The sequence below is a fragment of the uncultured Campylobacter sp. genome (assembly GCF_937980635.1).
Classification (GTDB): domain Bacteria; phylum Campylobacterota; class Campylobacteria; order Campylobacterales; family Campylobacteraceae; genus Campylobacter_B.
The window spans coordinates 1-57671 of record NZ_CALJPG010000030.1; the positions used below are offsets into that span (position 1 = coordinate 1).

A 57671-nucleotide genomic window follows, 5' to 3' on the forward strand; every position below is an offset into this window, starting at 1 on the left:
ACGTGCGATCTGTTTAACGGGGAAGATCGTGCCGGTTTCGTTATTTGCCCACATCACGCTAACAAGTGCGGTTTTATCGTTAATTTTTTCGGCAAGCTCGTCAAGATCGATCTGTCCGTTTTTATCGACGCCGAGGCGAGTGATCTTTACGCCGCAAATTTTTTCTAAAAAAGCACAGGTCGCGCTGATTGCGGGGTGCTCGACGGAGCTTATGATGATATTATCCTTCTCGCCGGTTAGAATTTTATCGTAGTAAATTCCTTTTAAAACCCAGTTGTTGCTCTCGGTCGCACAGCTTGTGATGACGATATCGTCCGCATCCGCAGCGCCGAGTCCCGCATAGAGCCTATCCATCGCAGTTCTTAGCGCGGGATGAGTCTCACTACCGAAGCTGTGAAGGGAGTTTGGATTACCGTATTTATCGCAAAAAAACGGCTTCATCTCCTCAAAAACTTCGGGATCGACCATCGTAGTAGCGTTATTATCCAAATAAACGCGCTGCATAAAATTCCTTTCTAAAATTTGTCTGAAATTTAATCAGACAATTTCGCTCTTTTATCAATTTCGCACGATAATATAACATAATTGCTAAATTTTTCTTTAACGCTTGCCATTTTAAAAACCAAAAGTTTTCGGAGAATTTATTAGATCGAAAAATTCCTTGCGCGTGTCGTTTCGGCTGATAAAAAGCCCTCGCAGTGCCGACGTAGTCGTGGTCGAGTTGATCTTTTGCACGCCGCGCATCTCCATGCACATGTGTCGCGCCTGCAGCACCACGCCCACGCCGAGCGGATGGATTACCTCCTCGATGGCGCCTGCGATCTGCTCGGTAAGCTGCTCTTGGATCTGCAGCCTGCGCGCGAAAATATTTACCATACGCGGAATTTTGCTAAGCCCTACGACCTTCTTATTCGGGATATACGCAACATGCGCGCGCCCGATGATAGGCAGCAGATGGTGCTCGCAGAGGCTATAAAATTCTATATCTTTTATCAAAACCATCTCGTTGTTGCTGCTCTCAAACAGCGCGTCGTTTAAAATTTCTTTTGGATCCAGCTCGTAGCCGCTAGTTAGAAACTCATAGGCTTTAGCTACGCGCTCGGGCGTCTTTGCAAGCCCGTCGCGCTTCGGATCCTCACCTAAAATTTCAAGCATCTGCGACACGCAATTTTCAAATTTTACTCGGCTTTTTTCGTCCATTTTTAGCAATTCCTTAAAATTTCGATGCGCGATATTACTCAAAAACGCCTTTTATAACGCTGATAAATTTTAAAATTCCGCGCGAAATTTTATCAATCTCATTATGTTAATGATAATATATTTAAATTTAAGAAATTTTTGTTTAAAATCCGCCGTTTCGATAAGCTTTATCTACAAGGAGTTCGGTAATGAAATTTAAGATGAGTTTTGGTGCGGCTTTGGCGCTTTTTTCCTTTGCTTGCGCCGAACAAAACGCCGCGGCAAGCTCCGCCTCGGGCGAAAACCTAGGCGATATCGAGGTCGTAGAATGGGCGAATAACGACGACGGCTACCGTGCCGTACGCAGCGAGATCGGCAAGACAACTAAGAGAATTTTAGAAATTCCGCAGACCGTAAACGTCGTAACGCAGCAGCATCTAAAGGACAAAAAGCCAGAAACCTTAGCGGAATCGCTGCAAAACGTAAGCGGCATAAGCTATGCAAATACGACGGGAAATATTTTCGATGCGATCATCAAGCGTGGCTTCGGCGAGGGTCGCGACGGCTCGATTATGCGCAACGGCGTGCCGGGCGCCGTGATGCACAATTTCAACAAAACCATTCAATCCGTCGAGGTTCTAAAAGGGCCCGCGAGCATGCTCTACGGTGCGCAGCAACCGGGCGGCGTCATAAACATGGTAACCAAAAAGCCGCAGTATGAGTTTATAAATGAGCTTTGGGGCGGGCTGGGCAATCACAATTATTGGGACGCGGGATTTGATACTACAGGGCCGATTGTAGATAGCGGCTTTGCGTATAGATTTATATTCGATTACTACGCGAAGGATTATTGGCGAAATTTCGGCGGTATAAAAAACACGCTCTTTGCGCCGTCGCTTGCGTATCAAGGAGACGATTATTCGATAAGCTTAGGCTACACCCATAGCCGCTCTACCGATCCGGTGGATCGCGGCGCGTTTTTGGTGCCGAGTACGGGTAAAATTTACGGCAGCGGTAAAGTCCGCTTCGACGAGCCGGTGAATAAACTACAAAGCAAACTCGATACGGTTGATTTCGGCTTTGAGAAGGAATTTAGCGAGGATTGGATATTAAAAGGCGCCTATGCTTTCTCGCGCAGTAAGCACGAATACGGCTACGTCCGTCCGAACAATCCATTCACGCCCCAAGGCCTTACCGGCACGACGCGATCGTATAACTACTACGATAATTTCATACACCGCACGCACGCAGCAAGCGTCACACTAAACGGCAAATTTGAAACGGGCCCGCTTAAGCACGACGTCCTTTTCGGCACGGATTACAAAAACTACTACAGATACCGCCCGGGCGCGCTAAAAGGCACCGCTGGACGCATCAATATGCTTACCGGACAGACCGCTTCGGGCGCCGTCCTAACGAACGATAGAGAGCCAAAAATACAATATCAAAAGCTAAGAACGATCGGTCTTTACACCCAAGATAATATAAATTTAACCGACGAGTTGATACTTTCTTTGGGCGTGCGTAGGGAATTTTACGATCAAGTAGCCAAACAAAGCTGGCAAGGACCGAACAACACCGATCAGAAAAAGGCCGCTACGACCTATCAGGGCGGGCTTTTGTACCTGTTAAGTCCGCAGTGGTCGGTATATACTAACTACGCGCAAAGCTTCACGCCGCAGATGTCAATAGGCGAGGCGATAGGCGGCGATCTAAAGCCGGAGGAAGGCAAATCCGTGGAGCTCGGCACTAAATTTCAAAACGATCGAGTCACTGCGGGTGCGGCGGTGTTTAATATCGATAAAAGAAATATCCTGCGGACGGTAAATAATATAAGCGAGACGATCGGCAAGGCTCGCTCGCGAGGATTTGAACTCGATATAAACGGGCGCGTGACGCAGGGACTTAGCATGTCGGCGAGCTATGCATATACCAAAACGAGAGTGCGTGAGGACGACGGCGCTTTTGCGGTGCTAATCGGCAAACCGCTGGAAGCGACGCCGAAGCACCAAGCAAGCCTATTTGCCAACTACGATTTTGCGCATCTAGGCGCAAAGGGGCTTAGGCTTGGCGGCGGCGCGCGATACTTCGGCTCGTGGTACACCTACTATATGCGCACGAACCTACCGAGCGTGCCCGCAGGAACGGCGTTTAAGCTGCCTCACGCCGTAGTTTATGACGCTTTCGTGAGCTACGATACTAAAATTTCGGGCTATGATACGAATTTTTCGTTCAACGTCAAAAATTTGACCGACAAAAAATACTACACCTCATCCTCGACCGGCACGACCACGAGCGTGATACCTATTCAGATGGGCTACGCGCGGCAGTTTATGTTTAACGTATCGGTAAAATTTTAACCTCAAGCCCGCTTTAAATTTTAAGGCAGGCTTTTAAAATTTTGAAATTTTGATAAATACAAACCGCTTAGGCTCGGCAAATTTTAGGAATTTATACTTTAAATAAGAAATTTTTTGATATATTACGAGCTATTTTTAAATTTTCTAAAGGAATTTTATGGAAGTAAAAGCAAAAATGAAAGACGCCGCGAATGCGATCGCTGCGAGCAAGATCGAAGCAAAGCAGATCGCAGCCAAAGTAGAAGAGCTAGCCAAAAAGGCCTCCAAGCAACTAAGAATCGACGGATTCAGACAGGGCAAAGTGCCTACTGCAGTGGTTTTGAAGCGATACGGCAAGCAGCTTGAGGGCGATGCAAAGCAGGAACTTCTTAAAAATATGATCGATCAGTCTCTTAAAATTTTAAAGAAAAAACAAGATGAAATTTTATCTGAGCCGGTCTTTTCTAAATTTGACGAAAAAGAAGGCGATATAGAGGTCGAGATCGAAATTTCTTTCAGACCGGAAGTTAGCGTCGAGGGGTACGAGGAGCTAATTCCTAAATTTAGCAGCCCACGCGTTAGCCAAAAAGAGATCGATGAGAAAGTGACGGAATTTTTGCAGATGATCGCTCCGCTTTCTAAGACCAACAAAAAAATTCTAGCCAAAGACGATTTTGCAAAATTCGACTTCGAAGGCTTCGTGGACGGCAAGCCATTCGACGGCGGTAAGGCGCAGGACTATGTCCTTCAGATCGGCTCAAATCAATTTATCCCGGGCTTTGAAGACGGTATGATCGGACTTAGAGTGGGCGAGGAACGCGACGTAGCGGTTAAATTTCCGCAAGATTACGGCGCGAAAAGCTTAGCCGGCAAGGACGCGATTTTTAAAGTCAAGCTTCATGAAATTCAAGCTAAAAAACCTGCCAAAGAGCTCGGCGAGGAGGAGCTAAAGCAGGCGCTTCCGGGCGAGAAAGAGCCGAGCAAGGAGAAATTTGAAGCGCGCATCAAAGAGCGCATCAAAAACGATAAGCTTCAAAAGCTGATAAATGAGGATTTAAAGCCTAAATTTGCCGATGCGCTCGCCGAGAAATTTAACTTCGCGCTTCCAAAAGCGATCGTCGAGCAAGAGATTAATTTGCAGTTTAACAACGCTTGGAGCGGCTTTTCAAAAGAGCAGATCGAGGAATTTAAAAACAACAAAGACGCCCTTGATAAAAAGCGTGAAGAGTTTAGAAAGGCTGCCGAAAACAGCGTAAAACTTACATTCTTAATCGACGAGCTAGCCAAAAAACGCAATATCGACGTGAGCGATCAAGAGCTCGTCCAAGCAGTCTATATGGAGGCCTACACATACGGCGCCGATCCGAAGGAGCATCTAAATAGATACCGCAACAACGGCATGCTTCCCGCCGTCAAAATGGCGCTAATCGAGGAGAAGCTATTTAACGATATTTTCTCAAAGCAGGGCAAAAAAGAAGCGAAAGGCGAATAATGGTGATTCCTTACGTTATAGAGCAGACCGGCCGCGGAGAGCGCAGCTACGACATCTACTCAAGGCTGCTAAAAGACCGTATCGTAATGCTTAGCGGCGAGATCGACGACGCGGTGGCAAGCTCGATCGTCGCGCAGCTTCTGTTTTTAGAGGCGGAGGATCCGGATAAGGATATATATCTATACATCAACTCCCCGGGCGGCGTGGTTACGAGCGGATTTAGCATTTATGACACGATGAATTACATCAAACCAGACGTGAGCACGATCTGTATCGGTCAAGCAGCGTCGATGGGAGCGTTTTTGCTAAGCTGCGGCGCCAAAGGTAAGCGCTACGCGCTTCCAAACTCGCGCATAATGATTCACCAGCCCCTCGGCGGCGCGCAGGGCCAAGCTACCGACATCGAGATCCAAGCTAAAGAAATTTTACGAATGAAAGAAATTTTAAATAACATCCTTTCGCAAAATTCCGGCAAAGATCTCGCGCAGGTCGAAAAGGACACCGATCGCGACTTTTTTATGAGCGCCGAGGATGCCGTACAATACGGACTGATCGATCAAGTACTTCAAAAGAGCTTTAAATAGATGATCCTGGACGTCCTTACCTATCCGAATAAAAAGCTTTATCAAAGATCGACCGAGGTCGTGAAATTCGACGCGGCGCTGGGCAAGCTTTTGGACGATATGTATGAGACGATGATCGCAAAAAACGGCATAGGCCTTGCCGCCATCCAGGTAGGCAAGCCCGTGCGCGCTTTGATTATAAATTTAGCCAATGAGGAAAAAATCCAAGACAAAAAGGACCTCATCGAAATCATCAATCCGCAAATTTTAAAAAAGGAAGGCGAGGTCGTTTACCAGGAGGGCTGCTTGTCGGTGCCGGGCTTTTACGAGGACGTCACGCGCGCCGAGTTTATCACGGTGCAGTTTCAAGACCGCGCCGGCAATACCCAGCAAATGGACGCTAGCGAGCTGCTAGCCGTCTGTATCCAGCACGAGATGGACCACCTCGACGGACATCTTTTCATCGAGCGCATCGGATACAACAAACGCAAAAAATTTGATAAAGAATTCAAAAAAAGCCTAAAAGAAAAATCGAAATGAAATCCCTAAAATGCGCTGCCTTCACGGATGCTCTGATCCCCGTAGAGGTCGAGTCGACATTCGTGCGGGGGCTGCCGGGATTTAATATCGTCGGTCTTGCGGGAGCTACGATAAAAGAGAGCGAAAGCCGCGTAAAAGCGGCGCTTGTGAGTCTAAATTTTAAATTTCCCGCATCCAAAATCATCATAAATCTCTCCCCCTCCGACACGCCCAAAAACGGCTCGCACTTCGATCTTGCGATCGCGCTTCTCATCGCGCTGCAAAAAGAGCGCATTGACGGCGATTTCTTCGTCTTCGGCGAGCTCGGTTTAGACGGCAGCTTAAAGAGCACGGCGAGCCTCTTTTCGATCCTGCTTTTTTTAAGCACAAAGGTGAAGCGCGCTAAAATTTTAGTGCCGCAAAGCATCGCTCTAAAGGCCTGCACGATCCCAAACTACGACGTGTATGCGGTGGATAGCCTAAGCGACGCGGTCAGATTTTTTTTAGACGAGGAATTCGCCGCAAGCAGGCTCATGCGAGAAACCCATCCGCTTTTTAAAAACATCGTGGAGATTGACGGGCAAGCTTACGTTCCCAACCGCGATTTTTCGCTTGATTTCAAAGACGTCAAAGGGCAAAAGCGCGCCAAGCGCGCGAGCCTGATCGCCGCGTGCGGCATGCACAACATCCTCTTTGAGGGCAGCCCGGGATGTGGCAAAAGCATGTGCGCCAAGCGGATAGCCAGAATTCTGCCTCCGCAGAGCCTAGGCGAAGTGCTGCTCTCGTGCGCCTACGAGTCGCTAAATAACAAAGATGTCGATTTTAGCGCGCTGCGCCCCTTCCGCTCGCCGCACCACACCAGCACGCGCAGCTCCATTTTCGGCGGCGGCAGTAGCGGAGCAAAGATCGGCGAGGTCGCGCTCGCAAACGGCGGCGAGCTATTTTTCGACGAGCTGCCGCACTTCGGCAAGCAAATTTTAGAAAGCCTGCGCGAGCCACTGGAGGATAATAAAATTTTGATTTCGCGCGTAAATTCCAAGGTCGAATACCAAACGAAATTTATCTTCGTAGCGGCGCAAAACCCCTGCCCGTGCGGAAATTTATTCTCCAAAAACCTCACCTGCACCTGCTCGCTAAACGACATCAGGCGCTACAAAAACACGATCTCCGCGCCACTGCTCGATCGCATCGACATATACGTCGCGATGGACGAGACCGGCGCGGACGACAAGAGCGACGTTTGCAGCGAGGAGATGGCAGATGCGGTGTTGCGGGCGTTTCGCGTGCAAAAGGCTCGCGGACAGAGCGAGCTAAACGCAAAGCTACGCGACGAAGAGACTGAAAAATTTTGCGTCTGCGAAAGTGCGGCGCGGGATGTTTTGCAAACCGCGATCACCCGCTACGATCTTTCGCAGCGCGGCGTGAATAAGACGCTAAAGCTCGCGCGCACGATCGCCGATCTAGCAGGCGCCGAGATCATCGCCAAGGCGCATATTTTGGAGGCTCTTAGCTTTCGCATAAGGAGCGAAATTTGAAAAAAATTTTCTTTAGCACCGAGGAACTCGACGCGCGAGCAAGCGCGAAATTTGGACTGAGTGAGCAAATTTTAATGGAAAACGCCGCAGGCAGGATCGAGCGCGAGATCAGAAAGCGGCTCAAAAAGGGTTCGCGCGTTTTAGCGCTTTGCGGCGGCGGAAATAACGGCGCGGACGCGATGGCGGCGCTGCGAAAGCTAAGCGGCGATTTTAGCTGCACGGCGCTTTGCGTGCTTCAAAACAGAAGCGCGGCGGGTAAATTTCAAGCGGAAGCGGCGCGGGCTGTGGGCGTTAGGCTTATCAATATTTCTAGCGCAAAAGACGCTTACGGGCACACAGGCAGAACATCTAGTAAAAATATTTGCGCGCATGAAAGCGCGGACGGCTCCTCTTCAAAGAGTGCTGGCGCGAGCGAGCCGCGGGGCGAGCGCGAAAGCCTAAGCGGCGCGGACATTTCTTGTGACGGCGATAAATTAAGCACGAAATTTGCGGGCGCTAAATTTGAGATCGCGGCGCGCGGCGGCGAGTGCGGCAACCTAGGCAGCGAATGCGGCGAGCCGAGCGTCCTGCACGATGAGGTTACAAGCGCAGACTGCATAATCGACGGAATTTTCGGCAGCGGTTTAAACAAAGCCTTAAGCTCTGAAATTTGTGAAATTTTATCTCTCGCAAACAGCGCAAAATCCCTAAAAATCGCAGTCGATATCCCAAGCGGCATCGACAAGAACGGGCGCATTTTAGGCGGTGCATTTTGCGCGGATCTGACGATCGCGATGGGAGCGCTGAAGCTCGCGCTGTTTTCGGATGCGGCGAAGGATCAGGTAGGGCGGATCAAGGTCGCAAATCTTGGAATTTCGCGCCAAAATTTTGAAGAGCGGAGCGAATATTTTCTACTTCAAAAAAGCGATCTGAAGCTGCCGCTACGCAGGAAGCAAAACACTAACAAGGGCGATTTCGGGCACACCTACGTCGTAAGCGGGCAGATGAGCGGAGCGGCGCAGATGGCGGCTCTGGCGGCTCACGCGATCGGCAGCGGGCTCGTTAGCGTCGTTGGTGAGGGACCGTTAAATCTAAGCCCGATTTTGATGCAAAAAAGCTCATTCGATGCCGCGCGGGTCGTAGTCTGCGGCTGCGGGCTGGGGGAGCGAAAGATCGATCTTGCCGCGCTGCGGGGCAAAAGCTGCGTCATCGACGCCGATCTGTGCTACGAGCGTGAAATTTTAAGCCTGCTAAACGCCAATTCAAATTTAATCCTAACGCCCCATCCGAAGGAGTTTTGCTCGCTTTTAAAGATCGCGGGTATCGCAGATCTTAGCGTGAGCGAGCTGCAAGAGCGCCGCTTTGAGCTTGCGCGGGCGTGGAGCGAGAAATTTAGCGGCGTACTCGTGCTAAAGGGCGCAAACACGCTCATCGCGCAGGCAGGCATCATCTACGTCTGCGACAAAGGTAGCGCCGCGCTCGCAAAGGGCGGCAGCGGCGACGTGCTCGCAGGACTCATCGGCGGGCTGCTCGCTCAAAGCTACTCGCCTCTGCAAGCCTCAATCTGCGGCGTCCTAGCCCACGCACTCGCCGCGCGAGCCTTCGCCAAAAATTCCTACGCGCTAAATCCGCTCGATCTCATCGAGGAGGTAAAATGGTTGTGAAAAAGCTCGCCGTACTTTTTAGCGGCAGCGGCTCAAATTTGGAGGCTATTTTGCAGAAGCTGCACGGCAAGGTTTTTGGGGGTACTAAAATCGAAGTCGTGCTAACGCTAAGCAACAAAGCGGACGCGGGAGGCATAGCAAAGGCCGAAAAATTCGGACTTCAAAGCGTGATCCTAAATCACAAAGATTTTGCTAGCCGCGAGGAATTCGACGCCGCCCTCGTGCGCGAGATCGAAAAAAGCGGCGCGGAGCTTACGGTGCTTGCGGGCTTTATGCGCATCCTCACACCAGTTTTTACGAGCAGGGTTCGCGCGATAAATTTGCATCCGTCGCTGCTGCCCCTTTTTAAGGGCGCGCACGCGATTAAGCAGAGCTTTGAAAGCGATATGAAGGTGGGCGGCGTGAGCGTGCACTGGGTCAGTGAGGAGCTTGACGGCGGCGCGATCATCGCTCAGCGCGCGTTTGAAAAGAGTGCGGGCATGAGCCTTGAAGCTTACGAAGCCAAAATCCACGAGATCGAACATGAGCTATTGCCGCAGGTGATCGTAGAAATTTTGTGTTAAAGCTAAATTTAGCGCAGAAATTCACGCTAAATTTAAAGAGCGGATTTTGTAAATTTTAAAGCTTAGTCTTTTAAATTTAGGAGCGGATTCGAACCTAAATTTTAAAATTTGCTTCGATAAATTTAGAAAGAGAAAGATGACCGCAAACGAACTGGAAAAACTAAGGCTCGGTATCCTGGATGAGGCGGAGCAGCACAAAGGTGCGGCGTTTTCGATAATAGTACTAGCAGTGCTGGCCTCGGCGCTGTGGCTATTTTTCAATTTTAGAGATCAAAATGCAGCAATGGGCCTCTGCTGGATTATAGTGGCATTTAGCTGCGGCAGTATCTCTTATAGAGTAGTGAATAAAGATGCAAATATAGTGCGCGCATTTATCTTTTGCATCTTGCTGGGGATACTTGCCAAAGGCGTAGAAATATGCAAGAATGATGCCTTACGCTTCGTCATCGCACTCGTAACCATCTGCCTTTCGTTATTTAATATCGCGGGTGCCGCGCTGGAGCGGATCAAATATAATAGATCCAAAAAATTCGTCCGCGCCTTTAAACACCAATATATCGCGCCCTATATCGCAAGCCTAGGCTACCGCTATGAAATTTCAGGCTCGTTTCGACCGGCGTATCTGCGCGCGAGCGGTCTATTTGTGGACGGCATAAGCTATTTCGATTGCGAAGATAAAATTTCCGGCGTTTATGACGGAGTATTTTTCAGCTTTGCGGATGTTTGCGTGACTCATACTGACGAACGACGTAGCAGCAGGGGGATCTTTTTCTACGCAGAATTTAAAAAGCGCGTAAACTCGGTGGCGGTGATCCTGCCTTCGCTCAGCGCGAGGCCAACACTCGGCGGACTTAAGAAGATCGCGATGGACGATAGCGAGTTTAGCTCCGCATTTAGCGTATATAGCGCCGATGCGGTGTCTGCAATGTATGCCCTCACACCCGCCTTTATGCGGCGCTTGCTTCGCTTTAGAAGCGGTGCCGGCGGACCGATCAGTTTAAGCTTTTCCGGTAGAAACGTCTATATTTTCATCCGCACGGGATACGATAGTTTCGAGCCTAGCGTGGATCGCAGCGTATTTGGTTTTGATCCCGCCGCGTCTATCAAGCACGAGCTTCTATTCTTTCTCTCCATCGTAAAAAGTCTGAAATTAAACGAAAATATCTGGCAGGATTAAATTCTAAAATTTGACCTTAAATCCGCAAATACGGAGGCTTTGCGCCGCCGCGGAATTTTAAAATTTAAAAGTACTATTCCCGGCTCGGCGCCGCTATGATTTAGAATTTTCGCGACAAGGTTTTGTGGACTTTGCCGCAAGGCCTATTGCATTTGCGGCGGAGAGCGAAGTTTGAAATCTATCGCGATGAAATCCCATACGATTTATAAATTTTTGCGGCCCGCATAGAGGGATTGAGCACTTCTCCGTACCGAATTGAGCGAAGATGGATACTGATATGGCGATGATTGCACCGTACGCTTTCCATAATGGAGATTATCACGCTGCCTATCATCGTGCCGCAAACGCTACTTTTACCGTCGCGAGCCTGCGCCAAAAAAAGTTGAGTGCCATCGCGGCAATGATAGAAGAGATAATTTACTCATATTTTCATCGTTCATTTCGCCATTCTAATGCTTTTAAAAATCGACGATTAAAAAAGCTCATACAAAAGCCAGCTACACATTTAATCTGCCTCCAAGCATTTTTAAGCGACAATACGAAAATCAAATTTTCGGAGTCTTCATGACGATTTACGAGTTAAAGCCCAAATTTCAAAATTTACTTCGTCCGTTAGTAAGACGCCTTTACGGCGCGGGCGTCAGCGCAAATCAAGTCACGATCGCAGCCTGCGTCATTTCCGTTCTACTGGGCGGACTTCTGATAAAATTTGCCGAAGTTTCGACGCTATTCTTTCTGCTGCCCGTTTGGATGTTTTTGCGTATGGCGCTAAATGCCATCGACGGCATGCTGGCTCGCGAGTTTAATCAAAAAAGTCCGCTGGGCGGCTACCTAAACGAAGCTACGGATGTTATCTCGGACGCCGCGCTTTATTTGCCGTTTGCCTTCGTGGCGCCGTTTGACTGGGGCGTTATCGCGCTCGTTATCTTTCTATCTTTTATGAGTGAGTTTTTGGGCGTCCTAGGGCAGGTGCACGGTTGCGGCAGGCGATACGACGGGCCTATGGGCAAGAGCGACCGAGCGTTTTTATTCGGGCTTATAGCTACCATCTACGCGCTGCTAGGACAGCTGCCCCAGTGGAGCGTCTGGGTGCTTTACGTAGCAGCGTTTTTGCTTACGATAACCTGCGTAAATCGCGTGAGGATGGGGCTAAAAAGCGGGGAATAGGGCGCCTCGGACGAGGATAAATTTAATAGCTATCTCCAAAATCGACGCAAGGTAACGCCTAAATTTGATATAATTGCAAAAGTTTTAAGCTCGCCTCGACGCGGGCACGCAATCGTTATAAATTTGAGCTTGTTTAAATTTACGAGATTTTTTGAGGCAAGAATAAAATATCGCGACGAATTTGTCCGCTTAATTTAGACATTTTAAAGGCGCTAGGCGCACAAAACGCACTTGGTTAATTTCGAGTATTTTATCAAAGTCGGTGAAATCAAAGGCAAGTAGTAAAAGCGGCAAATTGCAGGTATTACTTAAACCGTATTGGCTTTAATCGCCTTAAATTTATGTATAAAACACTCGTTTTCGGCGAGGCGGGCAAGAAACTCATTTGCCGCACGCAACGGCAAAATTGAAGGCGCCGCAAAAAGCGAATTTTAAAAGCAAAAGAGTAAAAAGGATACAAGATGAAAAATTTTTTAGCCGCAGCGCTTGATTTTATCCTTTGCCGCATCACGATATTTATCACAGGCGTACGGCCGCCGCAGGAGCTTTTAAACATCGGCGACGGCACTAAAATTTACTACGCAAACCACGCTAGCCACGGCGATTTTTTGCTGATTTTCGTCTCGCTGCCTTACCGCGTGAGAAAGCGCGTGCGCCCCGTCGCGGCGGCGGAGTACTGGGAGAGCGGGCGGGTGCGCAGATTTCTTGCTAAAAACGTATTTAATATGGTGCTAATCAGCCGTCATAAAGATCCGTTAGAGGCGCTAACGCAAATGAGCGAAGCGCTGCAGGCACACTCTCTCATCATCTTTCCGGAAGGCACGCGCAAGATGGACGACGATCTCGCGCTACAGCCGTTTAAAAGCGGGATATTTCGCCTGGCGCAGCAGTGTCCTGACATCCCGCTCGTGCCCGTATGGATCAAAAATGCGCGCAACGTCCTGCCCAAGGGCTTTATGATACCCATCCCGCTGCTTTGCGAGCTGATAGTGGGCGAGGAGATAACCTACGGCGGCGAGGGCAAGGGCGAGTTTTTACAAAAGGCGCAGGACGCGCTGCTAGCTATGAGCGATATGCAAAATGATAGAACGAAAGCCTAGCGAGGCGACTTTGGCCAGAGCTGTAAATTTGAGCCCTGTAAATTCGCCACGCAAGACGGGAAAATTTGCGACCGATTTTTACGGCAAATTTGACGGCGAGCTTTCTAAAACGGCGGCTAAAAGCGTCAAATTTAAAAACAAAGCCCAAACCAAAACGCTTGCCTCGCCGCAAATCAAATTTGATCCAAGCGCGAGCCCAAAGCGCAAGCTTTTTTCGCTAACAAATTTAATCAAGCAAACTACCTGCAAGGCAAACCAAACGCGCGTAAATTTGACTAGCTCGGAGCGCTCCGAAACATACGTCGATTTAGCTTTAAATTTAACCAAAAGGCACTAAAATGAACCCGCAAAATCATATATTAAATCTATTTTTAGGACTCATCGCGGTGCTAGTCGTCTCTAGCGCCATTGCATTTATGCTAAAGGCGAAATTCGGCGCCCAGAACAAAACCGTCTCAAATTTGACCTCGCGCATAAACGCCTGGTGGGCGATGATTTTGGTGATTTTTGCGTTTACGTATATGGGCAAAAACGCCGTGATATTTTTATTTTTGCTCGTATCTTTTGCCGCATTGCGCGAGTTTTTGTCGCTCATCTACATCCGCAGGGGCGATCACATCGCGCTCGTGGCGTGCTTTTACGTGATTTTGCCCGCGCAGTATATTTTTATCTATGCTGATTGGTACGCGATGGCGATGATATTTATCCCGGTTTACGGATTTTTATTTTTGCCGATTTTGGCGGCTATTTGCGGCGATGCGGCGTATTTTTTAGAGCGCTCGACGAAGATCCAGTGGGCGCTGATGATCTGCGTGTTTTGTATCTCGCATATCCCCGCGCTTCTTTTGCTGGATCTTGAGCGCGGTAGCAGCATGGAGCTAATGCTATTTTTGATCATAGTCGTGCAGTCTAGCGACGTGCTGCAGTACGTCTGGGGCAAGCTTTTTGGCAAGCGCAAGATCGCGCCTAGCATCAGTCCGTCTAAGACCGTGGTCGGCTTTGCGGGAGGGGTTCTTAGCGCTAGCGCGCTGGCTGCGTGCCTGCATCATCTCACGCCCTTTGGCGCGGTGGGGGCGTTTTTCATCGGGCTTGCCGTTTGTATGATGGGCTTTTTAGGAGGTCTCGTTATGTCTGCGATCAAGCGCGATCTGGGCGTCAAGGACTGGGGTTATATGATCAGCGGGCACGGCGGGATGCTTGACCGTATGGACTCGCTGTGCTTTGCGGCGCCGATATTTTTTCACATAGTTAGATATTTTTACGCGTGAGGTTTTGATGAAAATTTGGAGCAAAATTTTACTTTTAGCGCTGACAGCAAATTTTGCATTTGCATTTTCGGCCGAAAAACTCGTGCAAGACGCTAGAGCGCAGGTTGGACGGACGCTGTTTTACGATCCTTCGTACGAGAGGCTAGCCTATCCGATGGGCGACGTGGATATGATGAAGGGCGTTTGCACCGACGTCGTAGTTAGGGTGCTACGCGGGCAGGATATCGATCTGCAGCGGCTCATCCACGAGGACATGAGCGCAAATTTTAGCGCCTATCCAAAAAACTGGGGCGCGAAAAAGACCGACAAAAATATCGATCATCGCCGCGTGCCAAACATCGCGACCTATTTAAAACGCAAGGATTACGAGACGAAGGGCGAGTTTAAAGCAGGCGATATCGTGACGTGGCGGCTGGATAACGGCAGGCCGCACATCGGCATAGTTTCGGATAAATTTGCTGCCGGCAAAACCCCGCTCGTGATCCATAATATCGGGCTTGGCGTGCAGGAAGAGGACGTGCTAAATGTTTACGAGATAACGGGGCACTTTAGGATAAAATAAGTAGAAAAATCGATAAATTTAAGTAAGAAAGGCGAAAAATGGATTTTAAAGAGAGCTATTTTATAACAAGCGATGGGGCGAGGATATTTTACAGATACCGTTTGGCTGCGGACGTAGCGTGCGAAAACCCGGGCGCAGGCGAAGTAAATTTGAGCGAGGACGGCAAATTTGACGGGTCAAATTTAAGCACCGAGGTCGCAAACGAAACGTCAAATTTGACCGACGAGCAAACAGGCGGCACAGACGAAAATGCGGAGCTAAATTTAAGCGGCGAAGGTAAACCCGGCGAGCAAAATTTACTAAACGGCGGCGAAAACTCGGACTCAAATTTAAACGAGAAAGAGCCGGCTGAAAACGCCGAGCAAAATCTCAAATTTAAAGCCGCGCCAAACGCCAAAGCCGTAGCGATTTTTCACCGCGGGCACGAGCACTCGGGTAGGACGACGCACGTAGCGGACGAGCTAGCGGACGAGAGTTTGAGCTATTTTGCGTGGGATCAGCGCGGACACGGCAGGAGCGACGGCGAGCGGGGCGACGCGCCGAGTGTCGGCCGCCTCATCGCCGACGTGGACGAGTTTGTGGCACATATCGAGCAGAGATTCGGCTTTGAGACGCAAAATCTAGCCGTGATAGCCCAGAGCGTGGGCGCCGTGCTGGTCTCGGCGTGGCTGCACGACTACGCTGTGCGCGTTCGCTGCGCGGTGCTAGCTAGTCCTGCGTTTAGCGTGAAGCTTTACGTGCCGTTTGCTAGAGCGGGCCTAAAGGCGCTCTACTGCGCCCGCGGAAATTTTTTCGTAAACAGCTACGTCAAGGCTCACTATCTCACTCACGACAAGGATCGCCAGGCCAGCTACGACGCCGATGTGCTCATCACTCGCGCGATCTCGGTGCGCATACTGCTGGGGCTTTACGAAGCGGCGCAGCGCGTGGTTTCTGACGCTGCAGCTATCACGACGCCTACGCTGCTGCTGATCTCGGGCGATGACTGGGTCGTGGAGCACGCACCGCAGCACGAGTTTTACAACGCTCTTGGCGCGCGCGTAAAAAGGCGCGAGGTTTTAGAGGGATTTTACCACGATACGCTGGGCGAGAGCGAGCGGGAGAGGGCGTTTGAGATCGTGCGCGAGTTCGTCGGCGAGAGGTTTAGAGCGCCTTTTAGCGAGGTGGAGTGCACGCATGCGGACGAATACGGCTTTAGCCGCGAGGAGGCCGATAGGCTAGCTACGCCGCTACCGAGATTTAGCCCGAAAAATTTGCGGTTTAAATTTCAGCGGATATTTATGCAGGCGGTTTCGCCGTGGGTCGGCGGGCTCAAGATCGGCGAAAATACCGGCTACGATAGCGGCAGTACGCTTGATTACGTTTACCGAAACGAGCCGCAAGGGGCGAATAAATTTTTTAAATTTATCGACGAAATTTACCTAAACGCCATCGGCTGGCGCGGTATCAGAGAGCGCAAACGAAATATCAAGCTAGCCATCGATCAAGCCGTAGCAAAGCTACAGGAGCGAGGCGAGCCGCTACGACTGCTCGACATCGCCTCGGGACACGGCAGATACATACTAGACGCCGCGCAGGGGCATAAATTTGAGCGCATAACGCTGCGCGACTACAGCGACATAAACGTAAAAGCCGGTAGCGAAATGATAAAGGAGCGCGGGCTAGAGGACGTCGCGAGCTTTACGCAGTCAAACGCCTTTGACGCCGCTAGCTACGAGGGTCTACAGGGTACATATACGCTAGGCGTCGTGTCGGGGCTGTTTGAGCTCTTCCCGGATAACTCGGTCGTGTGCACCGCGCTACAGGGCTTTTCAAGCAGCGTAAGAAGCGGCGGCTACCTCATCTACACCAATCAGCCGTGGCATCCGCAGCTTGAGATGATCGCGCGCGCTCTATCTAGCCACAGGCAGGGCGCTGCGTGGATCATGCGCCGCCGCAGCCAGGCCGAGATGGATCAGCTTGTAGCAAATGCGGGATTTAAAAAGGTGAAAGAGTGGATAGATGGGGATGGGATATTTAGCGTGAGTTTGGCCGTTAAAATTTAGCCTTTTGCGTGGCTTGCCTCGCGAGCGCTTTTGAGAGAGATTTAAAATTTTAAGTCTGCGGCAGACTATTTGTTTAGCCTTGACTTAAAATTTCTGCACAACTCTCAAAATCATCTCACGATATTGCGCCTTATCGTTTTACGCTCAAATTTGGGGTCAAATTTGCGAATTTTACCCACCGAGATCCGCACCTTGAAAATGTAAATTCGTTACACTCAAATTTAACTAAAACCCGCGACGCTTTGCCTGTAAGGCAAAGCAGTGTCGCCACCTCTCACGTGCAGTGGGGTAGGTGGGGGTTTGGGGGCGGAAGGGGCGACGCTTCGTAAGTAGAAACCCCTTCCGCCACCCAAGAAAAAGAGAAAGGCGGATACAAAAGGGAGCTCTTTTGCTTCGGCTTTGCCTCGCCTTGTGCTTAGCTGCACTTCGTTTGCTACTGCTAGGACGCACTCTCTTTGAGAGCTGCTAGCAGAGTGCATTTTAAGCCCCCCCCTTTACAATAAAGTAAAAAACAACCTCAAACGGTTGTTTTTTACGAAAAGAATCTAACTAAATTTGACTAATTTAAATTTAGTATCTTAAATATACAGGTCTGGGTGAGTAAAATTTACAAATTTCGGCTTCAAATTTGAGTCGCCGAGACCCGCATCTCAAAAATGTTAAACTAAAAAACGTGCGGCGCGGTAGCGCCAAATTTAAACCTGCACGCAGTGCAGCAACCTCTCACGTCGTAGGGGTTGGGGATCGTTAAGGAGGAAGGGAGCTCTTTTGCTTCGGCTTTGCCTCGCAACTGCTAGCAGAGCGTAATTCAAGCCCCTTCCCCCTTAACAAGAAAGAGTAAATTTAATGTGCAATACTAAATTTAACCAAACCAAATTTAACATTTTAAAGATTCAGGTCTCGGTGAGTAAATTTTACGCTTTTACGCCTTTTACGTCAAGCGAGCGATCTCGGAAGCGATTAATCCGCTAAAGCGCAAATTCTCTAAAATTTGATAGAATTAGCAAAAAAGGCAAAAATGAAAACAAAACCGTTTTTATCGCAGCTGGCCGCGCAGATAATCGCGACGCTGTTTTTTATCGCTTTTCCTCTGCAAATGTCGTGGGAGAAGCCCGCAGTTTCGGGCCTTAGCGGCTTTTTGTTCTCAAGCCTGGCCGCTTTTGACCTCCCGTTTAATCAAGCCCCGTCGCTGCACATCATACTTTGCGTCGTGGTGGGCGCTTTTTACCTTCGCAAGGCGCGCGCGGTTTGGCTTAAGGCGGCGCTTGTCACGTGGTTTGCGCTCATCGGCCTTAGCGTACTGACCACGTATCAGCACCATTTTATCGACATTCCTACGGGGCTGGCCGCGGGATGCCTCGTGCTACTGATTCGCCCGCTAGAGGGCGCGCCGCTTAGATTTGTCATGGCTAGGGAGGCCGCGCGCTACAAATGGGCGGCGCTATATCTGGGGCTTGCGTTTTTGACGCTTTTTGCGGCGATTTTGGGAGCTAAAATTTGGGGCGCGTGGATGCTGTGGCTATCGTGGGCGAGCCTTAGTTTCGCGCTGGTTGCTTGCGGTTACGCGTTTTTGGGCGCGGGAGTTTTTGCTAAAAACGGGCAAGGCCGTCACGCTTTCGCGGCCAAAGCTTTACTTTTCCCGTATTTTTGCGTCGCGCGGTTAAATGCGCTTTTTTGGCTGCGCGGACGCCGGCTTTCAGACGAGATTTTGCCAGGGCTCTATCTAGGCTCGGTTAAGGAGGCGGGCAAATTTGACGCGGTGCTAGATCTCGCGGCCGAGTTTGAGCGGCCTGGCGGCGCGCAAATTTACGCGAGCCTGCCTATGCTAGACATGATAACGCCGAGTGCGGACGAGCTAAAACGTGGCGCGGCCGAGCTTAAGCGGCTCGTAAAAAGGGTTCTTTGCGGCGGCGAAAATTTGCAGCAAAGGATGGAACTGGGATCAAATTTTAGCGCCGAGGCAAACGGTTGCGCGCACGGGCGAGATTTTAAATTTAATGAGCAAGCGGACTCACGGGTAAATTTACAAACGCGCGGCTCGGCAAACGAAAACAAAAACGCCGAGGCGGAGCAAACTCTCGCGGACTCAAACGAACGAGCCGCCGAGATAAACAGTAAAAAGGTGCTGGTCTGCTGCGCGCTGGGCTACGGCAGGAGCTCGTCGGTGCTGCTTGCTTGGCTGGTGATTTACGCGGGACTGGGCTTTGACGAGGCGCTAAATTTACTAAAATCTCGCCGCGAAAAGATCGCGGTCGCTAGCTCGCTGCGCAAGCTGATAGAGCAGATAGCCGTCCGCACCAGCGAAATTTGAAAGCGAAGTAAAGAAGCGGCAAATTTAAGCGCGAAATAGGCGCAGGCTAAATTTGATCAAGTCCGGTTTGAGGGATCAAATTTAAAAAATCTGCTGGCTAAAAACAAGCGGCATTGCAAAATTCTCGGTGAAAACAAACGGGAATTTAACCAAACGCCCAAAATGAGGAGAGAAAATGACGAATGCGGAGCAAAACGAAAAATCGGTGCAAGGCGGGGAGCGCGAATACCGCCAAAGTACGGACAATAGAGCCTTGGCGCTGGTTACGGCTAGGTTTTTAGCAACGCATAGGCTGTTTTTCTTGTTAAATTTGCTTCAGTTTGCCGTCTGTTTTACGATTTTTACTCATTTTGCCGTGATTATGGGCTTTTTGGCGGCTTTTGCGGCTCTGCTTTATCTGCACGTTAGGCTGCATTTTGATGCGCTTGTCTTTAGAGATTTTGCGGAGGGGAGGCTTGATTGCGGCAAATTTGACGCGGCGCTTGCGGAGCTAAATTTAGTTAGCAAGTCGCCTAAAATCCGAGATATGAAAAGTCGCTGCGCGGGAGCTTTGCGGCTATATAAACTAACGGCCGCGCTTACTCTCATTGCCATCGTCGCGGCTTTGGCGGGTTACTATCTGAGCTAAATTTGCTTGCCCACTTAGACGGTTACGGAACGCCGATTTAGACGGCTGCGTCGGTTTGGCGCGCAAAATTCAACAACTGTTTTTCACGGCGAGATAAACGGGATAAAATTGATTGCTTTTGCGGGCTATTTTTGTAGCGACTATTTTAAGCGATGAAACGGCAGTTAGTATCATCGGCGCACTGTATTCGAGCGATTTTAAATTTGACGATTTCATCGGTATTTTAAAATTTCAAAGCATAAAAAAATCCAGTGCAAAAAGACGAAATAGACAATCGAGCAAGTTTAGTCGGGGCAAAATATACGAATTTCCTTTTATAGCACCACGACCTCGGTTTCCAGTTTAATACCAAATTCCTCAAAAACGCGGCTTTGCGCTAAATTTATGAGTGCAATCACGTCTTCAAAGCTCGCGCTGCCGAAATTTATGATGAAATTGGCATGTTGCTCGCTAAATTTCGCCCCGCCGATCGCGTGGCCTTTAAGCCCTGCCGCTTCGATCAGCCTGCCCGCGGCGTCATTCGGCGGATTTTTAAAGCAGCTTCCAAAGCTTGCCCCCTTTGGCTGGTTGGCGCGTTTGGTGGCGAAATCCGCGGCGAGCGAGACGTCAAAGCCGCGCGAAATTTTAAACTCGGCGCCCAAAATCGGCTCCTCGATCCCGCTTCTTCGGTAGCCGAAGCTTATCTGCTCGCGCTCCACCCAGCCGCGAGCCAGGCGCACGGCAAGCAGGCTATCGCTAATGCTCGCGCCGGCGAGCCCTGCGTTCATATTGATTAGCCCGCCGAGCTGGCCCGGGATGTTTCGCAAAAACTCAAAGCCGCCGATGTTTTGTTTTTTGGCGAAATTATAAATTTTGCCTGATTTCGTCGCAGCCCCGATGCTAAGGATATCGCCGCTTAAGCTTATGCGATCGAACTCCTCGCTTAGCATCGCAAGGTGTGGCGGCGCGGGCGAGATGAGCAGATTATTGCCGCCGCCGATGATCGCGCGCTCGCGGATACTCTCAAACTCCGCAAAATCGGCCTCGTCCTTTAAAATTTGCACCGCAAAGCTCCCGCCTATACGCACGGAGGTGTATTTGCTAAAATCTATCTGCTTTGTTTTCAAAATTTTGCCTTTTAAATTTCATTTCTAAATTTCGCGCTTGCCGCTCCCCCGTATCGTTTTAAAATTTAGCGATACCGCCGCACCATAGTGCAAAAGACGAACGCTATTTCAAAATTTAGCTCGCTTTCGATACGTTTTCAGCGGCGCGCTACGTCACACGCGCAGCTCGCACCCTGCGGCATAAAATACATCCGTGCAATGTACCTCCGCGTATAAAATTTCATCGCCGCGTAGCCGTAAATTTGAGGCGAAATATCGCGCGGCGAAAAATAACGCCACAGCAGGCGGTCGATTGGCGCAGCTTGGCGGCGATCCGCGGCAAGTTTGACGTTAAATTTGCGCGCAAATTTAAATCCACGTCGCCCTCTACGGCTAAATTTCAAAAGCGGATTACCGCACGTCAAAAACGAGATAAAATTCTACCGCGCGCCTGCCTTTACGCCGAAGTAAAATTTTCGCCGAGGCGCAAACCCCTTAATGCCTAGAAATTTAGCCGAAACGAAGGGGCAGTGTTCCGAGCAAAATCAGCCGAAGCAAGGCTAAATTTCAGCTAAATTTTAACCTCGCCCGGCCCTACATTGGGTTTTGCCCGCCGCAGTCCGCAAAGCGGATCTCGTTATATTCGCGCGGGATAAAATTCTCCTGCGCGCTAAGCGGCGCAGGGTAAAAACCGCGCTCGTAACCAAGCTCAAACAGCCTATCCACCGCCCTTATCTGCGCATGCGAAAGCTCGATCGAGGCCTCGTTGGCATAAAGGCTCAGATATTTTTCGAGCTTTGCATCGTCCACGCGGATGAGATTTCGCTCCATCAGCATGTGCGACAAAAACGGCTTATGCGCGGTGGCGATGCGTACGCCCTCCGTTAGCACGCGCTCGCACTCGATGGCGTCCGTTATCGGCAGGCTGCGGCGAACCGCCATGCCTCCCAGCGGCAGCGGTAAATTTTCGCCCGCTAGCTCGCTCCAGATATCCCAGATCTCGCGCTCCACGCAAAGCTCGTCCGAAAAGTCCAAAATGCTCTCGTGTATCAGCACGCCCGCGTCCACCTCGCCGCTTAAAACCGCACTCTCGATTTCTAGGAAATTTTTATAAACTATGCGCGCCTGCGGGTATGCCATGCGAAAAAGCAGGGCATTGGTCGTGTGTTTGCCGCTTAGCGCAACCTTGAAATTCTGCTTTAAAACCGCGCCCTTTTTCTTAACCAGCTTTGGCCCATAACCCTCGCCGAAGCTCACCGCCGTGCGCAAAAGCGCGTATTCGCCCGCTATCAGCGGATATAGCGCGAAGCTAATCGCCGTGGCCTCGTAAGTGCCCTTTAGCGCCTCGTCGTTTAGGCTCTGGATATCAAGCGCCGTTGCGCTAAATTTTAGATTTTTGGAGCTCACCCAACCAAAATCAATCGCCTTATACATAAAAATATCGTCGGCGTCGGGCGAATGGGCGACGTTTATATGCTTAAAAATCTTCAAATTTAATCCTTTTTGCTCCGCTTTAAATTTCGCGCGCGGCTAAATTGCGAAATTATAGTAAATTTTTGCTACAACCCTCATAAAAATGCGGAATTTATAAAGAAAAACGTGAAAAACAGAGTCTGTTTAAAAGGCTAAATTTAATGCTCTCCGCTCGCCCTGCAGAACTTTTTGCGCTCCTTAAAAATTTCAAATTCCGATGCCGCGCCGAATTTAGGCGAATAATCAAAAATTCATTTCAAATTTGGTAAAATCAAATGAATTTATTTTTAAGGAAAAACATGGACGAGGGAAAGAAAAAGACGCTGGATGCGGCGCTAAAATCGATCGACAAAGCTTTCGGCAAGGGCACGCTCGTACGACTAGGCGACAAGCAGGTCGAGCCGATAGACGCCATCTCTACGGGCTCTGTGGGGCTCGACATCGCGCTTGGCATCGGCGGCGTGCCGAAGGGGCGTATCATCGAGGTTTACGGGCCGGAGAGCTCGGGAAAGACGACGCTTACGCTTCACATCATCGCCGAGTGCCAAAAGGCGGGCGGAATTTGCGCATTCGTGGACGCCGAACACGCGCTGGACGTTAAATACGCTTCAAATTTAGGCGTCGATACCGACAATCTCTACGTCAGTCAGCCCGACTTCGGCGAGCAGGCGCTCGACATCGTAGAGACCCTAGCAAAAAGCGGCGCGATCGATCTTATCGTCGTAGATAGCGTCGCTGCGCTCACGCCGAAAAATGAGATCGAGGGCGATATGGGCGATCAACACGTGGGGCTTCAGGCGCGACTTATGAGCCAAGCGCTGCGCAAGCTCGCGGGCGTCGTGCACAAGATGAACACGACGGTAATCTTTATCAACCAAATCCGTATGAAGATCGGCACGATGGGCTACGGCACGCCAGAGACGACGACCGGCGGCAATGCGCTTAAATTTTACGCTTCGGTGCGCATCGACATACGTAAGATCGCTACTTTGAAACAAAACGAAGAGAGCATCGGCAACCGTGCCAAGGTCAAGGTCGTGAAAAACAAGGTGGCGCCTCCGTTTAAGATCGCGGAATTTGACATAATGTTCGGCAAGGGTATCAGCAAAGTGGGCGAGCTGATTGATTACGGCGTCAAGCTCGACATCGTCGATAAAAGCGGCGCGTGGTTCAGCTACGGCGATACAAAGCTGGGTCAAGGGCGCGAAAACGCTAAAGTATATCTTGAGAACAATCCCGCTGTCGCCGAAGAGATCACGGCAAAGATCCGCGAGCAGATGGGTAGCGTAAATTTCAGCGCAGACGCGGACGATGAAGAAAATTTACAAAGTGGAGATGAATGATGATTTATATCGAAGATGTTTATGCGATAGAAGTACTTGACAGCCGCGGCAATCCGACCGTGAAGGCGACCGTGGCTCTAAGCGACGGTACAATGGCAAGTGCGATAGTGCCAAGCGGTGCAAGCACGGGCAAACGAGAGGCGCTGGAGCTTCGCGACAAAGACAAAAGATACTGCGGCAAGGGCGTGCTAAAGGCGGTAGAAAACGTAAATTCGCAGATCGCCGAAGCCGTGATCGGACTGGATGCCTTCGATCAAAAGGCGCTTGACGATGAGATGAGGGAGCTTGACGGCACCGATAACTACTCAAATTTGGGCGCAAATGCGGTGCTTGGCGTATCTATGGCGGTAGCGCGCGCGGCTGCCAAAAGCCTTGACGTGCCTTTGTACCGCTACCTAGGTGGCGCAAACGCTAGCGTACTACCCGTGCCGATGTTTAATATCATCAACGGCGGCGCGCACGCGAACAACAGCGTAGATTTTCAAGAATTTATGATTATGCCGTTTGGATTTGATAAATTTAGCGACGCGCTGCGAGCAGCGAGCGAAATTTACCACACGCTAAAAGGCCTGCTAAACGCAGCCGGCCACAGCACGGCAGTGGGCGACGAGGGCGGATTTGCGCCGAATTTAAACGATAACGAAGAGCCGATCAAACTCATCATGCAAGCTATCGAAAAAGCAGGCTACAAAGCAGGCGAGCAGATCAAGCTAGCCCTTGACGTGGCTGCCAGCGAGCTGTACGAAAACGGCAAATATAAACTAGAAGGCAAGGAATTTAGCAGCGAAGAGCTGATCGAGCGATACGCGCAACTTTGCGAGAAGTATCCGATATTTTCGATCGAGGACGGCCTAAGCGAGGACGACTGGGCGGGCTGGGCGAAGCTAACTAGCAAACTTGGCGCTAAAGTACAGCTCGTGGGCGACGATCTATTTGTAACGAACGAGAAAATTTTACGCGAAGGCATCGCCAAAGGCGTAGGCAACGCGATCCTAATAAAACCAAATCAAATCGGCACCGTCAGCCAAACCATGCAGACGATCCGCCTAGCTCAGCGCAAAGGCTACCGCTGCGTGATGAGCCACAGAAGCGGCGAGAGCGAGGATAGCTTTATCGCGGACTTCGCCGTCGCGATGAATACGGGCCAAATCAAAACGGGCGCGACCGCCAGAAGCGAACGCAACGCCAAATACAACCGCCTGCTTGAGATCGAGCGCGAAACGGACGAGTTTTTGGGAAGCCGAATTTAAAATGTTTTTTAAAAAAAAGTCCAAGCGGGGCTTAAAAGGCGGCGCGCAGCGCCCCTATGCGGACGGAGCGGATTATACGGACACGCAAGGCAGATATTCAGACGCAGACTTTGACGAGGACGATTTTTTTGACGATGATGAATTTTATAGCGATGAAAATTTTAGCGGAGGTTTTAGCGCGGTAGGGGCTGGCTTCCGCAAAAATCGCAACGGAACCTCACACGGCGTAGACGAAACAGGCTCTGCCTCTGATGCTACAGGCGGCGGCTCTAATTTAAGCAGCAAAAGCTCTGCTGCAAGCGGAAACTACGAAGGCAGCGCGCAAACAGACGCGGGCTTTTACAGCACGGAATTTATTGGGGGCGGCGATTTAAAGAATGCAGAATTATACGCGAAAGAAAACTACTTCCCAAACGACGCGGGCTTTGCGGCACAAGACATAAATTCTGCCACGCAAGGTTTTTCTTTTATGCCGCAAAACGCAGATCCTGCCGCTAAAAAAGCTTCAAAGAAGCGTAAAAATTTAAAAGAACGGCTGAATTTTATCAATCCGTTTTCGCCGCTTAAACAGATTTTTGCAGCTCTTGCGCTGATCGTCTGCGTCGTTTTTGCGGGCATCTTCGTGGGTGACGTGCTGTTTGGCAAGCGATCGTTTGAAGTGCTACGCCAGCTGCAAAAAGAAAAGGCGTTTTTATTCACCGACGTTGAGCGGCTAAAAGAGGAAAACGCCGAACTGCAAAAGCTTTATTTAGAGCGTCGCTCGCTCGATCCGGACCTTAAAAAATGAGAAAAATTTCTTTACTAATTTTAGGTCTTTGCGCTTTTTTAAACGCTGAGAATTTAAATGACGCAAATTCAAACGCTACGAAACTCAGCATCGCCGCGGTAAAAGAGCAAAATTCTACCGATTTGGCGATTAAAGAGCCAAAAACAGGTGCGCAAAGCCCAAACGCTAAAAAGCAAGCTGTAATGAAACCTGAAACATCTAAAAGCCCTACCGCAGCAATGCAAAAAAGCGCCGCAGAAGCAAATTCTAGCGTCAAAGCAAGCGTCGCCAAAAAAGCCGTGAGCGCGCAGCTCTCGCAGACCGAAAAAAAAGCTCCTGCGGCCAAAGCGGGCATCGGTGCTCCTTCGCAGGTCATAAAAACGGAACGAAACTCTTCTGCGCAGCCTTCAGCTGCGACGCTTCCGCCTCCTGATGAGTTACCGATTGCGCCGGAAGTAAGCGAGTTGAATTCTACAATGGTGCAAAATTTTAAGGCGGCACAGAATTCTACAGCGCAAAACTCCACTGCGCAACAAAACGCGCAATCTGCTCCACAAAATTCCAATCCGGCGCAAAGCTCCGCCGCCACGCCACAAAATATTCCCGCGCCTAAAAATTTCACGCAGCAAACCTTTGCGCTTCCCTCCGACGCTCTTACGATCGAAAGCTTAATTGTGCGATATAGGGACGACGACGGGGTCTTACACGAAAAGATCGTTGATATCAATCGCTCGATTGATTGGCACGATGATTTCGTGCTAAGCGCGAGCGCCAAACCTGCGCTACATAGGGCGCTAGATGTCTCGGTTACTTCGACTGATCCAAATTTACAAAAGCAGGTCTCGCAAAGTGGTATCACACCTAGCTTCGCGCCGCGCCTGGAGCTGCCGTTAGAGACGCTTAAATTTGACGACGGATTAAAATTTGTCATTCGCAAAAACAGCGTGCAGCTCATCACCGCAGACGATTTCAAAAGCTCCGACGCAAATGCTTCGGGTGCACTTGAAGCGGAGTTTTGGCGCCAAGAGATCCCGCTTAGCGGCGCGAGCTTTGCTGTAAATATCGGCGGCTTTAGCGACATCAATGTCACCAAAGAGGACGGCTACTACCGCATCGGCGTGCGCTCGCATGAGGGCAACCTTAGCATCAGACGCAAAGATGGCGGGTATTTGATCTACAAAAATTCTAATTAAGGAGAGGCTATGACGCATTTAGAGATTATGAAATTTCGCCACGCGTGCAAAATTTTTGACGAGAACAAAAAGATCGGTAAAGCCGATTTTGACGCTATTTTGCAGGCAGGCATCCTAGCACCTAGTTCTACGGGGCTAGAGCAATGGGACTTTTTGGTTGTGCAAAACAAGGCGCTGCGCGAGCAGATCCGCGAAAAATCGTGGAATCAGCCGCAGATCACCTCTTGCTCACATCTGGTCGTGATTTTAGCAAAGATCAAGGACATAAAGCTAGGAAGTGATTATATCGAGCGAATGATTACACGCAGAAAAGACGAAGCGCCCAAATATATCGGCGACAGGCATAAATTTTATCAAGATTTTTTAAGCGGTTATTTTCACAACGACGATGAGGAGCTATTTAATTGGTCGCACGCGCAGTGCATGTTCGCAGCACTTGCGATGATGAACGAGGCTGCAAGCCGCGGCATCGACAGCTGCCCTATGGAGGGCTTTGATCGCGCAGCACTCGGAGAGATTTTGAATCTAAAATGGAATGAGCGCCGCGTGGCGCTGCTCGTGCCTTTCGGCTACCGCGTAAATCCGCAGCCGCAAAAGATCCGCCGCAGCATGGATGACGTAGTAAAGTGGATCGAATAAGCTAGCAAGCGCTTTTGAAGCGCTAAGCTTGAGGCGCAATAAATTCCAAACCGAGTGCGAAAGTGCGGTACGCGCATTTTTTAGAAATTTACCGCGCTTTAGCTTTTTTCTCGCCCGTAAATCTTGTGCGGCGAGATTTAAAATTTTATAAAATCACCGAAAATTTAAACGAAGGAGCGAGCGTGAAAAAAATGTGGGAAGGGCGCTTTAGCGAGGCGAGTTCGGCGCTTTTGGAGGAGTTTAACGCCTCGATCGGCTTTGATAGGGCGCTTTGGCAGGAGGATATCGCAGGCAGCAAGGCGCACGCTCGGATGCTCGGCGCCTGCGGGATCTTAAAGCCTGAGGAGAGCGAAAAAATCGTCGCGGGGCTTGACGCCGTGTTTGAAGAGATAAAAAGCGGTAAATTTGAGTTTAAAACCGCCGACGAGGACATACACATGGCGGTCGAAAAGCGCCTAAGCGAGCTCATCGGAAGCGATCTTGGCGGCAGGTTGCACACCGCGCGCAGCAGAAACGATCAGGTCGCGCTTGATTTTCGCCTCTACGTGCTTAAAAGCGGCGCTGCGCTCGCCGAAAAGATCCGCGAGCTAGTAGAGGCTCTGCGAGATATAGCTAGCGAGCATACAGGCACGCTAATGCCCGGCTACACGCACCTTCAGCACGCCCAGCCCGTGAGCCTTGCCTATCATTTGCTAGCTTACGCGTTTATGTTTCGCCGCGACTACGAGCGCTTTACTAGCTCGCGCGAGCGAAATAACCTCTGTCCGCTAGGCTCGGCTGCGCTTGCCGGCACGCCGCACCCTATAAACCGCGAGTTGGTCGCGCAGCAGCTCAGGTTTGCGGGAGTGACGCCAAACGCGATGGATAGCGTCAGCGACCGCGATTTTGCGCTAGAGATTTTGTTTAACGTAAGCGTGCTGATGACGCATGCGTCGCGCCTGTGCGAGGAGCTAATCTTGTGGAGCTCGCAGGAGTTCGGCTTTGTGGCGATCAGCGACGCCTACAGCACGGGCAGCTCCATCATGCCGCAGAAGAAAAACCCCGACGTCGCCGAGCTAATCCGCGGCAAAACGGGGCGCGTAAATGGCAATCTCGTCGCGCTGCTAACGGTGATGAAGGGCTTGCCGCTAGCATACAACAAGGACATGCAAGAGGACAAGGAGGGCGTTTTTGATAGCGTCGCCACCGCGCTTGCGAGCCTTGAAATTTTAAAACAGATGTTAAAAACGGCTAAATTTAACGAGCAAAATATGCTCGCGATGACGCGCCGCGGGCACCTCACGGCAACCGATCTGGCTGACTATCTCGTGCGGGAGAAAAACGTGCCCTTTCGCCAGGCACACTTCATCACGGGCAAGGCCGTGGCGTATGCGGAAAATTTGGGTCTAGATTTGAGTGAGCTAAATGCGCAGCAGCTTGCAAGCGTGGATGAAAGCTTAGGCGGCGATGCGGTTAAATTTCTTGATCTAAACGCTTCTAAGGAGGCGCGCAAGTCGCAAGGAGGCACGGCGAATGAAAGCGTGGCGGCGCAGATTGAAATTTTAAACGAGTGGCTGAAAGGGAAAATTTAAGGGGCTAAGTACCGCACGGATGCTCGGGCGAAATTTAGTGCTAAGTTTGGGCGAGAGCATGCCGCTTGAAGCGCGCGAGATAAACGGATACAATCTGATACCGAGATTTAAGGGGCAGATCGGCGAAATTTTAAAATTTCATAGCCGCAGCTTTAAATTTTAAAATTTGGCGAGCTATGTAATACGTCTGCTGTGTGCAGAGCGGGTTTCGTGGCAGTGTTTTAAGCACTCGCCGCGGGTAATTACTGCGCAAATTTAAAAATGATAGCGCGCCCTAAACTAGCTTTAGAGCAGGCGCTTGAGGTTATAAAGTTAAATTTAAAAGACCGAGCCGGCGCAAAGTGGAGTGCTTGGCTACAAATTTAGGCGTGAGATAAAATTTTAAAAAAGCGTGCCGCCGCTAGGTTGCCTAAGCGCGACTTAAAGGTGCGAGTAGGCTTTGTGGGCAGGCTTTAAACGGCGCCGAAAGCGGCTCGGAGCGAAGTTTAATCAGAGCAAATTTGGACGTTAAACGGTGTCCACGTAATCGATAGGGCGCGAACGGAATTTAATCAAAGCAAATGAAGCGGCATTTTCTTTGTTTCTACGCGTCATAGAAGCAGTAGCGAGGCTCAAGCAAATTTAAACATGGAGGGCGTTTTGATATATTTGGTGTCTAATACGAGATTTGATCATCCGCAGGTGAGGCAGCTTGCGGTCTGCGAGATAAAATTTTTCAAATTTAGCCTGCCTACGCAGACGGACGCGCTAATTTTTACCTCCAAAAATGCGGTGGCGGCGATAAAATTTAATGAAATTTCACCTGATTTAGATACGCCCGTTTACGCTATCGGCGAGCCGTGCGCTGCGGCTGCGCGCGAGTTTGGATTTCGCGATATCTATACGGCGCGGCACGGGCACGGAAATGAGTTTGCCGCGGAGATCGCGCCGCTCTTGCAAGGCGCAGACGCGCTGTATCTGCGCGCGAGGCAGACGGTATCAAAGCTGGAGCAGATCCTGTCTAGTGCCGGCGTGCGGCTGCAAAGCATGATCGCCTATGAAAATTGCGTCCTTAGCCTCCCCGCCGCCGCAAAGCCGCCGCAAGGCAGCACGCTGATTTTTACCTCTCCTAAGAACGTTCGCGGCTTTACCGCAAATTTCGGCTGGGATGGGAGCTACAAGGCGATCTGTATCGGCAAGACGACGGCGAGCGTTTTGAGCGAGTTTTGCGAGCCGATAATCTGCGAAAGAATGTCGATAAAATCCTGCGTCGATCTGGCGCTTTTGCCATAGTTTAAGCAAATTTTGACTATAATTTTGCCCAAGCCTGGGTGAAGCGAGAGCGTTTTATATGAGGGTTCAACATATTTGTATAAGCGACGACGTGAGAGGTCCGTGTGACGCGGCTCGGCTCGAGCTTTTTTTAAAGTTACGGGTTGCGACCTAGAGATTTTTCCTAGTTGCAAGATTGGCTTTGTTTGAGCCGATTCTTTTTACGCAACGCTCACTTGGGTTTTTTTACGTTACGGAGGCTTCATTGAATATCCTAATAATCGGCGGTGGCGGTAGAGAATACGCGATCGGGCTAAGACTTCGCGAGGATAAAAACGTTTTAAATCTGTATTTTGCTCCGGGAAACGGCGCTACAAAGGCGCTTGGTAAAAATTTAGATTTAAAAGATTTTAATGAACTCGCGCTCTTTGCCAAAAACAACGACGTAGCCCTTACCGTCGTGGGCGCCGAAGAGCCTCTTACAAAAGGTATCGTGGATATTTTTAAAGCGCAAGGCCTCGCGATATTCGGCCCCAGCGCCGCTGCGGCGAAGCTTGAGGGCTCTAAAGCCTATATGAAGGACTTTCTAGCGCGAAATCATATTAAAACCGCAAAATTTCTAAGCAGCGACGATCTATCCGAAATTTCAAAATTTATCGATACTCTAAACGGCCGCGTAGTGGTCAAAGCGGACGGCTTGTGCGCAGGCAAGGGCGTCATCATCGCAAACTCCAAAGATGAAGCTAAAAAAGCCGCCGCGGATATGCTAAGCGGCGAAAGCTTCGGCGAAGCGGGCAAGCGTGTCGTCGTGGAGGAGTTTTTAGAGGGCTTCGAGCTGAGTTTTTTTGCGATCTGCGACGGGGAGAATTTCGTAAGTCTGCCCGTAGCGCAGGATCACAAAAAATTGCTTGACGGCGATCTTGGCCCGAACACCGGCGGCATGGGAGCTTATGCACCTAGCCCGCTAGCGGATGCCGCGCTGATAAAAAGAGTAGAAAGCGAGATCGTCGCGCCCACGCTAAAAGGGATGAAGCAGCAGGGCGCGCCATTTTGCGGCGTGCTGTTCGTAGGGCTTATGATCGTGGGCGGCGAGCCTTACGTGCTGGAGTACAACGTCCGCTTCGGCGATCCGGAGTGCGAGGTTTTGATGCCGCTAATTGACGGAAATTTGAGCGAAATTTTATACAACGCTGCCGTAGGTAAGCTAAGTAGCATAAGCTTAAAAGAGCGATTTGCGGTGGGCATCGTAATGGCTAGCGAGCGCTACCCTTACGGTTCTTCGCAGCCTGCTTTGATCGAGGTCGTCGAAATTCCTGCGGGCGCACATATCTGCTACGCAGGCGTGAGTGAGCGAGAGGGACGGATTTACGCTAGCGGCGGGCGCGTTTTGGTAAGCGTGGGCGTCGCGCAGAGCCTAAAGCAGGCGCGCGATGCGGCTTACGCGCTGTGCGAAAATATAAAATTTAGCGGCGCGCAGTATAGGCGCGATATCGCGCACCAAGCCTTAAGAGATAAAATTTGATCGTCGCTCCGCTTAGCAAGCGCGTAATTGCGTTTAGTATCGACGAAGCGGTGAGCGTAACGCTTTTTACTATCGTGCTATTTACTATCGACGAGCCAGAGCTTGTTGCAGCGGCGCAGAGTGGAAGCAATCTTGAGGTACAAAAGATCGCGTCGAAATTCATTTTGCATTACGCGATAATAAAATTTTTATATCAGGCGATTTTTGTCTATTTATACGGCGCTACGCTAGGCAAGCTTGCGGTCAAAATTTATTGCGTCCGCGCTGACGGCAGCGCTATGGATATCGCTACTGCAGCGATCCGCGCGGCGGTTAGGTTGATAAGCGAGATGATCTTTTATATGGGATTTTTGGTGGCGCTTTTTACGAACTCGCGTCAGAGCCTGCATGATATGGCGGCGAAAACATTGGTGGTAGAGATTGAAAAAGAGTAAAAAATTTAAAATTCTAGCGCTTAGTTTTAGCGCTCTTTTAGCAAGCAGTGCGAGTGCAAAGGTCCAAGACGTCGAGCTTATAGCAGATAATGTCGAGAAAAACGGCTTTTTGACGGAGGCTAGTGGCAACGTAACGGTGTATTCACAGGACTACTTCATCACCGCCGATCGCGCTACATACGACGAGCAAAACGGCATCATCGAGCTTTTTGGTAACGTCAATGCGATGCGCGGTAGCAGCGAAACTACGCGTGCGCAGCATGTCAAAATCGATCTGAAAAACGATAAGCAGCAAGCCGACGTAAATTTTATGATGGATAAGGACTCCGAGCTTTGGATGCAAAACGACGCCAGCTGCAGCGATAGCGAGTATTACCGCGTGGAGGGCTCCAGCGTATCTAGTTGCAACGTTACCGATCCCGATTGGCGGATTAAATTTAGTAGCGGCATGCTCAATAAAGAGAGCAAATTCCTCCATCTTTTCAATCCGAGATTTTACGTGGGCGACGTGCCGGTGTTATATCTGCCGTATTTCGGCTTCCCGACTGATCGCACGCGCCGCACGGGCTTACTGCCTCCCGAGGCTGGCTACATCAGCAAGGAAGGGATCTATTATAAGCAGCCGATCTATTTTGCGCCTTACGACAGCTGGGATTTTCAGCTCGATCCGCAGGTGCGCACGCGCAGGGGCTTTGGCGTATACGGGACATTTCGATTTACGGAGTCGCCGTATTCTTACGGCGAGATTAGAGGTGGAGTTTTCGATAACTTCTCGCGAGCGCAAAAACGCCTTGAATACAAAAACGAGCGTCACCACGGATTTGAGGTGCAATACGATCGCAGCAAGCTTGCGACCTATTTGTTAGATGGCGATCTGCGCGAAAATTTATGGATCGATTTTACCCAGCTAAACGACCTTGAATACTACGATCTGAAGGAAAAGGGAGGTCTTGGCGACGATGCGGATAACTCGCTCGTAACTTCGCGGCTGAATTATTATTTGACCTCAGACGAGCACTATTTTGGCGCTTACGGACGCTACTACATCGATACGAGTAAGCTAAACGCCGATAATACCTTCCGCAACGAAGATACCGTCCAAGAGCTTCCGACGCTGCAATATCATAAATTTAGCAATGATTTGGGGCTGCCAAATTTGATCTATTCGCTTGATGCAAAAGCGCGTAATTACACCAGATGGGAGGGCGCGACTGCTCGCCAATATGAGTTTGACGTACCGATTAGTATAAGCACGCCGCTGCTGGCGGATTATTTAAATTTCGCTTTTACCGAGCGAGTGTATATGACCAATATCGATTGGCACGATAAATTCTACTACGCAAACGGCGATCTTGGCGAGGATAAAAGCACTTTCTACGCTAATCAATACACCGAGCTTTCACTCTACACCGACGTAGCCAGAGCTTACGATAGCTTGTATCATACGATGAGCTGGAGGGCGGATTTTAGAATTCCCGGATGGCAGCAAGGCGACATCGAGGATAGAATTTTAAAGTATCATCAGTATAAATACGACCTTGCTCGCGGCGCAGTAGATCGCTCGCGGCTGGGTAACTTGCAAGACTCGCTTTATTGGGAGGATAACTTCTTAAGCGAGCTTAGCGACGAATACACCCACGAAAATGCAGCTTTAAGTATGACGCAGTTTTTTTATAATGAAGACGGGCGTAAATTCTTACGCCATAGCGTCAAGCAGCGATATGACTTCGACGATCACGAGTTCGACGATTTAGAACACCGCATCGATGCATATTTTGCAAATGGGCTAAATATCGGAAACCGCTTTACCTACTCGCATAAATATAAAAGCTTCGATAAAGTCTATACCTATGCCAACTACTCCAACGACGACTTTAGCTTTGGACTTAGTCACGCTTACGAATATGAAAAGCTAAGCATGGAGCCTAAACGCTATACGAAAGATAACTACGGCATCGTAAATGCTTCGGTAAATTTGCCTAGGAATAATAAAATTTTTGGGCGTTGGGATTACGACTTGGAGCGATCTTATTCTAAAATGTGGCGCGTGGGGCTTTCTCATACGCGCAAGTGTTGGAATTACTCTTTTGTGTATCAAGAGGATATCGAGCCTAAAAATACCAGTACGACGGGCTACAGCAAAGCAAGCAAGGAGCGCGGAATTTACTTTCTCGTAAATTTCTATCCGTTTGGCGGAGTAGGGTATGATTTTTCGGTAGATAGCGAATACGGAAGCGAAAAATAATGACGCCTAGAGCTGAGCTGATGTTTGAAAACCAAATCGACGCCGCGATGAAGCTTTCGGAAATTTTACCCGCTGCCGTGATCAAAAACGAAAATTTTCTAATAATCGCTCAATCCCTGGAGTCGCTTCCTATCGCAAACCATCTTGCTCTAAAGCTGGGGCTTGCTTATGAGTTTTTATTTACAGAACCCGTTTTAGCGCCAAATAATCCTGAATGTGCGATCGCGTGCGTAAGCGAAACCCAAGAGATCGTGATGGTGGATGAGCTCGTGCGAAGCTTCGGCATCAGCCTGGATTACGTTTACGGGCAGGCAAACAGACTTTATGAGGAGAAAATTTTAAAAAACATGTATAAATTTCGCAAGGGCGAGCTTTTGGGAAATTTAGAGAAAAAAAACGTCATCTTGGTAGATGAGGGGTGTGAGAGCGGGCTGACCGCGCTTACTTGCATAAAGACGCTCGTAAGCTTAAACGCCAAAGCGATCTTTTATGCCACGCCCGTTATCGGCAGCGATAATGCAGACGAGATCGCCATGCTAGTAGATGGAATTTATGCCGTTCACAAGATCCGAGATTTTGTGAATGTGGATTTTTATTACAAAGAAAAAACGCTCTCAAGCGCGGAGGAGATAATGCAAATTTTAAACAAATGCCCGCTTTATCTGCCGTTTCACGAAACCAACAAAAACAAGGAGAAAATTAATGCAGTGCAAAATTGAAGTAAATGGCAATACCGAAATTTTCGATATCAATAAGGTCGCAAAGCAAGCCGCGGGCGCGGCGCTTTTGCGCGTGAAAAATACCGTAGTGCTAGCCACCGTAGCGCGCGAAGAGACGCAGGTACAAGAGGACTTTTTACCCCTTACCGTGCAATATATCGAAAAGATGTATGCAGCGGGCAGAATCCCCGGAGGCTACATCAAGCGCGAGACCAAGCCGGGCGATTTTGAGACGCTAACGAGCCGCATCATAGACCGCTCGCTGCGCCCGCTCTTTCCGAAGGGATACGCGTATCCGACGCAGATCGTAGTTTACGTGCTATCGGCAGATCCGGAGGTCGATTTGCAAGTCGTCGCTCTTAATGCGGCATCTGCGGCGCTGTATCTTAGCGACATCCCGATTAAAGCGCCGGTTTGCGGCGTGCGCATAGGTTATCAAAACGGAAATTTCATCTTAAATCCGAGCAACTCCGCGCTTAAAGCTAGCGCGCTCGATCTTTACGTAGCGGGCGTCGGTGATGAGCTTTTGATGATCGAGATGCGCTCCCTGCCGCAGATTAATGGCGGCGCGCAGCAGATGAATGAATTTAGCGAAGATCTGATGGTAGATGCGATCGATTTTGCCGCAAAGGCGATAAGCGCGGGTTCAAACGCCTACAAAGAGGCTTTTCTGCCGTTTAAAAAGCCGAGTGCGAACCTAGAGTATAAGCCCGAGATAGAGGATGAGAATATCGCGGATTTTATCGACGCAAACTACAAAGACGCCGTCAAAGCGGCGATCAATCAGATGGCAAAGAGCGAACGCGCTACCGAACTAAACAAAATCGTAGATCAAATTTTAGCGACCGAGGCTGCGGTGCAAAACGAATGGAGCAAAGAGGTGATCTCTAGCGTCATCGGCAAGTATAAGCGCGGCATCATCCGCACGCAGATCATCGAGGATCATTGCAGAGCCGACGGACGCGCGCTTGATGAGGTGCGCCCGATCAGTATCGAGACCAATATCCTGCCGTGCGCGCACGGAAGCTGCCTATTTACGCGCGGGCAGACGCAGGCTTTAGTCGTCACCACGCTAGGCGGCGATAGCGACGCGCAGCTAAGCGACAGCCTAACGCAGCTCGAGCCGATTAGCGAGCGATTTATGTTTAACTACAACTTCCCGGGCTTTTGCGTCGGCGAAGCAAGCCCGCTCAAAAGCCCAGGCAGACGCGAGTTGGGACATGGAAATTTAGCCAAAAGAGCGCTATATCCGAGCATCGATCTAAACTCGCCGCAGTCTATCCGCGTGGTGAGCGAAATTTTAGAGAGTAACGGCTCAAGCTCGATGGCTTCGGTATGCGGCGGCGCGCTATCGCTTCGGGCAGCGGGCGTACCTACGCTAAAGCTCGTTGCGGGCGTAGCGATGGGCTTGATTTTTGAGGGCGACAAGCATGCCGTGCTAACCGACATAATGGGGCTTGAGGATCATGACGGCGATATGGATTTTAAGGTCGCGGGCACCTATGAGGGCATCACCGCGCTCCAGATGGATATCAAGCTCGGCGGCATCAGCCTGGAGGTTCTAAAAGAGGCCCTAGCGCAGGCAAAGCAGGCTCGCGCGCATATTTTGGGCCTTATGGAGCAGGCGGATGCAGCGATCATTATAAACGAGGACGTGCTTCCGAAGCTTGAAATTTTTAGCGTCGATCCAAGCAAAATCCCCGACATCATCGGCCAAGGCGGCAAGGTCATCAAAGAGATCACCGAAAGCTTCGGCGTAAATATCGATCTGGATCGCGAAAAGGGCGAGGTTAAGATCCAAGGCGCCAAAGCTAGCGGCGTATCGGGCGCGAAAGAGAAAATTTTATCGATAGTCTCAAATTCTCGCGATTTTCGCAAGCCGCGCGGTGAACGTAAAGAGGTAAAATTTCAGATCGGCGAGGAGTTTGACGGCGTGGTGCAAAGCGTACTGGATTTCGGTACCTTCATCTCGCTGCGAGACGGCGTGGACGGATTGCTGCGCGCTAAATTTATCACGACGCCTTATCGTGCGGGCGACATCGTGCGCGTGCGCGTGACCGAGCAGAAAGGCTCTAAAATTTCACTGGAATTAGCTTAAAATTTTAATAGGAGCGTAAAGATGCAGCTTAAAAAGATATTTTTCCCTATCGGCGGCGGCGAGGAGCTAGCCGAGCGCATACACGGAGCGCTGCTAGTGAATAAATTTTTCGGCACACACATAAACATAATGGCGTGCCAGCTCGATCCCAAGATGATCTACAACGTCCGTATGACGCTAAAAGGTGGCGTGTTGATGGAGGAGTTTTTAAAATCCGCAGGAGACGAGATGCAGGCCGAGCGCGAGGAGATCAGAGCGATCTTCGACACTGAATGCGCCAAGCTGGGCCTAGATCAAAACGACGACGATCACGTCCCAAATAGCGCCGCTTTGAGGCATATGGTAGGCATCCGTTCCGAGCTGGTCGAGAAATACTCCAAATATTGCGATTTGGTGCTGGTTTCCGTGCCGCCTACTGGCTCTATCACCGGCACGTTCGAAGCGGCGGTTACCAAAAGCGGCAAGCCTTGCATCGTCATACCGCGCAAGCTGCAGGAGTTTAGGGCGGATAAAATTTTAGTTTCGCTTACCGGCACTGCGGCGTCTGCAAGGGCGCTTGATAATTGGCTGGAACTTTTACAGCGCGCCAAATCCGTCACCGTCATTACCGCAAATCACTACCTTCAGGATGATCTTGCCGAAACTAAGCGCCGTATAAGCGATTATCTGGCTCTACACGGCATTAAAATCGACGTTTTCGAGGCGCTGAATGTCGAGGGCAAGATCCCGGGACAGGTGCTGCTAGAGTACGCCGATGCGGGCGATTTCGATCTCATCGTCGCGGGCTTGCACTCAGACAGCGGCATCAAGGAGATATTCTTAGGCGGCGCGTCGAAATACTTCCTACAAAAGACCAAAATTCCGGTCTTAATGTAGCTTGAAGCTTAGACGCCGCGTCTCGGCACGCTGCCCGCACCGCGTCTAAGCTTAAGTCGGCTTTTAAGCGCCGCAAGCTAAAGCTTAAATTTTAATCGGCTCGCCGTGACTTTGCTAGTCCGTCCACAGATCGTGCAGTTATGCTTCTTACGGAGGGGTTGCGATTAATTTTTGTCGCTAGCTTTGCTAGCGAGCCGCATTTGCTTTGCTACGGCTAGAGGGAGCAAGTATATTCGCAGCGAGCGAGTTAGCAGTCGCGGTAAGCTCGTAGGTCTATCTTTAAGCGCGCGAGTTTGGAATTTCCATGCTGGTCGTTTTCGGCTGCGTCGCAGAATTCTGCATAAATTTGCACTTGAAATTTCTGTTTGCACGCTAAATTTTAAATTCCAAGGAGCGCAGATGGCATTTGAAAATGCAATCATCACTAAAGAGGATGATGAGAAGTATGGATTAAGTGCGCTATATGGTAAGTATAATTATGGAGCAAAGTTGCCAAATCTAAATTTTACAATAGATAGGCAATTAGATTGTTGGCTTTTAAAAATTTATAGCTTTCCAGATCCTAATTACGATAGAGCGTTGCTTGCAAAAGCAATTTGGACCATGTATTGCGACAACGAACTATTGAAATTAACTATTGATTATAGCTTTGATATAAATTCCACCGAGAACAAATTTCATAGAATTTGGAAGCTTTTAGATTTAAAGCCAAATTGTACTGCAAATTTAAAGTTACAAGATATTTTAAATTTACTGAAAGAAATGTTAGAAGCATACAGGGACTATGATGCTTGGAAACCAGATATAAACTACACTATGGAACTTCAAGACCTAACCGATTGCGGCGCAAAATAGAGCTTTAAATTTAACTCCATTTTAGTCTCGCATAAAATCAAATTTCATAGAATTCTAGAATTTCATAAGACTTTAAAATTCCAAAATCCTATAATATCAAAATTTTAAAACCCCGCCCTAAAATTTCTTGTAAATAAAATTTATCAAAATCATCGACGCGAGCGCCTCTATGAGCGAGGCGATGATCATCGCGAAGTATATCTCTTGCGATATTGCGGCGGTGGAGTAAAAAAGCGTCGCCGTGGCGATGACGAGGGTTAACGGCATGCATAGCGATAGCGCGAAAAGCACCGCGCCTTTGCGGCCCAGGGTGCTTAAAAACGTAGCGCTCGCAAGTAGCCTGATGCCGAACATCAGCGCCGCTAAGCTCGCGGCAAAGCTCATCACTCCGGGCATAAGGAGCGCTTCTAGCTTGATCACGGCTCCGGTGTGTATGAAAAATATCGGCACCAAAAAGCCAAAGCCGAACGACGATAGCTTCTCGATGAGGTCGTCCTTGTGAGAGAAAAAGGTCGGCAGAAACGTGCCTGCGATAAAGGCGCCGATGACGACCTCAAGCCCCAAAAGCATTACTCCGGCGCAGATGAGGCAAAACAGCGCCATCGCAAAGCGCACGTCCTTTTCGTTTTTGTCGTACTTGGGCATGATGACCGTTTTTAGCGCGGGGAACCACCAAAATAAAATTTCAAGCCCTTTAAAAACAGCCAAGGCTGCCACGGAAAAGCCCAAAAGCGCGCCGATATGAAGCGCCATCTCTACGCCGAAGCCGTTTTTAAGGTAGATGCCGCCCACCGTGAGGGCGGCGATGCTGATGAGCTCGCCGATCACGCCCGCGGGCATCGCGAGATTGAGCCACGCTTGATACTTGCCGTATTCCTTATACAGCGCCGAAAGCAGCCCGACGCTCATCAGAGGCGCTGCGATGATAAGCATCTGCGGCAGTTCAAACACCCAAACCGCAAGCGCGCTTAGGATATAAAGTAGCGCCAAAAAGATTAGGATCAGCCGCAAAATTTTGCGCGGCATCGCAAGCAGCGCGCGGAAATCCACCTCGCAGCCCGCCAAAAACATAAGGTAGCAAAAGCCGATCTGTGCGGCTAGATCGAAGGTCGCGCTTGGCGGTAAAAGTCCTAAATTTGCGGCTATGATGCCAAGCATGATCTCCATGGGCGAGAGCGGAATTCTAGCTAAGCTAGCCAAAAAGGGCGAAGCAAAGATCAAAAACGATAGCGCGATTAGGACGTAAATTTCATTCATACGCTTTGGCCTCGCACCCTTTTAGATTTTCTCCGCGCTGTTTTAGAATTTTTTCGCATCTTTCTAGCATTTTCTCTGGCTGCCCAGGGGCTTTTAGTATCATTTTAAGACTTCCTTTCGGTCGCTTTATAGTTCTTTGCGCTGCGAACAGAGACGAAATATGCGCAATTTTCGCTCTTGTACCACAACGCAGGCAAACTGGAAAGCCGCTTTTGTGCCCGCAAATCTCGTCCGGATTTAACACGAGCGCGCCGTTTTTATCTACCGCCGCGCCGAAATAGTGGGTGTGGCCGTAAATTTTGATAGTTGAAATTTTATCCGTGCCGCACCCGCACGGACCCCGATTTTTACTTTCGCCGCCTGCATTGGCGCCCGAACTCGCGGTCAAATTTGAGTTCAAGTTTGGTGCGGCTAAATTTATGCACGAGTTCGGCGCGACTAAATTTGCGCTTAAACTCGGCGCCGTTAAATTTACTGCGCGATCCGCACTCAAGCTTGCTTTAGAGTTCATATCTGGGCTCGTATTATCGGCTAAATTTGCATTTGAGTTTAAATTTGCGTTCGGGCTTGAAGCGAGGTCTGCGTCCAGGCTTAAGTCTAAATTTGCGTTTGAGTTCACATCCACGCCTGTATTCACGCCCAAGCTCACATTTAGACTTACGGATTGCCTGCTTTTGAAATTCGCACTCGCGCTATGCGCGTTTTTGAAATTTTCATCTGCACGGCATGTGCCGTTTAAAATTTCATCAACGTCCGCGGCATTAAAATTTGCGTCTAAATTTACCGAGCGATCCGTTGCTTTATAATTTGAGATTAAAATTTCTCTGTGATCTGTCCTACAGCTTGAGCCTAAATTTGCGCTGCGATTTGCTTCGTCGCTTAAGCTTAAATTTTTAGCTAGGCTCGCGCTGGAATTCCTGCGAGAATCTACCGCGCGATCCGTGTCCGTGCGTGAGCCAAAATCCGCGGCGAAGCTTGGCCTGTATGCTTCATTTTGCGCCGCGGGCTCCTCGTCAAAGAGATAAAACAGATGGTGCATTATTTTTAGTCGAAGCCCGGCAAACTCCTTGCAGAAGGGCTCACCCCGTAGGTTAAACTCATTTTTAAACTCGGTAAGCGCTTCGTCGTTGTTTCCTAAAACCGCGAAGTAGGGTTTGCCGCTTTGCCGCAAAAGCCGCAGCGTCTCGCTCGCGACGATGCCCTCTGCATGCACGAGCAGATCAGCTCCACGCGCGAGCAGCCACTCTATGGCGCTTGCGGCGACCTCCGTTTCGCGATGAGAGTCCGAGATGACGCCTATTATCAATCGATCTCTTCTTTAAGCTTGCACTGCGGGCACTCGGCGAAGTTGCCTTTTTTCAGCTCTTTGCGGAGCATGTATGAGTTGCCGCACTGCGGGCATGCGCGCGCAATCGGCGCGTAGTTGCTCACAAAGCCGCATTTAGGGTAGTTCGTGCAGCCGTAAAATTTGCCGCGTCTGGAGAAGCGCTCGACGATCTCGCCCGTGCCGCAGCTCGGGCACTTAACGCCGGTGGAGAGCAGCGGCTTTTTCTCCTTTGCCGCGCCCTCGATTTTGCGTGAATACTTGCACTTCGGATAGCCCTCGCAAGCGATAAACTCGCCGTATCTGCCCCTGCGCTTGATCAAATTTTTACCGCACTGTGGGCATTTCTCATCTAGCACTTCGGGCGCCGCCTTCTCCTCGCTCGCCCCCTCGGCGCTAGCGTCCGCGTTGCGGGAGTATTTGCATTTCGGATAGTTCGAGCAAGCGATGAACTCGCCGAATCTGCCCTGTCTTTTAAGTAGCTCGCCGCCGCAGTTCGGGCATGCTTCGCCGATCTTTTCGGCTAGCTTTTGGCTTGCGATCGAGGTTTTTCCTTTGGCGATCTCGTCCATAAAAGGGTAGTAAAAATCCGCTAAAATTTGCTGCCAGTCCGCTTTATTTTCGGCGATGTCGTCGAGCTTTTCTTCCATTTTTGAGGTAAACTCGCTATCGACGATGTTTTTAAAATTTTGCTCCAGCATCTCAGTGATCTTAAAGGCGATCTCGCTCGGCACCAGATGCTTTTGCTCGATATTTACGTAGTTGCGCGCAGTAAGCAGCGAGATGGTAGGCGCATAGGTCGAGGGCCTGCCGATGCCGAGACTTTCGAGCTTTTTGATGAGGCTCGCTTCCGAATAGCGCGCCGGCGGCTCGGTGAAGTGCTGCTGCGAGCTTAGACTTTGCAGGCTCATCGCATCGCCTGCGCTAAGGCTCGGTAAAATTTTATCCTTATCCAGATCGCCGTAAGCCTTGTAAAATCCGTCAAATTCCACCTTGCGTCCGTTGATCTTAAACGCGCCCGCTTCGCCGCGCACGATGATCGTTTGGATCTGCGAGACGCTAGGGCTCATCTGCGAGGCTACGAAGCGGTTGTAGATAAGCGCGTAAAGGCGGTATTCGTCGCGAGGCAAGATTTTTTGCGCGAGCTCGGGAGTAAGCTTTAGATCGGTAGGCCGTATCGCCTCGTGGGCCTCCTGCGCGCCTTTACTTTTGGTGGCGTATAAATTCGCGCTTTTCGGTAGATATTTTTCGCCGAAGCGCTCCTCTACGAGCTCGCGAGCTGCCGCGATCGCTTCTTTAGCGATATTTAGCGAGTCGGTTCGCATGTAGGTAATCGCGCCGCCGTTTTTGGTATTAACCCCCTCGTAAAGGCTCTGCGCAAGGCTCATCGTCTTGCGCGGATTAAAGCCCAGAGCCGTGCTCGCCGCCTGTTGTAGCGTCGAGGTCATAAACGGCGGATAGGGGTTCGTCTTGCGCGACTTGCTCTCGATACTCTCTACGCTAAATTTGTCTTTTTGCAGCGTCAGGACGATCTCGCTAGCTTGCGCTGCGTTTTTGACCGAGAGCTTTTCCATCTTCTCGCCGCGAAATTCCACGAGCTCGGCTTCTAAGTCCTTTTTAAAAACCGCGTCGATGCTGTGAAATTCTACCGGTTTAAAATTTAAAATTTCGCGCTCGCGATCGACGACGATTTTAAGCGCGGCGCTTTGGACGCGACCCGCGCTTAAGCCGCGCTGAATCTTTAAATTTAAAAGCGGACTTAGCTTGTAGCCCACGATGCGATCGAGCAGGCGGCGCGCTTGTTGGGCGTTTACGCTTGCGATATTGAGTTTGCGCGGCGAGCTTAGCGCGTTTGAGATCGCGCTTTTGGTGATCTCGTGAAATACGATGCGCGGCAGATCCTCCGCTTGCTTGCCGATCGAAGCTGCGATATGATAGGCGATCGCCTCGCCCTCGCGGTCCTCGTCCGTCGCGAGGTAAATTTGATCCGCCTTTTTAGCGAGCGTCTTTATCTGCTTTACGATCTGATCGTGATCGGCGCTGATTTCGTATTCGGGCTCGAAGCTTTTATCTTTGATTTTGATGCCGAAGCGTTTTTTAGGAAGGTCGCGGATATGGCCTTTGGACGCGATTACGTCGTAATCGGCGCCTAAGAAATTTTTGATCGTTTTGGCTTTTGCGGGGGATTCTACGATGATTAAATTTTTCATTGCTTAATCCTTTAGAATTCTAGGCAGCGTGATGCCCTTTTGGCTTTGGTATTTGCCCTTTTTGTCGCAGTAGCTCACCTCGCACGGCTCATCTCCTTGCAGAAACAAAACCTGCGCTATGCCTTCATTTGCGTAAATTTTTGCAGGCAGCGGCGTGGTGTTGGAAATTTCAATCGTGATATGCCCCTCAAAACCGGGCTCAAAGGGCGTTACGTTTACGATGATGCCGCAGCGCGCGTAGGTGCTTTTACCCAGGCAGATCGCAAGCACGTCGCGCGGCATTTTGAAGTATTCGATAGTACGCGCTAGCGCGAAGGAATTCGGCGGCACGATGCAGACGTCGCCCTCAAAATCCACGACGTTTTTTGCGTCGAAATTTTTAGGATCGACGACCGTTCCGCCGACGTTTGTAAAAATTTTAAACTCTCTTGCGACCCTTATATCGTATCCGTAGCTGGAAAGTCCGTAGCTAACGACGCCGCGACCGATATTTTCCTCGCAAAAGGGCGCTATCATATCGTGCTGCTGCGACATCTGTCTGATCCATTTATCGCTTTTCAGTCCCATAAAATTTCCTTAAAATAATCAAAATTTTTCGCGCATTATAGCAGCAAAATAAAATATAATAAAAATTTTATGCTAGAATTTTGCTTAAATTATAAAAATTTTATCACTTTTTAAGGAGCAACTATGGGGCTACTCAAGAAATTTGCGTTTATTACGTTTTTTATCGCGTCATCTTTGGCTGCTGCGAAGCCAAATATTTATATTTTAGCTACCGGCGGCACTATCGCGGGAAGCAGCGCAAGCGCTACGGAGGGTAACTATACCGCAGGCTCAAAGGGCGTAGAAGATATCTTAGCGACAGTGCCGCAGCTGGGGGATTTAGCTACGATTAAAAGCGAGCAAATTTCAAATATCGGCTCGCAGGATATGAACGATGAAATTTGGCTCAAGCTCGCAAACCGCGTAAGCGAACTGCTTACTAAAAACGATGTCGATGGCGTCGTCATCGTGCACGGAACCGATACGATGGAGGAGACGGCATATTTTTTAAGCCTGGTAGTAAAATCTAAAAAACCGATCGTTTTGGTGGGCGCGATGCGAAACGCCGATTCGATGAGCGCGGACGGCCCGCTAAATATCTATAATGCCGTAAGCGTTGCGGCAGATAAAAACGCTCGCGAAAAGGGCGCTCTTGTAGTGATGAACGACGAAATCCACGCCGCGCGCGAGGTTACGAAAACAAATACTACTAACGTTGCGGCTTTTGCCTCGCCGAATTCCGGCAAAATCGGCACCGTAAATTATGGCGTCGTAAATTTTTATATGGCGCCGCTTCGCAAACACACCGTTGCAAGCGAATTTAATATCAAGGATATCAAGGCCTTGCCGCGCGTCGATATCATCTATGGACACGCGCAAGACAGCGGCGATTTGGTCGATGCAGCGGTGCAAAAAGGCGCTAAGGGCATCGTTGTAGCGGGCGTAGGCAGTGGAAATTTATATCCGGATTTGCAGGCCGCGCTCGCAAAAGCTAGCGAAGCGGGCGTGGTCGTTGTGCGCTCAAGCCGCACGGGCAGCGGCTCAACTAGCGTTAGCTCGGAGGTGGACGACGCAAAACTTGGCTTTCTAACCGCAGATAATCTAAATCCGCAAAAGGCGCGCGTGCTGCTGATGCTGGCCCTTAGCAAAACGAGCGATAAAGCGAAAATTCAGAGCTTTTTTGCGACGCATTAACGCAGAAACCCTGCGTGGATAGAATCTCGGCGCGGGGTTATAAAACAAAATTTCAGCGCGAAATTTTAAAGAAAAGCAAGGCGCGGAATTTAACGTTTGAAGCGTAGAATTCTAGTCGTAAAATTAAGTATAAATTTTAAATAATTCAAAATAATTTCGCGCTCTTGCGGCAAAATTACGTGTCTCGCTTGCGAAGTTCGAGCTTAAAATGAACGAGGTAAATTGCAACCTATAAATCCTTAAAATCAGTCCGCAAATTCTGTCGTAAATTTCGCTTTGCACTTCTTAAAAGTCCCGCAAAAATCCATTTAAAGAAACAATTATAAAAATTTAGCTAAAATTTCGCAAATTTTTTCAGGAGAAATTTATGACAAAAGCAGAAATCAAAGAGTTAATGGACTTTTTCGGTGAGAAGCAGGGCATTAACGAGCTAAAAATTAAAGATAAAGATTTTGAGATCGAGATAAAAAAATATGGCCCATGCGGTGGGAGCACGCCTCAGCTCGCCGCACCGGCACCTGCCCCGCAGCTTGCTGCGCCTGCGGTAAACGTGCTCGTGGGCGATAAGCCCGCCTCAAAAGGCGCGATGGATACGATCGACAGCCCGATGGTGGGCACTTTTTATAAAGCGCCAAGTCCAGGTGCGGCAGAGTTCGTAAGCGTAGGCCAGGTCGTGCATAAGGGCGATACAATCGGCATAATAGAAGCGATGAAGATTATGAACGAGATTGAGGCGGAATTCGACTGCCGCATCAAAAAAGCCCTCGTCGACGACGGACAGCCGGTCGAATATGCTATGGCGCTGTTTGAGGTCGAGAAGCTATGAGGGAGCTTAAGAAAATTCTAATCGCAAATCGCGGCGAGATCGCCCTGCGCGCGCTTCGCACGATCCAAGAGATGGGCAAGCAAGCCATCGTCGTGCACTCCACCGCTGATCAGGACGCGCTTTACGTCAAATACGCCGACGCGTCGGTCTGTATAGGCGGACCGCGCAGTAGCGATAGTTACCTAAATATCCCCGCGATCATCACAGCCTGCGAGCTAACCGAAGCCGACGCGATATTCCCGGGATACGGCTTTTTAAGCGAGAGCCAAAATTTTGTCGAAATTTGCGCCAAGCACGGCATTAAATTTATCGGTCCAAGCGTCGAGGCGATGACTTTAATGAGCGATAAGAGCAAGGCTAAGCAAGTGATGATGCGCGCGGGCATCCCTGTAGTGCCTGGCAGCGACGGCGCGATCGCAAGCGTCGAAGAGGCACGCAAGCTAGCCGCCGAAATCGGCTATCCGGTCATCATTAAAGCCGCAGCCGGCGGTGGCGGGCGCGGAATGCGCGTGGTCGAGCGCGAAGAGGATATCGAAAAGCTCTTTTGGTCGGCAGAGAGCGAAGCGATGAGTGCATTCGGCGACGGCACGATGTATATGGAAAAATATATCACAAACCCGCGCCACATCGAGGTTCAGGTCTTGGGCGATGAGCACGGACACGTCGTGCATATCGGCGAGCGCGACTGCTCGATGCAGCGCCGCCACCAAAAGCTGATCGAAGAAAGCCCAGCCGTGATCTTGGACGAGCCTACGCGAAAGAGCCTGCACGAAACGGCGGTTCGCGCCGCCAAGGCGATCGGATACGCAAGCGCGGGAACGTTTGAGTTTTTATACGATAGCAAGGATAAGAAATTTTACTTCATTGAGATGAATACCCGCCTGCAGGTCGAACACACCGTAAGCGAGATGCGCAGTGGACTCGATCTGATCGAGTGGATGATCCGTATCGCGCAGGGCGAGAAGCTACTGCCTCAAAGCGAGATAAAATTTAGCGGGCATGCGCTTGAGTGCCGCATCACCGCCGAGGACTCCAAAAGCTTTATGCCAAACCCGGGCAAAATTACAAAATACGTCGCTCCGGGCGGCAGAAACGTGCGTATGGATAGCCACGTCTATGAGGGCTACTCGGTGCCGCCTTACTACGACAGTATGATCGGCAAGCTCATCGTCCACGATAAGGACCGCGATCGCGCGATCGCGAAGATGAAGGTCGCGCTAGACGAGCTCATCATCGGCGGCATAAAATCGACGCGCGATTTTCATCTTAGGATGATGAACAACCCCGATTTCGTGGATAATAACTACGACACAAATTACCTAGCCAAGCATTAACTTTAAAATTCCAAGGGATGATACTCTTGGAATTTTAAAATTTTTTTGAAATTCTGCATTCAAGATTCCGTTTGAAATTTTGCATTTAAAAATCTACTTGAAATTTTGTTTTAAAATTTTATCGTGCCACGTTTTAAAATTTTGCTATTAAATTTGCCGCTAAATCTAGGTGAAGATGCGCTGTCGTCGCGCGTGTTTTTAAGGGCGAGATTGACGGCGGGGTTGGTAAATTTTACGTTCTTCGGCGGCTAAAATTTAGAATACGAGTCTTGGCTACCGCAAATACTTGTTTTCGTCTGCACCGATCTAGTTAAAATTTGATGCCATGCATGCACTCTATCACCTATTTCGGCAATCGGCTGCCAATGTACGCGAGTAAGCGGTATAAAATTTATCGCACGAGCCGCTGTACCCGTTCGGCGTAAATTTTATCGCATTCGCCGTTGCGAGCGTGAAATAGTATCGAGCCGTAAATTTTAAACTATCTCGCTGTATGCGCTTGAGAAATGGTGTCCTGCTTCGCGGGCGAAGCGCGCTAGGTTTTTAAACCGTCAAATTTCAAACGCCGAATTCCTCGTAAAATTTATTCAGATAATCGGCGTAATAGAAGTTTTGATTTCTAGCGTCAAATTTACCCGCCAGTTCCAAAGCCGTTTTATAGTCGCTCTCATCGCCGAACGCGCTAACGGCGATGAAAAATCGCAGGTCGTTCAGATCGTCGTTGCTATCGAGTATGGCGTGCGAGTGTTTGCGAGCTAAGCTTAACGCCGTCTCGCGCTCATCCAGCCTAACGGCGATCTCGATTAGCGGCGCGATCTGATTTATCACGCGAGGATTTGACTCGATCGTCGCCGCGGCCTTGGGTAGCAGGGTTTTCGCCTCCCAGGTCCTGCCTAGCGCTATCATGCTAAAAAGTATCGGCGCGTAGGTTATGTGCGGCACCTCGGAGCAGCTTAGCTCGCCTGAGAGCAACGGTTCGGCTAGCTTTAGCGCCGCATCGTGCTCGCCGGCAAAGCACAGATACGCGATCTCATCGCTAGCCTCGCACGCTTCGCAGTCACTCATGTCGTCTTTGGCTAGCTTTTTCCACAGCTCGTAGTTTGCCCTCATTTCTCTGGCATCGCCCATGTCGATGTTTTGATTCATCAAAGCCTTGTAGTATGAGGCCAGCGAGAGTTCCAAGCGCTCATAGTAAAACAGCATCGCTTCGTTTGTCTCGTCTATGAGCTCTTTTTCTATCATGGAGCTTTTGGCGACGCCTGAGACGATCCATTTAAATTTCCACAGGCAGTCCGTAAAGTCATCGAAATTCGGGTATTCGCTTTCTTTTAAATTTTGCGCGATGTAGTTCGTGAGCCACATTAGCGCTCTGGTTATTAAAAACGCGCCGAATTTTTCAAAATCGTCGTTTAGCACAAAGTCGCAAATTTGCGCGGCAAATTCGAAATTTTCCGCTTCTACGGCGTCTCTTATCGCGTCAAATAGACACTCCTCCTTATCTATCACACTTTTAAGCCCATTTAGCTTTTCATAAAGCCCCTCTAGCGAGCCATGTTCCATCCTTGCTCCTCATTAAATTTTTGCGATAATTATATCCGTTTAGTCTGAAGTTAAGTAGGCGCGTCGCGATTTTAAAGCCTAAAAGGCAAAATGAAATTTAAACGCATTTTTAAAACAGCTCTGCTCGCGTGCCGTTTTAGCGCCCTATTTGCCGCCGCGATAGGTAAATTTCAGCTTTGTTATATAAATTTAATATTAAAATGCCGTATTCATAAATTTTTTAAGAAAAGGGGAATTTATGGACATAAACATGCAGCGCCTTAAAAGCGAGTTTGAGCAGATAAGCCGCTTTGGGGCTTTGGCGGGCGGCGGACTTACGCGGCTTGCATTTTCGCGCGAGGACAAAGAGGCGCGCGACTTCCTCATATCGCTACTTCAAAAAGAAAATTTCAAGATCAAAATCGACGATACGGGCAATATTTTCGCTAAATTTAGCGGCGTCAGCAATCCCGATTTGCCGTCCGTCAGCGCGGGCTCGCATATCGATAGCGTACCGCAGGGCGGCTTTTACGACGGTACGTTAGGCGTTATGGCGGCTTTAGAGGCGATCCGCGCGGTGCGAGATAGCGGAGAGAGGTTTGCGCGACCGCTGGAGCTCATCGTATTTGTTTGCGAGGAATCAAGCCGCTTTAAAATGGCGACCGTAGGCAGCAAGATAATCAGCGGCAAGCTCTCGCGGCAGCGGCTGGGCGAGCTAAAGGATAAAGACGGAATTTCGCTGTTTGACGCTATGCAGGGTTTCGGGCTAAATCCCGCAAATTTAAAAAGCTGCGTCCTTCCCAAATCCAGCTTTCATAGCTATATCGAGCTTCATATCGAGCAGGGGCCGGTATTGCAGCGACGGGGCATCCCCGTAGGCATCGTCACGGGTATCGCCGCACCCGTGCGATACGAGCTGCGGATCGAGGGCAGGGCCGATCACAGCGGCGCTACGCCGATGGATATGCGCTGTGACGCCCTAGCTTGCGCTAGCGAGATCGTTTTAAGCGCGGAGAGGATCGCCAAGGCGGGCAAAACCACGGTAGCAACGACGGGCTATGCAAATGCGATACCCGGCGTGCTAAACGTGATCCCGGGCTCCTGCACTCTAGGTCTTGATATACGCGATATAGACGAGGAAGCGCTTAGGGCGGCGGACTATAAAATTTGCGCCGCGATAGATGAAATTTGCGCTCGCAGAGGGTGCAGATTTGAACTAAAAAATCTCATCAAGGATCGTCCCGTAAAGCTAAGCGAGGAGATGATAGATCTGCTTGAGAGCTGTGCCGGCGAGCTTAAAATTCCAAGCCTAAGGCTTCCTAGCGGTGCGGGACATGACGCGATGAATATGACGGAGCTTGCGGATCGCGTGGGGATGCTTTTCGTACCGTGCAAGGACGGTATCAGCCACAACGTAAACGAGAGCATAAACTGGCACGACGCGTTTGCCGCTACGAAGGTTTTGGCTGCGGCGATGTTAAACTTAGCTAAAAAATAAAGGAGAGAATATGGATGCTATCGCACAAAAAGTAGAGGCGCTAAAAAGCGAGATGATCGGGGATCGCAGGTTTTTTCACTCGCATCCCGAGACGGGCTGGTTTACCTTTTTTACGACCGCGGTTATCGCAGATCGTATGCAGCGCTTGGGCTATGAGACAAAGCTCGGTCGCGATGTGGTAAAGCCCGAAGCCAGACAGGGCGTAGGTAGCAAGGATGCCTGCGAGAAGGCGATTGATCGCGCCCGAAAGCTGCTAAACGCAGATCAGATAAAATTTCTTGATGTGATGGAGGATGGACTAACGGGTCTCGTGGCGCAGATCGACACGGGGCGCGCGGGCAAGACGGTCGCTTTTAGATTTGATATAGACGGCGTAGACGTGACCGAGAGCATGGACGCGGATCACCGCCCTTTTAAGGAGGGCTTTCGCTCCGACATTAGCGGCATTACGCACGCGTGCGGGCACGATGGGCATATCACGATGGGACTTGCTTTGGCAAAGCTGATCGCGCAAAACTTAGACGATTTTAGGGGTAAATTTAGATTTATCTTTCAAACCGCCGAGGAGGGTACCAGAGGTGCCGTAGGTATGGAAGCTGCGGGAGTTACCAAGGGCGTGGATTATCTGCTTGGCGGTCATATCGGCTTTCAGGCAAACACGATGAGAGGCATCATCTGCGGTACCAAGAAGCTGCTTGCGACCACTAAATTTGACGTAAGCTTAAAAGGCAAGTCCGCTCATGCCGCGGGCGCGCCGCAAAACGGAGCCAACGCCCTGCTTGCCGCAGCCGAGATGGCGCTTGATATGCACGGCATCACTAGACACGCAGACGGCGTCACGCGTATCAATGTTGGAGTGCTGCGTGCGGGCGAAGGGCGCAACGTCATCGCGCCTAACGGCTATCTCGCGTGCGAGACGCGCGGCGAGAGCACGGAACTGAATGAGTTTATGAAGTCCAAATGCATGGACATAGTGGAGGGCGTTTCTAAAATTTACGGCGTTAGCTACGACGTGCAGGTTACGGGCGGTACCGCAGGCGGCGATAGCGACGAGGCTACCACGCAGCTTTACGAAGATGCGGCGAAGGCGTCGCCGTTTATCGATGATGATAAAATCGTAAGGGAGCTAAGCTTCGGCGCATGCGAGGACTTCGCGCACTTTATGCGCTCGGTGCAAGATGCGGGCGGTAAAAGCGGATATTTGATGATCGGCACGACGCTTGCGGCAGGGCATCACAACGCCAAATTTGACTTCGACGAGGATTCGCTACTTGCGGGAGTGGACGTGTATCTGCGCTGCGCGTATAAGCTAAACGGCAAAATTTAAGGAAAGAGGCATGAAAAGAGCACTACTTCTAAGCGCTTCTAGTTACAAAGACAGCGGCTATCTGAACCACTGCAAGGGGTGGATCAAGGAATTTTTAGGAGGTCTTTGGGAGGATGAAATTTTATTTATTCCGTTTGCGGGCGTTAGGCGCACAAACGAGCAATATGAGCAGAAGGTTGCGGACTGCTTGGAGAATAGCAATATCAGATCGATCCATCGATTTGCCGATATGAAAGCCGCCGTTAAAAATGCCAAATCGATCTGCATCGGCGGCGGCAATACCTTCGTGCTGCTAAATGAGCTTTATAAATTTGATCTCTTAGGCGCGATCAAAGACGCCGTGGACGGCGGTACGCCGTATTTCGGTTGGTCTGCGGGCGCAAACGTCGCGGGCAAGACGATGATGACTACCAACGACATGCCGATCGTCTTCCCGCCTTCGCCGGTAGCTCTGGGGATCTTTCCGTATCAGATCAATCCGCACTTCATAAGCGGTAAAATTTCAAACCACAACGGCGAGAGCAGGGAGGAGCGCCTGGAGGAGTTTTTGATCGTCAATCAAAACGACAGCGTCTATGCTATGCCCGAGGGTAGCGCGTTTTTGATAAACGGAAACGAGTGCGAGGCGATGGGGCATGCGGACGTGCTAAAATTCGAGTATAAAAAAGAGATCTCGCGCATCGCCGTGGGAAGTAAATTTAAAATTTAAAAGGAGTTATCGTGGAGACACTTAGGCTATTTTTGGCGCTTGCGGGTATCGTCGCAGTCGTCGCTTTACTGATCATGAAAAAGGATACTAAAACCGTGCTTATCGGCGTGGGTTTGGTGCTGTGCGTGCTTTGTCTAAAGCCTCTGGACGGGCTAAATGCCTTTACCTCGTATATGACTAAAGCAGGTCTTATTAAGGCGATCTGCGCCAGCATGGGTTTTGCTTTCGTGATGAAATTTACCGGCTGCGACCGCGCGCTCGTAAATTTACTCACCAGACCTCTTGGAAATATCGGATTTTTATTGATCCCTATCGTCGTGGCGCTTACATATTTTATCAATATCGCGATTCCTTCCGCTGCGGGCTGCTCGGCTGCGGTCGGCGCTACGCTGATCCCAGTGATGATGGCTGCCGGCGTTAAACCAGAGATGGCGGGCGCGGCGGTGTTTGCGGGAACTTTCGGTAGCGTTTTAAGCCCGGGCTCGGCGCACAACGTATTTGTCGCCGATATGGTAAAGGCGCACAACCCATCTTACACGGTTCAAGACGTCATCGGGGTGCAGTTTTCTAGCGCGATTACCGCTTTGATCGTGGTTTTGATCGTAATGAGTATAACGGCGATAGTTTGCAAAGACTACACCAAGGGGGTGAATTATCTAGCGCAAAGAGAGGGCGGCGTAAATTCCGTTGCGTCAAATTCCGCCGACGGTTCAAATTTAGACGCGCAGCCTCAAAAGATAAACGTCTTATACGCGCTTATGCCGCTAGTACCGCTAGTGATCTTAGTAATCGGCGGCACGAGCCTAAATCAGGTCTCTTTCCTAAAATGGACGAAGATGGGCGTTGCCGAAGCGATGCTACTGGGCGCTATCCTCACCATCGCCGTTACTCTAACCGATCCTCAAAAAATTACGAAGGAATTTTTCAAAGGAATGGGTAGCGCGTATGCTGAGATCATAGGTATCATCATCGCAGCGGGCGTCTTCGTCGCGGGTCTTAGCGCGTGCGGAGCGATCGATTTCGTAATCGAGTGGCTTAAAAACGAGCAGGGCTACGTAAAATTCGGCGGAACCTTCGTGCCGTTTTTTATGGGCGTCGTGACAGGCTCGGGAGATGCGGCGTCGATGGCGTTCAACACCGCCGTGACCGTGCACGCCGACGCGTTGGGCTTTGAACAAGATAAGCTCGGTATGGCGGTTGCGATAAGCGGCGCGCTAGGCAGGAGTGCATCGCCGATTGCGGGCGCTTGCATCGTTTGCGCGGGACTTGCGATGGTAAGTCCTATTCAGATCGCCAAGAGAACGGCTCTAGGGATGTTTCTATCCGTCTGCATCATCGCATTTTTCATTTTGTAAAAAGGGTTATTTGTGGATATCGTGCAGAGGTTTGTAAACTACACCAAAATTAACACCACCACAAATAGAGCCGCGGGTGCTGCGGGCATAATGCCCTCAAATCCCAAGGAGCTCGAGTTAGCAGGCCTCATAAAAGGCGAGCTAGAAGCCCTGGATATAAAAAATATCAGCCTTAGCGAAAAGTCGATTTTGATCGCTAAAATTCCCTCAAATTTAGACGCGCCCGCTGCGAGCATAGCGTTTTTCGCCCACCTTGATACCAGCGCTGAGCAGACGAATGATACCAAAGCTCAGATCGTAAGATACGAAGGCGGCGATATCTGCTTAAACAAAGAGCTAGAGATATATCTTAAAGAGAGCGAAAATGAGGAGCTGCGAGATTACAAAGGAGACGAGATTATCGTAACGGACGGCACTAGCTTGCTAGGCGCCGACGATAAGGCGGCGATCGCCGCGATCCTGAATGCGCTGGAATTTTTCGTCCAAAATCCGCAGATCAAGCACGGCGAGATAATCGCTTGCTTCGTACCGGACGAGGAGCAGGGCTTGCGGGGCGCAAAGGCACTGGATGTAAGCGAGATAGGCGCAGACTTTGGCTACTGCCTTGATTGCTGCGGCATCGGTGAGTTTATCTACGAGAATTGGAACGCGGGCGATTGCGTCGTTACCTTCAAAGGCCAGTCCGCTCATCCGATGAACGCCAAGGGCAAGCTCGTAAATTCCTTGCTTTTGGCGCATAAGTTTATCTCGCTGCTGCCCGCGGGCGAGGCGCCCGAATACACAGAGGGCAAGGAGGGCTATTTTTGGGTCAAGGAGCTTAGCGGCAACAGCGCAAAGACTGTCCTAAAGATCGATGTGAGGGAATTTGACGAGAAAAGATACGAGCAGCGCATGGAATTTTTGCAAAAAACTGCGGATGGGCTTCGCGCGATCTGGGGCGATCGGATCGAAATTTTACTAAACGACCGCTATAAAAATGTCTATAACTTTTTGAAAAACGATGATGCGCCGGCGATACGTTTTGCGAAGCAGGCTTTTAAAAGCCTAAATATTGAGCCCAAGACCAAGCCTATGCGAGGTGGCTACGACGGCGCCGTCATCTCCGCAAAGGGGCTGCCGTGCCCGAACCTCTTTACCGGCGGGCATAATTTCCACTCGATTTACGAGTATCTGCCCGTAGGCTCTTTAAAGGCAGCGAGCGAGGTGGTTAAGCAGATCATAACGCTGGCGGCGGCGCGAGCTTAGCTCGGGCGCTTTCTACTCCGCGCGCAGATTTTAATTTAGCTCGTTTATTCCGCCGCGAAATTTTACCCTGCATAGCGTAATTTTTGGTCCCGTGGCAACGGATGATTCGGGCTACGACTATGACTCAGCTTTTGCGCGGTACCATTGTAGTGAGGAGGTAGTGGCATTTCTGCTCGCGCTTTACGATGGCGACGCGTGCGTGGGTGCGGCGGATCGAAACAACTTCGAGTTTAGCTTACAAGCTACGTGATTTGACTACGCGGGAGAACGCTAATTTTTACGCTTTTAGCGCATCGCGATGAAACGGCAGCTTCTAGACTGCGTATAGTCTTATAAAATTTAAGCTGATTTGATGTACATTTCGCGCCGAACGTGGCTTTGAAATTTAACGCGTGAGCTATGTATTTGACTTGCGATGCGAGCTCAAGCGCGCAATTTTCGGGCTCGACTTGCAAACTAGACGAAATTTTTGGCACGGTAAAAGTAAAATTTAACCACACAACGCGTTAAAATTTAAAGAAATTTAAGGAGTGAAAATGGGAAAATCCGCCTTGGTGCTGGGCGCTACGGGCGTCGTAGGCAGGGAACTGGTGCGCGAGCTTTGCGAGAGCCCGGGTTACGATGAGGTAGAGGCGTGGACGCGCCGCGAGATAGGCTTTTGCCACCCTAAGCTTCGCGCGCAGGTCATTGATTTTGAGGGTATCTCGGATATTGCATCGTATAAATTTGATGAAATTTTTTGCGCGCTTGGCACGACGATGAAGCAGGCGGGTTCGCGCGAGGCGTTTTTGCGCGTGGATGTGGACTACGTCTATGCGGTGGCGAAGTGGGGCAAAGCAGCGGGCGTGCGGTGCTTTGTGCTCGTATCAGCTCCGGGTGCGAACGAGGACTCGCTAAGCTTTTATCTACGCGCCAAAGGACGTATTGAGCGGCGCGTGAGCGAGCTTCGCTTTGACAGCCTTCAGATCGTCCGTCCGCCGATAATCTTGGGCGAGAGACCTGATGCTCGCCCGCTAGAGCGGCTTGCGGCGGCGGTTTTTAAACTGCTGCCCGCCTGCGTGTTCGGCAAATTTAGACCGCTTAGCGGCGCAAGTATCGCCCGCGCGATGATAAATGCGGCTAGCAGCGACGCGCGCGGCGTGCAAATCTACGAGCCGCGGGAATTTCTATAAATCGCGAGTAAAATTTCAGCGCGAGAGCAGGATTAAATTTAAAACTAAAGTTTTAGGCAGTGTGGATAAAATTTTATAAATTGATCTACTTAAATTAAATTTTAAATTTAATATAATTTTATAGTAAAATTTCTCGCTTGAAATTTTCAGCGTGGAATCTTGCATACTGTGTTGTTGCAAAATTTTGTTATAAAACCCTATGCTAAAATTTTAGGACTAAATTTGCGGTGTATTTAGTTTAGCCGCAAATGAAGCTTCCTAGGGCTTTAAGCTCGCATGCGGTTATGGCAACTTCAAGCCCCGAAACGATCGTAAGTTTTGCAAATTTACAAATTCGCGATATTAAATCCTAAAAATTATGAGCTACTTAGGAGGCGAAAACGTCTATTTTTTCGCCTCTTTCTGCGCGGTCGGTGGGTCAAGCTGCATGATCTTATCGCCTAGGCGCTGAAAATTTGCAAGGCTTTTTAGGTGGAAATACGCTAACTCCAGATATCCGCGGCGCGCGAAATCCGCGAGCTTTTTATCGCTTAGCTTCAAAAGCTTCTCGCGATTTACGACCGAAAAGCCGTTCAGCAAAGACGATTCCTTGCCGCTAGAGTTGATGCCGAGCTCCTTGGCCTCTAAAATCCCAGCCTTTTGAAATTCCGCCGCCGCAACGCGCGTGCGCATATCTAAATCGGCGTAGTTTTTCATCACCTCTTTTAAATTTTGTAAAAACGGC

The 57671-nt window shown here is 50.0% G+C and carries 51 protein-coding genes (1 of these 51 running past the window's edge); 41 read left to right on the forward strand and 10 right to left on the reverse strand.

The window, feature by feature from the left end:
- Positions 1–504: aminotransferase class V-fold PLP-dependent enzyme (locus Q0460_RS08370; RefSeq protein WP_299086317.1), on the reverse strand; the 504-nt coding region annotated here is incomplete at its 3' end.
- Positions 505–615: 111 nt separating this feature from the next.
- On the reverse strand, positions 616–1200 hold the full coding sequence (folE, locus tag Q0460_RS08375; RefSeq protein WP_299086318.1) for a GTP cyclohydrolase I FolE: 585 nt from the start codon (positions 1198–1200) through the stop codon (positions 616–618).
- 188 nt (positions 1201–1388) lie between these two features.
- Here folE and Q0460_RS08380 point away from each other — a divergent pair, with 188 nt between their 5' ends.
- From Q0460_RS08380 to Q0460_RS08460, 17 genes are all read left to right on the forward strand, one after another.
- Positions 1389–3539: a TonB-dependent receptor gene (locus Q0460_RS08380; RefSeq protein ID WP_299086319.1), complete on the forward strand. Its 2151-nt coding sequence runs from the start codon at positions 1389–1391 to the stop codon at positions 3537–3539.
- Positions 3540–3696: 157 nt separating this feature from the next.
- Positions 3697–5010 (forward strand): trigger factor, encoded by a 1314-nt coding sequence (gene tig, locus Q0460_RS08385; RefSeq protein WP_299086320.1) that lies wholly within the window; start codon positions 3697–3699, stop codon positions 5008–5010.
- A complete protein-coding gene (gene clpP / locus Q0460_RS08390; protein WP_297918766.1) occupies positions 5010–5594 on the forward strand; it encodes an ATP-dependent Clp endopeptidase proteolytic subunit ClpP in 585 nt (194 codons plus the stop codon). The genes tig and clpP overlap by 1 nt, the downstream gene beginning before the upstream one ends.
- Positions 5595–6113, forward strand: a complete 519-nt coding sequence (gene def, locus Q0460_RS08395) for a peptide deformylase (protein ID WP_299086321.1) — start codon at positions 5595–5597, stop codon at positions 6111–6113.
- Entirely contained in the window at positions 6110–7627 is a 1518-nt protein-coding gene (locus Q0460_RS08400) for a YifB family Mg chelatase-like AAA ATPase (protein ID WP_299086322.1), read from the forward strand. Before def ends, Q0460_RS08400 begins: the two co-directional genes overlap by 4 nt.
- Positions 7624–9270 (forward strand): NAD(P)H-hydrate dehydratase, encoded by a 1647-nt coding sequence (locus Q0460_RS08405; RefSeq protein WP_299086323.1) that lies wholly within the window; start codon positions 7624–7626, stop codon positions 9268–9270. Before Q0460_RS08400 ends, Q0460_RS08405 begins: the two co-directional genes overlap by 4 nt.
- Positions 9261–9833 (forward strand): phosphoribosylglycinamide formyltransferase, encoded by a 573-nt coding sequence (gene purN, locus Q0460_RS08410; protein WP_299086324.1) that lies wholly within the window; start codon positions 9261–9263, stop codon positions 9831–9833. The genes Q0460_RS08405 and purN overlap by 10 nt, the downstream gene beginning before the upstream one ends.
- A gap of 136 nt (positions 9834–9969) precedes the next feature.
- Positions 9970–11010, forward strand: coding sequence for a DUF3137 domain-containing protein (locus tag Q0460_RS08415; protein WP_299086325.1), 1041 nt, complete (start codon positions 9970–9972; stop codon positions 11008–11010).
- Positions 11011–11275: 265 nt separating this feature from the next.
- Positions 11276–11578 (forward strand): hypothetical protein, encoded by a 303-nt coding sequence (locus Q0460_RS08420; RefSeq protein ID WP_299086326.1) that lies wholly within the window; start codon positions 11276–11278, stop codon positions 11576–11578.
- Positions 11575–12177, forward strand: coding sequence for a CDP-alcohol phosphatidyltransferase family protein (locus tag Q0460_RS08425; protein WP_299086327.1), 603 nt, complete (start codon positions 11575–11577; stop codon positions 12175–12177). The genes Q0460_RS08420 and Q0460_RS08425 overlap by 4 nt, the downstream gene beginning before the upstream one ends.
- 461 nt (positions 12178–12638) lie before the next feature.
- A complete protein-coding gene (locus Q0460_RS08430) occupies positions 12639–13277 on the forward strand; it encodes a 1-acyl-sn-glycerol-3-phosphate acyltransferase (protein WP_299086328.1) in 639 nt (212 codons plus the stop codon).
- Entirely contained in the window at positions 13258–13614 is a 357-nt protein-coding gene (locus tag Q0460_RS08435) for a hypothetical protein (RefSeq protein ID WP_299086329.1), read from the forward strand. The genes Q0460_RS08430 and Q0460_RS08435 overlap by 20 nt, the downstream gene beginning before the upstream one ends.
- A gap of 1 nt (position 13615) precedes the next feature.
- Complete coding sequence (locus tag Q0460_RS08440) at positions 13616–14545, forward strand: phosphatidate cytidylyltransferase (protein WP_299086330.1); 930 nt, start codon at positions 13616–13618, stop codon at positions 14543–14545.
- Between the two features lie 7 nt (positions 14546–14552).
- The gene (locus Q0460_RS08445) at positions 14553–15107 is read left to right on the forward strand and encodes a DUF1287 domain-containing protein (protein ID WP_299086331.1); all 555 of its coding nucleotides are present in this window, start codon (positions 14553–14555) and stop codon (positions 15105–15107) included.
- A 38-nt stretch (positions 15108–15145) separates the two neighbouring features.
- Complete coding sequence (locus Q0460_RS08450) at positions 15146–17152, forward strand: bifunctional alpha/beta hydrolase/class I SAM-dependent methyltransferase (protein ID WP_299086332.1); 2007 nt, start codon at positions 15146–15148, stop codon at positions 17150–17152.
- Positions 17153–18170: 1018 nt separating this feature from the next.
- Positions 18171–19463: a dual specificity protein phosphatase family protein gene (locus tag Q0460_RS08455; RefSeq protein ID WP_299086333.1), complete on the forward strand. Its 1293-nt coding sequence runs from the start codon at positions 18171–18173 to the stop codon at positions 19461–19463.
- A 175-nt stretch (positions 19464–19638) separates the two neighbouring features.
- On the forward strand, positions 19639–20091 hold the full coding sequence (locus tag Q0460_RS08460; protein WP_299086334.1) for a hypothetical protein: 453 nt from the start codon (positions 19639–19641) through the stop codon (positions 20089–20091).
- Positions 20092–20405: 314 nt separating this feature from the next.
- On the opposite strand, the gene Q0460_RS08465 is transcribed toward Q0460_RS08460, so the two are convergent.
- Both Q0460_RS08465 and Q0460_RS08470 read right to left on the reverse strand, forming a co-directional pair.
- Positions 20406–21197 (reverse strand): UDP-N-acetylmuramate dehydrogenase, encoded by a 792-nt coding sequence (locus tag Q0460_RS08465; RefSeq protein ID WP_299086335.1) that lies wholly within the window; start codon positions 21195–21197, stop codon positions 20406–20408.
- 573 nt (positions 21198–21770) lie between these two features.
- Complete coding sequence (locus Q0460_RS08470) at positions 21771–22667, reverse strand: menaquinone biosynthesis family protein (protein WP_299086336.1); 897 nt, start codon at positions 22665–22667, stop codon at positions 21771–21773.
- 281 nt (positions 22668–22948) lie between these two features.
- Between Q0460_RS08470 and recA the strand changes: the two genes are divergently transcribed.
- The 15 genes from recA to Q0460_RS08545 all read left to right on the forward strand — a co-directional run bounded on the left by recA (position 22949) and on the right by Q0460_RS08545 (position 39411).
- On the forward strand, positions 22949–23992 hold the full coding sequence (gene recA / locus Q0460_RS08475) for a recombinase RecA (protein ID WP_299086337.1): 1044 nt from the start codon (positions 22949–22951) through the stop codon (positions 23990–23992).
- Positions 23992–25242 carry a phosphopyruvate hydratase gene (gene eno, locus Q0460_RS08480; RefSeq protein WP_299086383.1) on the forward strand — a complete coding sequence of 417 codons (1251 nt, stop codon included), beginning with the start codon at positions 23992–23994 and terminating at the stop codon, positions 25240–25242. The genes recA and eno overlap by 1 nt, the downstream gene beginning before the upstream one ends.
- Position 25243: 1 nt before the next feature.
- Positions 25244–26029, forward strand: coding sequence for a hypothetical protein (locus tag Q0460_RS08485; RefSeq protein ID WP_299086338.1), 786 nt, complete (start codon positions 25244–25246; stop codon positions 26027–26029).
- Complete coding sequence (locus tag Q0460_RS08490) at positions 26026–27201, forward strand: hypothetical protein (RefSeq protein WP_299086339.1); 1176 nt, start codon at positions 26026–26028, stop codon at positions 27199–27201. The genes Q0460_RS08485 and Q0460_RS08490 overlap by 4 nt, the downstream gene beginning before the upstream one ends.
- A 9-nt stretch (positions 27202–27210) precedes the next feature.
- Positions 27211–27840 carry an NAD(P)H-dependent oxidoreductase gene (locus Q0460_RS08495; RefSeq protein ID WP_298027679.1) on the forward strand — a complete coding sequence of 210 codons (630 nt, stop codon included), beginning with the start codon at positions 27211–27213 and terminating at the stop codon, positions 27838–27840.
- 191 nt (positions 27841–28031) lie between these two features.
- Complete coding sequence (gene argH / locus Q0460_RS08500) at positions 28032–29411, forward strand: argininosuccinate lyase (protein ID WP_299086384.1); 1380 nt, start codon at positions 28032–28034, stop codon at positions 29409–29411.
- Between the two features lie 19 nt (positions 29412–29430).
- Positions 29431–29574: a hypothetical protein gene (locus Q0460_RS08505; protein ID WP_299086340.1), complete on the forward strand. Its 144-nt coding sequence runs from the start codon at positions 29431–29433 to the stop codon at positions 29572–29574.
- Positions 29575–30050: 476 nt separating this feature from the next.
- Positions 30051–30683, forward strand: a complete 633-nt coding sequence (locus tag Q0460_RS08510; RefSeq protein ID WP_299086341.1) for a uroporphyrinogen-III synthase — start codon at positions 30051–30053, stop codon at positions 30681–30683.
- Between the two features lie 244 nt (positions 30684–30927).
- The gene (gene purD / locus Q0460_RS08515) at positions 30928–32184 is read left to right on the forward strand and encodes a phosphoribosylamine--glycine ligase (RefSeq protein WP_299086342.1); all 1257 of its coding nucleotides are present in this window, start codon (positions 30928–30930) and stop codon (positions 32182–32184) included.
- A complete protein-coding gene (locus Q0460_RS08520; protein ID WP_299086343.1) occupies positions 32181–32618 on the forward strand; it encodes an RDD family protein in 438 nt (145 codons plus the stop codon). Before purD ends, Q0460_RS08520 begins: the two co-directional genes overlap by 4 nt.
- On the forward strand, positions 32605–34863 hold the full coding sequence (locus tag Q0460_RS08525; RefSeq protein WP_299086344.1) for an LPS-assembly protein LptD: 2259 nt from the start codon (positions 32605–32607) through the stop codon (positions 34861–34863). Before Q0460_RS08520 ends, Q0460_RS08525 begins: the two co-directional genes overlap by 14 nt.
- Positions 34863–35582 (forward strand): phosphoribosyltransferase family protein, encoded by a 720-nt coding sequence (locus Q0460_RS08530; protein WP_299086345.1) that lies wholly within the window; start codon positions 34863–34865, stop codon positions 35580–35582. The genes Q0460_RS08525 and Q0460_RS08530 overlap by 1 nt, the downstream gene beginning before the upstream one ends.
- The gene (locus tag Q0460_RS08535) at positions 35566–37680 is read left to right on the forward strand and encodes a polyribonucleotide nucleotidyltransferase (protein ID WP_299086346.1); all 2115 of its coding nucleotides are present in this window, start codon (positions 35566–35568) and stop codon (positions 37678–37680) included. The genes Q0460_RS08530 and Q0460_RS08535 overlap by 17 nt, the downstream gene beginning before the upstream one ends.
- A gap of 21 nt (positions 37681–37701) precedes the next feature.
- Positions 37702–38556: a universal stress protein gene (locus Q0460_RS08540; RefSeq protein WP_299086347.1), complete on the forward strand. Its 855-nt coding sequence runs from the start codon at positions 37702–37704 to the stop codon at positions 38554–38556.
- 399 nt (positions 38557–38955) lie between these two features.
- Positions 38956–39411 carry a hypothetical protein gene (locus Q0460_RS08545; RefSeq protein ID WP_299086348.1) on the forward strand — a complete coding sequence of 152 codons (456 nt, stop codon included), beginning with the start codon at positions 38956–38958 and terminating at the stop codon, positions 39409–39411.
- Between the two features lie 117 nt (positions 39412–39528).
- Here Q0460_RS08545 and Q0460_RS08550 read toward each other — a convergent pair whose 3' ends face one another.
- From Q0460_RS08550 to dcd, 4 genes are read right to left on the reverse strand one after another with little or no spacing between them, the layout of a single operon-like run.
- Complete coding sequence (locus Q0460_RS08550; protein WP_299086349.1) at positions 39529–40668, reverse strand: cation:proton antiporter; 1140 nt, start codon at positions 40666–40668, stop codon at positions 39529–39531.
- The gene (locus tag Q0460_RS08555; protein WP_299086350.1) at positions 40661–41974 is read right to left on the reverse strand and encodes a metallophosphoesterase family protein; all 1314 of its coding nucleotides are present in this window, start codon (positions 41972–41974) and stop codon (positions 40661–40663) included. Before Q0460_RS08555 ends, Q0460_RS08550 begins: the two co-directional genes overlap by 8 nt.
- Positions 41971–44202: a type I DNA topoisomerase gene (gene topA, locus Q0460_RS08560; protein WP_299086351.1), complete on the reverse strand. Its 2232-nt coding sequence runs from the start codon at positions 44200–44202 to the stop codon at positions 41971–41973. The genes Q0460_RS08555 and topA overlap by 4 nt, the downstream gene beginning before the upstream one ends.
- A 3-nt stretch (positions 44203–44205) precedes the next feature.
- Entirely contained in the window at positions 44206–44769 is a 564-nt protein-coding gene (dcd, locus tag Q0460_RS08565; RefSeq protein ID WP_005871523.1) for a dCTP deaminase, read from the reverse strand.
- A 174-nt stretch (positions 44770–44943) separates the two neighbouring features.
- Between dcd and Q0460_RS08570 the strand changes: the two genes are divergently transcribed.
- The 3 genes from Q0460_RS08570 (at position 44944) to Q0460_RS08580 (ending at position 48102) form a co-directional block, all read left to right on the forward strand.
- A complete protein-coding gene (locus Q0460_RS08570; RefSeq protein WP_299086385.1) occupies positions 44944–45942 on the forward strand; it encodes a type II asparaginase in 999 nt (332 codons plus the stop codon).
- Between the two features lie 367 nt (positions 45943–46309).
- A complete protein-coding gene (accB, locus tag Q0460_RS08575; RefSeq protein ID WP_299086352.1) occupies positions 46310–46768 on the forward strand; it encodes an acetyl-CoA carboxylase biotin carboxyl carrier protein in 459 nt (152 codons plus the stop codon).
- Positions 46765–48102 (forward strand): acetyl-CoA carboxylase biotin carboxylase subunit, encoded by a 1338-nt coding sequence (locus tag Q0460_RS08580; RefSeq protein WP_299086353.1) that lies wholly within the window; start codon positions 46765–46767, stop codon positions 48100–48102. Before accB ends, Q0460_RS08580 begins: the two co-directional genes overlap by 4 nt.
- Before the next feature lie 558 nt (positions 48103–48660).
- Here Q0460_RS08580 and Q0460_RS08585 read toward each other — a convergent pair.
- Complete coding sequence (locus tag Q0460_RS08585; RefSeq protein WP_299086354.1) at positions 48661–49662, reverse strand: hypothetical protein; 1002 nt, start codon at positions 49660–49662, stop codon at positions 48661–48663.
- A 238-nt stretch (positions 49663–49900) separates the two neighbouring features.
- Between Q0460_RS08585 and Q0460_RS08590 the strand changes: the two genes are divergently transcribed.
- The 6 genes from Q0460_RS08590 to Q0460_RS08615 all read left to right on the forward strand — a co-directional run bounded on the left by Q0460_RS08590 (position 49901) and on the right by Q0460_RS08615 (position 56947).
- Positions 49901–51139, forward strand: a complete 1239-nt coding sequence (locus Q0460_RS08590; protein WP_299086355.1) for a M20 family metallo-hydrolase — start codon at positions 49901–49903, stop codon at positions 51137–51139.
- A gap of 10 nt (positions 51140–51149) precedes the next feature.
- Entirely contained in the window at positions 51150–52466 is a 1317-nt protein-coding gene (locus tag Q0460_RS08595; protein ID WP_299086356.1) for an amidohydrolase, read from the forward strand.
- Positions 52467–52476: 10 nt separating this feature from the next.
- Positions 52477–53175: a dipeptidase PepE gene (gene pepE / locus Q0460_RS08600; RefSeq protein WP_299086357.1), complete on the forward strand. Its 699-nt coding sequence runs from the start codon at positions 52477–52479 to the stop codon at positions 53173–53175.
- An 11-nt stretch (positions 53176–53186) separates the two neighbouring features.
- On the forward strand, positions 53187–54530 hold the full coding sequence (gene dcuC, locus Q0460_RS08605; RefSeq protein WP_299086358.1) for a C4-dicarboxylate transporter DcuC: 1344 nt from the start codon (positions 53187–53189) through the stop codon (positions 54528–54530).
- A gap of 12 nt (positions 54531–54542) precedes the next feature.
- Positions 54543–55775, forward strand: a complete 1233-nt coding sequence (gene pepT / locus Q0460_RS08610; RefSeq protein WP_299086359.1) for a peptidase T — start codon at positions 54543–54545, stop codon at positions 55773–55775.
- A 536-nt stretch (positions 55776–56311) separates the two neighbouring features.
- A complete protein-coding gene (locus Q0460_RS08615; RefSeq protein ID WP_299086360.1) occupies positions 56312–56947 on the forward strand; it encodes an NAD(P)H-binding protein in 636 nt (211 codons plus the stop codon).
- Positions 56948–57331: 384 nt separating this feature from the next.
- On the opposite strand, the gene Q0460_RS08620 is transcribed toward Q0460_RS08615, so the two are convergent.
- Positions 57332–57671, reverse strand: partial view of a SapC family protein gene (locus tag Q0460_RS08620; RefSeq protein ID WP_299086361.1) — the final stretch only. The gene runs 347 nt beyond the window's last position; 340 of the gene's 687 nt are visible here — the last part of the coding sequence; the start codon falls outside the window, past its right edge — the gene reads right to left on this strand; its stop codon occupies positions 57332–57334.

Coding starts and splice junctions, on each gene's coding strand:
- folE (WP_299086318.1), bottom strand. CDS start 1,200: ATGGACGAAAAAAGCCGAGTAAAATTTGAAAATTGCGTGTCGCAGATG.
- Q0460_RS08380 (WP_299086319.1), top strand. CDS start 1,389: ATGAAATTTAAGATGAGTTTTGGTGCGGCTTTGGCGCTTTTTTCCTTT.
- tig (WP_299086320.1), top strand. CDS start 3,697: ATGGAAGTAAAAGCAAAAATGAAAGACGCCGCGAATGCGATCGCTGCG.
- clpP (WP_297918766.1), top strand. CDS start 5,010: ATGGTGATTCCTTACGTTATAGAGCAGACCGGCCGCGGAGAGCGCAGC.
- def (WP_299086321.1), top strand. CDS start 5,595: ATGATCCTGGACGTCCTTACCTATCCGAATAAAAAGCTTTATCAAAGA.
- Q0460_RS08400 (WP_299086322.1), top strand. CDS start 6,110: ATGAAATCCCTAAAATGCGCTGCCTTCACGGATGCTCTGATCCCCGTA.
- purN (WP_299086324.1), top strand. CDS start 9,261: ATGGTTGTGAAAAAGCTCGCCGTACTTTTTAGCGGCAGCGGCTCAAAT.
- Q0460_RS08415 (WP_299086325.1), top strand. CDS start 9,970: ATGACCGCAAACGAACTGGAAAAACTAAGGCTCGGTATCCTGGATGAG.
- Q0460_RS08420 (WP_299086326.1), top strand. CDS start 11,276: ATGGATACTGATATGGCGATGATTGCACCGTACGCTTTCCATAATGGA.
- Q0460_RS08425 (WP_299086327.1), top strand. CDS start 11,575: ATGACGATTTACGAGTTAAAGCCCAAATTTCAAAATTTACTTCGTCCG.
- Q0460_RS08430 (WP_299086328.1), top strand. CDS start 12,639: ATGAAAAATTTTTTAGCCGCAGCGCTTGATTTTATCCTTTGCCGCATC.
- Q0460_RS08435 (WP_299086329.1), top strand. CDS start 13,258: ATGATAGAACGAAAGCCTAGCGAGGCGACTTTGGCCAGAGCTGTAAAT.
- Q0460_RS08440 (WP_299086330.1), top strand. CDS start 13,616: ATGAACCCGCAAAATCATATATTAAATCTATTTTTAGGACTCATCGCG.
- Q0460_RS08445 (WP_299086331.1), top strand. CDS start 14,553: ATGAAAATTTGGAGCAAAATTTTACTTTTAGCGCTGACAGCAAATTTT.
- Q0460_RS08450 (WP_299086332.1), top strand. CDS start 15,146: ATGGATTTTAAAGAGAGCTATTTTATAACAAGCGATGGGGCGAGGATA.
- Q0460_RS08455 (WP_299086333.1), top strand. CDS start 18,171: ATGAAAACAAAACCGTTTTTATCGCAGCTGGCCGCGCAGATAATCGCG.
- Q0460_RS08460 (WP_299086334.1), top strand. CDS start 19,639: ATGACGAATGCGGAGCAAAACGAAAAATCGGTGCAAGGCGGGGAGCGC.
- recA (WP_299086337.1), top strand. CDS start 22,949: ATGGACGAGGGAAAGAAAAAGACGCTGGATGCGGCGCTAAAATCGATC.
- eno (WP_299086383.1), top strand. CDS start 23,992: ATGATTTATATCGAAGATGTTTATGCGATAGAAGTACTTGACAGCCGC.
- Q0460_RS08485 (WP_299086338.1), top strand. CDS start 25,244: ATGTTTTTTAAAAAAAAGTCCAAGCGGGGCTTAAAAGGCGGCGCGCAG.
- Q0460_RS08490 (WP_299086339.1), top strand. CDS start 26,026: ATGAGAAAAATTTCTTTACTAATTTTAGGTCTTTGCGCTTTTTTAAAC.
- Q0460_RS08495 (WP_298027679.1), top strand. CDS start 27,211: ATGACGCATTTAGAGATTATGAAATTTCGCCACGCGTGCAAAATTTTT.
- argH (WP_299086384.1), top strand. CDS start 28,032: ATGTGGGAAGGGCGCTTTAGCGAGGCGAGTTCGGCGCTTTTGGAGGAG.
- Q0460_RS08505 (WP_299086340.1), top strand. CDS start 29,431: ATGCTCGGGCGAAATTTAGTGCTAAGTTTGGGCGAGAGCATGCCGCTT.
- Q0460_RS08530 (WP_299086345.1), top strand. CDS start 34,863: ATGACGCCTAGAGCTGAGCTGATGTTTGAAAACCAAATCGACGCCGCG.
- Q0460_RS08535 (WP_299086346.1), top strand. CDS start 35,566: ATGCAGTGCAAAATTGAAGTAAATGGCAATACCGAAATTTTCGATATC.
- Q0460_RS08540 (WP_299086347.1), top strand. CDS start 37,702: ATGCAGCTTAAAAAGATATTTTTCCCTATCGGCGGCGGCGAGGAGCTA.
- Q0460_RS08545 (WP_299086348.1), top strand. CDS start 38,956: ATGGCATTTGAAAATGCAATCATCACTAAAGAGGATGATGAGAAGTAT.
- Q0460_RS08550 (WP_299086349.1), bottom strand. CDS start 40,668: ATGAATGAAATTTACGTCCTAATCGCGCTATCGTTTTTGATCTTTGCT.
- topA (WP_299086351.1), bottom strand. CDS start 44,202: ATGAAAAATTTAATCATCGTAGAATCCCCCGCAAAAGCCAAAACGATC.
- dcd (WP_005871523.1), bottom strand. CDS start 44,769: ATGGGACTGAAAAGCGATAAATGGATCAGACAGATGTCGCAGCAGCAC.
- accB (WP_299086352.1), top strand. CDS start 46,310: ATGACAAAAGCAGAAATCAAAGAGTTAATGGACTTTTTCGGTGAGAAG.
- Q0460_RS08580 (WP_299086353.1), top strand. CDS start 46,765: ATGAGGGAGCTTAAGAAAATTCTAATCGCAAATCGCGGCGAGATCGCC.
- Q0460_RS08585 (WP_299086354.1), bottom strand. CDS start 49,662: ATGGAACATGGCTCGCTAGAGGGGCTTTATGAAAAGCTAAATGGGCTT.
- Q0460_RS08590 (WP_299086355.1), top strand. CDS start 49,901: ATGGACATAAACATGCAGCGCCTTAAAAGCGAGTTTGAGCAGATAAGC.
- Q0460_RS08595 (WP_299086356.1), top strand. CDS start 51,150: ATGGATGCTATCGCACAAAAAGTAGAGGCGCTAAAAAGCGAGATGATC.
- pepE (WP_299086357.1), top strand. CDS start 52,477: ATGAAAAGAGCACTACTTCTAAGCGCTTCTAGTTACAAAGACAGCGGC.
- Q0460_RS08615 (WP_299086360.1), top strand. CDS start 56,312: ATGGGAAAATCCGCCTTGGTGCTGGGCGCTACGGGCGTCGTAGGCAGG.